A 50616-nucleotide genomic window follows, 5' to 3' on the forward strand; every position below is an offset into this window, starting at 1 on the left:
GAACAGTGATGTTCAGCAGTGTTCAGCGTAAATGTATCAGGAACTGTCCATGCAAGTGGAGTTTCGCGAGTGCGATCCGGGAAATCTGTGGATCTGGTTTGAGTTTGCCGAGCCGCCGGTCGAAGCTGAGCTGGAGTACCTCAACGAGGTGCTGGAGTCATGGTACGTGCTGGGCAAACTGGGCGGATTTAACGCCGAGCGCCTGGTGGCCCAAGAGGCCGAGGTGGATCTGAGCTATCTGGAATATCCCAACGAATCGGATCCCTTGCCTTCCCTGATGCACAACATGGGATCCCTGGAAGAGAAGGACAACTGGGCCCGCTGCTGGTTTGATCTGGGCACCGCCGATGCGATGGCGCTGGATGTGTTGATCAACGCCCTGCGCACCCTCAGCCTGGAATACATCGGCCTCAGCCGCGTGATTATCGGCGGGCAAAATGAGGATTGGCCAACGGCGGATCCGGAGGAGATGGATGACATGGATGACTACGATCTAAACGGCTATGTGCGGGATCACAGGGAGGAGGAAGGAGGGCTGGAATAGCGGGATCCCTGCCTACTCCAAGTAGCCCAGCTCTTGCATCTGCCGCACCAAGTCGGCATCGCTTTCCACATTCACCTTGCGAGGAGCCGTGCTGGGCTGTCGGGATTCTGCCCAGCTCACCCACGTTCTCAGCCCCTGCTGCAGGCGAGCCAGCCAAGCCTGGGGGGAAAGGGATCCCCAGCCGGCTTCCCCCGCCGACCGGTTGCGATAGCGCTGCGGGTCCACATCAGGCAGAGAGGAGACAGGATCCCCGTCGCCGACCCAGAGCAGATCCCGCAGCTCCGCCGGATCCTGCTCCAAGTTGTAGAGGCTGGGACGATCCCCCGTTTGGATGAGCTTGGTCATCCCCTCATAGAGGGCACGGCGGATGTCGTAACAGGCACGCGCCCGCAGCAGGCTGTCGTTACGGCTTTCCATAGCCCGAATGAGGAGGTGGGGCGGGAAGGCTTCGCTGAGCACTGTTCCCTGCTCGGGATCTTCCCCTGCCAAGGTGCGGGCCAAGCTGAGGCGGGCGACCTCGCGGCGGAGCTTGAGGCTGACACAGGGGGCACCGTTGGGGGAAAGGTTGGGGCTAAAGCCGGCAGCTTCCAGGAGGGTATGGAAGAGGCGGCGGGTGGAAACGGGGGTGGCAATGCGTTTTCCTGCCGGGAAGTGGCCGGGATAGCGCAGGATGAGGGGCACGCGGATCAGCTCTTCGTAGACCACAAAGGCGTGGCCGACGAAGTCGTGTTCTCCCAGGCCTTCGCCGTGATCGGCGACGATGGCCACCAGCGTGTTCTGCTCCAGGCCGGTGTGGCGCAGGGTGTCGAAGACGGATCCCAGTAGGTGATCTTGGTAGGCCACCTCAGCATCGTAGATATCCCGCAGCACCTGCGCTTGCAGTGGAGAAAGGGGCTGCGGCAGGGGCGCCATCCAGCGGTAGGGCTGGGCGTTGTATTGGCGCAAAAAGTCGCGGGCCTCGCGGTTGCTTTTGAAATAGGGGGCGTATTTCTGCACAAAGGGCTCCGGCGGCCAGTAGGGCAGATGGGGCTCCATCAGGTTGACAAAGCAAAAGAAGGGCCGTGCTCCGGGATCCGACCGGCGGCGGGCCATCTGCTGCAGGTAGCGGTTGAGGTCGGCAATCGAGGCGGCGGTGTTGCCTTTGAAGTTGAGCAGGCGGGTCCAGAGGGAGGCAAACCAGGGGTGCAGCGCCAGCTGGAAAAGGGCGTCGGAGCGGGCAAAGGCGTTTTGCACCGGATAGGAGAGCCGCCGCCAAAATTGGGTGTAGGCGGCCAGCCAGCGGTTCAAGGGGGCGGGCAAGGGGGTGCCTTCGGGGGGGCGGGTGGGCAGAGCGCCACCGTAGTTGTAAAAGGTTTCAAAGCCGCGCCGCAAGCCGTTTTTCAGGATCCCCACCAGAGGGTTGTTGCAAAAGCCCACAGTGGTATAGCCGCTCAGCTGCAACAGCTCTGCCAGGGTGGGCAAGGCGGGGCTCAGCTCCAGATCTGCTTGGACGGTCTGGTGGGTGCTGGGGTATTCCCCCGTAAAGAGGGAAGCGTGGGAGGGGATGGTCCATTGGGCGGGGGCGATGGCCCGCTCGAAGAGGGTGGATTCGGCGGCCAGCCGATCCAGGTTGGGGCTGGTGGGCACTTGGCGGGCACGCTCCGCTTCTGACCAATAGCAGGAGAGACGATCCGCCCGCTGGGTATCCAGCACGATCAGCAGGATGTTGGGGCGTTCTGCAGCAGCAGCGCCGGCCCTTGCGGGGGAATGTCCTGTTTGCGCCACTCGGACGGAGTCCTCAAAGCTCACCACAACCCACCTGATACGTTTCTTAAAGTATCCCTATCCTGCCATGCTCTCGGCCAGCTTTCTGCTTCCCCCCAGCCCCCCTTAGGGCAAAGTGAGCTGGGTTTGGCTGTTGCCTTGGATCCGAGCAGTGTTGGCCTGCCAATCCAGGATCCCTTGGTTGCCTCTGACAGTCAAAGCCTGGCCGGGCTGGCGGTAGCGCACGTTGCCTCGGGCTTGCAACTGGGTGGAGCCGATGCGCCAGCGAATCTCTTGGGCCTGCAGCTCTTGACCGGTTTGCTCGGCTTTGGCTTGCCCGTTGCCCAATATGCGCAACTCGGTTAGAGGCAGGGGAGCCCGCAACTGCTCGCCCCTGAGGCGCAAAGCTTGTAAGGGAGCGTAAACCTCTACAGACCCTACTGCCTGCACTTCCCCGACGCCAAATTGCCACAGAAAACGGCTGGCAGCCAGCTCCAGATCCGGATCCCGGTACTCTGCCCGCACCGGCTGAGTGGGATCCCAGTTCTCCAGCTGCATCTGGGCTTGGCCAAAGTCGACGAGCAGCCGATCCCCCCACAGGGATCCCTGCCCATCCAACAGCTCCACTTTCACCTGGCCCTCGGCTTGGAGGCGGCGCTGTTCCGGCAGCCATTCCACCCGCTGGGCCTGCAGACGCAGATTATCCCGCTCTGATTCCACCTCGACTTGACCCGTTAATTCCAGCCGTCGTTCGCCGGGGTACGCGGATCCTCGCTCGGCGCGGGTGCGGATGGCGCGGTTGTCTTCGTCGAAAAATTCTCCCTCAACGGCCTGCAAATGGGCGGATCCCAACTGCACAGGAGTGGCGCTGCCTTCGGAGGGGGGCTCGTATTCGGCCAGGCGAGCCTGTAAGCGCCAGAGAATGGCACCATCCGGTCTGGCCTGGGTGAGGGTGATGTCTTCGTAGATTAACTGGGGAGTGGGAATGGGATCCGCAGGTGTGGGATCCCTGTCTGGGGATGGCTCCAGCGCTCCGCAGGCAAGGCTCAACAGGGCCAAAGCTGCCAGGGAGCTGAGGATGGACAAAGACCTGGACTGCATGGATCTTCTTCCTTGTGGGCGCTCTCCCCTACCCTAGCTTTCTTAGGACTCCGTCCCGCTGGCGCGATCAGCCGTATCCTTCCGCTGCGCTGAGCCGGATCCCGCTCTCGGCAAACCCGTGGCATTATCAGGGCAAAGTGTTTTTGGGGGCAAGCGTGACCCAACTGTTGCAACTTTTCATTTACGGCCTCGTCTTGGGCAGCATCTATGCTCTGGGGGCAATTGGGGTATCCCTCACGTTTGGCATTTTGCGCTTTGCCAACTTTGCCCACGGGGATCTGATGACCCTGGGGGCCTACTTCGGCCTGACATTTGTTGGGTTGGGTTGGCCAATTGGGGTCAGCCTGATCCCGGCAGCCTTGGCCACGGTACTTTGTGCAGTTGGGATCGACCAACTCATTTATCGCCGCCTGCGCCGGGAGGCACCAGTGATCTTGCTCATTTCTTCTTTTGGCACCGCCCTGATTCTGCGCAGCCTGGTGCAGATCATCTGGGGGCCCAACAATCAGGTGTACCGCAGCGGGATCCAGTTGCCGTGGCGGCTTGGGGAGCTGCGCATTAAGCCCGATTGGGCGGTAATCCTGGCGGGAACAGCCCTGTTGGTGGTGGCCCTGCATCTCTTCTTACAACGCACGCGGGTGGGCAAAGCGATGCGGGCCATGGCCGACAATTTTGAGCTGGCCAAGGTTACCGGCATTGATACGGAGCGAATCGTTCTCTGGACTTGGGCCATTGGCGCAGCCTTGGCCTGTGCAGCAGGTGTGTTCCTGGGCATGGATACCCGTCTGCACCCCACCATGGGCTGGCGGCTATTGCTGCCCATTTTTGCAGCGGCCATTCTCGGCGGCATCGGTCGCCCTTACGGGGCTATTGCCGGAGGGCTGGTGATTGGCCTGGCGGAAGAATTCTCGACCTTGGTGATCAACCCGGCCTATAAAACCGGGGTGGCCTTCGCCATTTTGGTACTGCTGCTGATCTTCCGACCCACAGGATTACTGGGATCCCCGGGTGGGGGAGAGGTCTGATGTTGAGCTACGGCATTTTCTTTTTGATTTTGGTGGGGATCTACGGCGTGCTGGTGCTGGGCCTCAATATCCAGTGGGGCTACGCCGGCATGTTCAACATCGGGGTGGGGGCTTTTTTTGCCGTGGGAGCCTATGCCAGCGCCATTGTCACCACACCCCCAAGCGCCGAGCATTTGGGCGGCTTCAATCTGCCCTTTTGGGTGGGTTTTGCCATAGCTGTGGCTGTCGCCGGGGCGATTGCCTTTTTGATCGGGTTGATTACCCTGAAGCTGCGTTCCGACTACTTGGCCATCGCCACCATCGGCATTGCTGAGATCATCAGCCAAATCCTGAGAAATGAGGGCTGGCTCACCAACGGTGTGCGGGGAATTACCCGCATTCCACGACCCTTTCGCGGCTGGATCCCAGGTCAGGATACCCTTCTCTACTTGGGCTTGGTGCTGGTCATTTTGGCGGTGGTCTATTGGGCTGCGGAGCGGGCCTATCGCTCCCCCTGGGGGCGGGTGCTGCGGGCCATTCGCGAGGATGAACCGGCAACCATGGCCGCCGGCAAAGATGTGCTCCAGTTTCGCCTGCAGGCGTTTGTGCTGGGATCCATGCTCATGGGGTTGGCGGGGGCCCTCTACGCCCATTTTGTCAATTTCATCAGCCCAGAAGCCTTTCAACCGGAGTTTGCCACCTTTATCGTTTGGGTAATGCTGATCGCGGGGGGCAGTGGCAACAATCGCGGCGCCTTGCTGGGAGCGCTGGTAATTTGGGGGGTGTGGTCGGGCAGCGAGTGGCTCACCAACCGTTTGCCGCCCCAGTGGGCCACCCGGGCTGGCCCTTTGCGCATTTTGTTGATCGGGATCCTGCTCCAGGTCATTCTTCTGACGCGCTCTCAAGGATTGTTGCCTGAACGTCCGCCCAAGCCCGTCTTGGGCACTTCTCCTTCGCCTCAGCAGAACCCCGCAGGATAGGATTGGGTCGGCTCCAGCTGTTGTTGACGTGTTTGAGATAACCCAGCCCTCTGTCGTCATGACTCCGCGCCCCAAGGAAACTGACCCTTCCTGGCCACCCTGCAACCCCGACACGACGGGCTGCCCCCCTGATGCCGGACAACCAGGGATCCGGACTACACCCATCCAAGAGGGCTATGCTCTGCCGGAGCAGTATTTCAACCGGGAGCTGAGCTGGATCGAATTCAATGCCCGGGTTTTGCACGAGGCCCTGGATGAGCGCACACCTCTGCTGGAGCGGCTGAAGTTTCTGGCCATCTTTGAGAGCAACCTGGACGAATTTTTCATGGTGCGGGTGGCGGTGATCCGTCGTCAGTTGGAAACGGGCGTGTTGGTGCTAACCCCGGATGGCCTTACACCGCAGCAGCAGTTGCAGCAGATCTCGAGCCACCTGCGCCCCCTGATTCGAAAATTGCACACTTGCTTCCGGCAGGAACTGGTGCCCAAGCTGGCGGAACAGGGCATTCACATCCGCGATTTTTCCGAGCTGGCCGAGTCGGAACGGCAGGAGCTGCGGGACTACTTTGAGAGGCGTTTGTTTCCAGTGCTCACCCCCTTGGCGGTGGATCCAGGCCATCCCTTTCCCTACATCTCCAACCTCAGCCTCAGCTTGGCGGTGGTGGTGCGGGATCCAGAGACTGGCAAGGAGCATTTTGCTCGCGTGAAGGTGCCCAATACCTTGCCCCGCTTTGTGCCGCTGCGGGATGGGGTGAGCTTTGTGCCGCTGGATCAGGTGATTGCCCACCATCTGGAAGCGCTGTTTGTCGGCATGCAGGTGCTGGAGTACTACCCCTTCCGCATCACCCGGGATGCGGATCTGGAAATCCAAGAGGACGAGGCCGACGATCTGCTGGCTGCCATTCAAGAAGAGCTGCGCAAACGACGCTTTGGCTCGGTGGTGCGCATGGAGATTGCCAGCCAAACTCCGGCAGCCATCCGACAACGGCTCAGCGAAGAGATGCGCCTCAACAGTGACTCGGTGTACGAAGTGGATGGCCTCTTGAGTATGGGGGGGGTGATGGCGTTTCTCAGCCTGAATCGGCCCGATTTGAAGGATCCCCCTTGGGGGCCGGTCACCCCGCCCCGCCTGCGCACTGCCTCGGTCAGCGATGAGCCGGTGGATATCTTTGCCGTCATCCGGGAAGGGGATCTGTTGGTGCATCACCCCTACGATTCTTTTGCCGCCAGCGTGGAACGGTTTTTGGAGGAGGCCGCCAACGATCCGCAGGTGCTCACCATTAAGCAAACCCTCTACCGCACCTCCGGCGACTCGACGGTGGTGAAATCCCTCATTCAGGCCGCCGAAAACGGCAAGCAGGTGGCCGCTCTGGTGGAGCTCAAAGCCCGTTTCGACGAAGAAAACAACATCCTCTGGGCCAAAAAGCTGGAGAAAGCCGGGGTCCACGTGGCCTACGGCCTGCCGGGGCTGAAAATCCACTGCAAACTGGCTTTGGTGGTGCGGGAAGAGGAGGGATCCCTGCGCCGCTACGTCCACATCGGTACCGGCAACTACAACCCCAAAACCGCCCGTATCTATACCGACCTAGGGCTGTTCACTTGCGATGAGACCCTCTGCAACGATGTTACGGAATTGTTCAACCTACTGACGGGCTACTCACGGCAACGGCAATTCCGCAAGCTCTTGGTGGCCCCCAGAACCCTACGCCAAGGCATGGAAGCCCTGATCCGCCGCGAGATGCGCCATGCCCAAGCGGGGGGCCAGGGGCGTATCATCGTCAAGATCAACTCTCTCACCGACCCGGAAATGATCCGGCTGCTCTACGAGGCCAGCCAAGCCGGGGTGGAGATCGACCTCATTGTGCGCGGCATGTGCTGCCTCAAGCCGGGGATCCCCGGCCTAAGCGAACGCATCCGCGTGATCAGCATCATCGGGCGCTTCCTGGAGCACTCCCGCATCTTCTACTTCTACAATGGCGGCCAGGAAGAGTACTTCATCGGCAGTGCCGACTACATGACCCGCAACCTGGATCGGCGCGTTGAGGTGGTTACCCCTGTGGAGGATCCCGCGTTGCAGCGGGAGCTCAAGGCGATCTTGGACATCTGCCTGACGGACAACCGGCAAGCCTGGGAGTTGCGCCCTGATGGCACCTACGTGCAGCGGCAACCCAAGCCAGGAGAGCCTGTGCGCTCCACCCACCAACGCCTGATGGAGCGGGCCGCCAGCCGCGTTTAGCAGGATGACTCTCACTGCTAACCTCTCTCTCAGAGGGAGAGAGGAGCAGCCTCGCCGCTATCGGGAATGGCCACCAAAGCTCAGGATCCGGTGGTCTTGGCGGCCTCGGCCTCTTCCTCGCCCAGCGCAATTACCCGTTCCGTGGCCTGCAGCGAAGACTGCAAGCTCTCCAACTTCTCTCGGCTGGAGCGGTTCAGCCACGACTCGATTGCGTTCACCAAGAGCTGATCCACAGAGAACCAGCCCCCCCCATTCACCGCAAAGGCCAAGAAGATCGCTGCGTAAATGGCCGACAGCTCCAGATAGGGAACGCTAAAGCCGGCCACTTTGATGTGGTGGAACATGGCCACTGCCATCGTGGCGAACAAACCCAACGCTGCCCCGCGGGTCAACAAACCCAGCGCCACCATGGGGGCTGCAATCAGCTCGGTATAGGCGGCTACATAAGCAAAAAAGATCGGGAAGGGCAACCCGATCACTTCTACATAAGCCGTCGCAAATCCTTCGATATCTGCCAGTTTGTCAAGGCCGTTGTGAATCATGAATAGCCCTGCCACCACCCGCAAAACGGTCCACGCCACTTGAGACCAGCGCGGAGTTACGCTGTCGTGACGCAAAGCTGAGGCGAGTAGCACGGGAAACTGCTGAGAGGGTGCCATAGGATAAAACCTGCGATGCAAAGATGAGCAAAGATTCCAACCTATTGTAACGATTCTAAATTTCTGTAACAAGATGGGGTTCAGATCCCCAGTGGTCAAGGGATCCCATCCAGAAACAAGGTCTCCGGCCCGCTTTCGCGACCGGTCGGGTGGGTTTCCGGCGAGCTTTCACCGCAGGCGATTGCGCCACACTATCTCTGCTCTTGGCCTGGGACTTTTCCGGCCTTGCTGAGACCTGTCAACCTCTGTAAATGGATCCCTCATAATGGGTTCATTTGCTGCCTGTGTCGATATGGTTGCCGAATCTGTCCTCGCCTCTGATGTCAGCTCCGCCAAATCCCAAGCCGGGAGAGAGGAGGGATCCCCGCCTGCCATTCGTTTGCGGAGGGTCAGCCGCAACTTTTCCGGGATCCAAGCGGTGGACGGGGTGGATTTGGAGGTGCAGCAGGGGGAGTTTTTTACGTTGTTGGGGCCGTCGGGTTCGGGCAAAACCACCTGTTTGCGGATGATCGCGGGCTTTGAGCGTCCGGATGAGGGGCAGATCGAATTGAACGGCCAGAATGTTTTGGGTCTGCCGCCCTACCGACGGCCTGTGAACACGGTGTTTCAGGACTATGCTCTCTTCCCCCACATGACGGTGGCGGAGAACGTTGGCTACAGCTTGATGATCCGCGGCATACCGCCGAAGGAGCGCCAAAAGCGAGTGCAAGAGGCGCTGGAGCTGGTACAACTGCCCGATCTGGGATCCCGTAAACCCAGCCAACTTTCAGGGGGGCAACGGCAACGGGTGGCCTTGGCGCGGGCTTTGGTTGGCCGACCGCAGGTGCTCTTGCTGGATGAACCTTTGGGGGCGCTGGATTTGAAGTTGCGCCAACAGATGCAGTTTGAACTCAAGGCCCTACAACACCGCCTTGGTCTCACCTTTTTGTACGTCACCCACGACCAAGAAGAGGCCCTGACCATGAGCGATCGTATTGCCGTGTTCAATCGCGGGCGCATCGAACAGGTGGGATCCCCGCCAGAGCTCTACGAGCGACCTGCCACCCGGTTTGTAGCCGGTTTTATCGGCCAAACCAACTTGATCGAGGGATCCCTGGCGGAACGATGCGTGGGAGAAGCGGCCCTGTTTGCTTTGCGCCCGGAGCACATTCGGATTGACTTATCTGAAGAAGGGATCCCCGATGGCCACTGCCGCTTGCGGGGACGGATTTGCGACACTGCTTATCTAGGGGCTTTCATTCGCTATCAGGTATGGGTGTCGGGCTGTGAGGTGAAACTTTTGGCTGTGCAACCCAACCCCGGCCTGAATTTGCAGCAGTTGCCGGAAGGGACGGAGGTGACTTTAAGTTGGGATCCCAGCCGGATGCACCGCATCCCCGAATAGGGCTCTCAATCCCGATCTCCTCTGGAGCTTGTCTATCCGGCGTCGGCGCTATCTTGCAGGCAGTTGACACTCCCGCCGACTGAAGTCGAGGGATTCTTACGTAGCCCAGAAACGGGCTCGCAACGGCGTTGTCAAAGGGAGAAAAACGGGCCATGATGCGCATTTCCATCCAGCCGGGGAGCGGGATCCCTGGCTCCGTACAGCTTTTTAATTTGCTCTGCTTTGCCATCGCCTGCGGGCAATTTCCTCCCGGCTACCGCCTGCCCAGCACCCGTCAATTGGCTATGCAAACAGGCCTGCACCGCAATACCATCCACAAGGTTTACCACCAACTCGAGGCTATGGGCCTGGTGGAAACCCGCGCTGGATCTGGCATTTACGTGAGCCGCTCCGCCCGCCAGGTGGTTAACTACTCTCGCGGCCTGGGGGAAAACCTGGATCGATCCCGACAGGTCCTGGAGCAGGTGCGCCAGGGCATCGACCAGCTGCTGCAGCAGGGGTTTTCTTTGGAGCAGGTGCGGGATCTGCTGCTGGCGGAGATCGATTGGCGGTTGCGCTGCAGTGCCCAAGTGCTGGTGTGTGTGCCCAACCGGGATTTGGGTACAGGACAACTGATGGCCCAGCAAATCCAGCAGACTTTGGGCATCCGGGTCCAGTTGGTGCCCCTGGAGGAGCTGGCCACCGTTCTGGATCAGATCCATTCCGGCACTGTGGTGACGCTGCACTATTTTCTCAGCGCCGTCGAGGCCATTGCCCAGCCGCGAGGGGCCCGTGTTCTGACGGTGGAGGTGTCCGACTACGCCCGTGAAATTGCCCTGATCCGCCAGTTGCCTTCCCACGCCTGTCTGGGGCTGGTGAGCATCAGCACTGCCCTGCTGGAGGTTGCCGAGGTGATTGTCTACAGTCTGCGGGGAGACCTGCTGGTGCTGACGGCAGTGATCTCGGATACGGAACGGGTGGGATCCCTAATCCGCCGCGCCCATACGCTGATTTGCGATGAGGCCAGCTACCCCACCCTGCGGGTCTTGGTGCGCCAAGCCCGAGCCGATCTAATCCGCACACCCAACCTAGTCTGCGCCACCCCCCACATCGGAGAAGCAGCCATGGCCGAGCTGCGACGGGAACTGGGTGGGATCCCTGGAGCCGGAGGAGATGGGGACGCAAGCAGTAGCAGTTTGCAAGGCAAAGAAACCCATTAAGCCTTGTTGCAGGTGAGCCATTTTGCGGATGACAGGCTGCCCGATATCGTGCTTAAGTGAAAATACGGTAAAAGCTCTCTCATTTTGATTCATCGCTGATCAGTCTTTACACGCATGGTGATCCTCGACTACGCCTCCGCCAATCACGACTATGTGGCGGTTACACGGGAAGGTTTCTGGGAGGCCATCCGCTTCCAAGACCATTTTTACGTCTTCAACCGGGGCTTTTCTCAGCTGCAAGAGGCCATCGCCAGTTGCCGCTACGACATGGATCACGGATCCCTGATCAGCCTGGTGGTGGTGCGCCCTCAGGGCTATGAAGTGTGGTCGCAGGTGGGATCCGACATTCCCGTCTTGCCGAAGCAACTCTTGAGCCCCACAGCCAGGGACTCCGTCTCGCTGGCGCGCCAGTGCTCCGCACCCCTGTCACCAGCGCGGAAGCGTCGCATAGCAATGACGGCTCCATCGGGGCCCGAACGTCCTTTCTGGTCTTTCTGGGGCTGGGGATCCAAGGCTTATGTGGTGGATGGCGAGCCGGCTGCACCCCAGTCTTTGTTCCACCATAGCCCTCGGCCCTACAACGCGCTACAGGCTTGAGCCGGAATCGGTTGCGCCAGCGTCGTGCAGCAACAGTTTCAGGGAACAGGACGGCTCCACATGCAAATTGAGATCCGGCTCTTCCACCAGCAGGGGCACGCGCTCGGCCACTTCCAGGCCAAATCCCTTTAGGCCGCTGATGTGGCGAGAGGTGTTGCTGATCAGGCGCATTTTGCGCACCCCTACATCCCGTAGGATCTGGGCGCCGATGCCGTAATCGCGCAAGTCCATCGCCACCGGTGGCGCGGTTTCAGAAAGTCCCAGATCTTGCCGGGCGTAGGACTTGATTTGCTCGATGAGACTCAGCTCCTGCTCTTGCCGGCGCAGGTACACCAGCACCCCCTTGCCCTGGTGGCCGATCATCTTCAGGGCCGCTGTCAATTGGCGGCGACAATCGCAGCGCAGGGATCCCAGCGCATCCCCTAGGGGACACTCCACATGGACGCGCACCAGGACGGGCTCAGCGGCAAATTGGGTCGGATCCCCTTTCACCAGAGCCAGGTGCTCGACTTGGTTGAGGCTATCGCGGTAGCCGTAAACCCGAAACTGGCCAAACTCCGTTGGCAGGGTGGCGGCAGCCTCTCGGTGAACCAGTTGTTCGGTGCGCAAGCGGTACTCGATGAGGTGGGCGATGGTGATGATCTTCAAATCGTGCTGACGGGCATATTCGATCAACTGGGGCAGGCGGGCCATGGAGCCGTCTGGGTTTTGGATCTCGCAGATGACCCCCGCCGGATACAGCCCGGCCAACATCGCCAGATCCACCGCTGCTTCCGTATGGCCAGCCCGTTTGAGTACTCCGCCCTCCCGTGCCCGCAGCGGAAAGACATGACCAGGCCGGCGCAGATCTTCCGGTCGCGTGTGCGGGTGAATGGCCGCCTGAATGGTGCGAGAGCGATCGGCAGCGGAAATGCCGGTGGAAACTCCAGCCTCTGGCCCAGCATCAATGCTGACGGTGAAGGCAGTTTGGTTGCTGTCGGTGTTCTGCCCCACCATCAGCGGGATCTTCAGCTCATCGAGGCGGGATCCCTGCATGGCCAGGCAGATAAGGCCCCGCCCGTAGGTGGCCATGAAGTTGATAGCTTGGGGCGTGGCAAACTGGGCAGCACAGACCAGATCCCCTTCGTTTTCTCGGTTTTCGTCATCGACCACGATGACCATGCGACCACACTTGAGGTCTTCGAGGGCTTCGGGGATGGAGTGGAAGATCGTTTCTGTCTCGGCCTGCGGGATGGCACTCATGGAAAAGGGGACGCAAAAAGGGAAAACCTGGCACAGCCGGCTCTGGGCACCGGATCTGCCGGATCTATGCTAGAGCAAACCGGGCGACAGGTAGGGATCCCAAGGCAGAGTCAGTACTTGGGAATCGAGGGATCGTAAGCCTCTGCCCAGGCGAGGATCCCCCCGCGCAGGTTTTTTCCTTGGATCCCAGCAGCTTGTAGGATCTTCAGGGCTTTGGCCGAGCGTGCCCCACTCTTGCAGTGGACGATCAGCTCTGAGCCGTTAAGGAGGCGACGCACCTGCTCCACCCCGTCGCCGTTTTCAATTTGGGGCAGGGGGATCAGGTGAGCACCAGGGATCCGGCCTATCTCCCACTCGTTCGGGTTGCGCACATCGACCAGCACAAAGTCTTGCTGGGCATCGAGGCGGGCTTTTAGCTCAGCCACGGTGATCTCCGGGATCTCCGCTTGGCCAGCCTGTTCGGCAGCTTGGGCTTGTGGGATCCCGCAGAACTGCTCATAGTCGATAAGCTGGGTGATGGGAGGAGTGGCGGGGTTTTTGCGCAGCTTCAGCTCCCGGAAGCTCATGTTCAGGGCATCGTAAAGCAGCAGCCGCCCACTTAGGGTTGTGCCCACGCCCAGCAGGATCTTCACGGTTTCGGTAGCTTGAATAACACCGATGATGCCGGGGAGGATCCCCAACACTCCCCCTTCTGCGCAGGAGGGCACCAGTCCTGGTGGGGGCGGCTCGGGGTAGAGATCCCGGTAGTTGGGCCCATCTTCGTAGTTGAAGACCGTCGCTTGTCCCTCGAAGCGGAAGATCGAGCCGTAGACATTGGGCTTGCCCGTCAACACACAGGCATCGTTCACCAGGTAACGGGTGGGGAAGTTATCGGTGCCATCCACAATCACGTCATAGTTGGCAAACAGCTCCAGTGCGTTGTGGGCCTTCAGGGCGGTGTTGTAAACATCCACTTGACAGTGGGGGTTGATCTCCAGGATGCGGTTCTTGGCCGATTCCACCTTCGGCTTGCCCACCCAGGAGGTGCCGTGGATCACCTGCCGCTGCAGGTTGGACACATCCACCACATCAAAATCGACAATGCCGATCCGCCCCACGCCGGCTGCCGCCAAGTACAGCAACAGGGGCGAGCCAAGGCCGCCTGTGCCGATGCACAGCACTTTGCCCGCTTTCAGCCGCTTCTGTCCTTCTAGGCCCACCTCGGGCAGGATCAAATGCCGAGAAAACCGCTCCATCTCTTCGCGGGAGAGGCTAACTTGGCTGGTGTCCAGGTTCAACATGCTCACAACCCTCCAGCAATAGCGGGAACGATGCTGATGACGGCTTGTTCTCCCACGGGGGTGTTGTTGCCTTGGGGCAACGTGCGCACATCCTCGTCGTTGAGGTAGACATTGACAAAATTGCGCAGCTTCCCATCCTCGGTGTAGAGGTGGCGCTTCAGCTCGCCATAGCGGGCGATGAGGTTGCCCATCACTTCGCCGACATTGCTGCCCTCGATCTCGACAGCCTCCAGGTTGTCGGTGTAGGGGCGCAGGGGAGAGGGGATCAGAACTTTGGTTGCCATGGGAGTTCGGGGAGAGATCTTGGATATCTACTGGAGACTTTTGAGGATCCAGAGGATCTGGGCTGACCTATCCGTTTGTCGATCTTGTTGGGGCTGTCTACTGACTTTGAGGATTCAGCTATGTTACAGACAAGGTTCAGCACTAGACTACCGCTTTTTCCGGTGGCGCCCATCCCAGCTTTCAAGGATCCCAACTGAACTTAGCCGTGAACTTCAGCCTCAAACAGCGGCAAAGCCCAAACGACTCTAGCTTGCCAAAGCCGGGAGCGGGGGGATGCGAATGTCTTCCAGCATCTGCATCGGCTCCCGTTGGGGCTGCTCCTGCTCATCCAAAACCCAGCTCACCACCTCTTCTGCCTTGCCCTCGCGCACACTGACGATCACACAGGAAAAGCCCCAAGGAAAAGCATGCTGCCGATCAAACTCGGAGGGAATGGCCGCATGGTTGGGATGGGAATGATAGGTGCCCAGGATCCCCAGCCCTTTGCGCACCGCATGGTCGTTGGCCCGCTTGAAATCCGCCGGATCGATCAAGAAGCGGCGGCGGCTGGATTCTCCGTCTGCCAGAGGGTTTTCCGCTTGATCCCAGGTGTTGGCTACTGCCCAAAGCTCGTGGATGATCTTGTCGGATCCCCGGATTTCCCCAATTAAAATGCCGCAGCTCTCGTGGGGAAAGGCTTGTTCGCCGTGCTGGCGGATGCTGTGAAGGTGGTCTGCCGAGAGGTAGAGGGCCATGAATCTCGCCTTTGCCGATGGAGTTACCGTTCTTTTATTCTGGCACAAGTTGGCCGGGGATCCCTCAACTTAGCTACAGCGGATGCCATTGGGGCGCAACGGGCAGGCCGTTCCGCAGAGGCCGCCGCTGCTGAAAATGTTCGGCCACCAGTGTGGCGCGGTCAGACCCGTCCATCGAGTGAACCCAGAGGTGGCTCTGGCTTTGGAGGGGTGACGGGGGCATAGTGGGGGCAACCCTGGCACGGCCCTTGGGGATGGACGGCACAGCGCAACCAAGCCGAGTGGGCACTGAAAACACAAGAGGGATCCCCCAGGGGTGGGCCAAATTCGCCGGCCCGTTGACGGCGCAGCAGCACCACTTGCCGTCGCCAATCTTGCAAAAATCGGCTGTAGGCGCGTTCCCGCCAGCGACGCTTGGCCGCATTTTCGAGGACGTGGGCGGTGAGGTTATCCAACATGGAACGATACCCAAGGAAGAGGCCAACAGGCTGGGAGTTGCGTTGGATGGCTGAGAACCTCAGGATGGCACACACTGGCGAGAAGAACCCAAGAATTGCAAACTCTCCTTGAGTTCAGTTTAAGTTTGTGGAGTTTCTTCCGATGGCTCTGGCTGCTGGTGGCGGGCCTGGGCCCGTTGCAGGGCTTCTCGCACCACAGCAAAGCCCGTTCCCCCGGCGCTGAGCCGCGTGGCCACCACCTGGCGGGGCTCAATGGCCGTCAAAATGTCCGCCTCAAAGGCCGGGTGGAAGGTTTTCCAGCGCTCCAAGGGCAGATCCCGCAGCAGGATCCCCTCTGCCAAACAAATGCGCACAATCTGCCCCACCAAATCATGGGCTGTGCGAAAGGGGATCCCTTTGCGCACCAGGTAGTCGGCCACATCGGTGGCGTTGGAGAAATCTTCCTGCACAGCAGCCGCCATGCGCTCAGGTTGAAATTGGATCCCTTCCCGCAGCAGAAGGGTCATCGCCTCTAGGCAGGCTTTCAGGGTATCGACCGTGTCGAATAGCCCCTCTTTGTCTTCTTGGAGGTCTTTGTTGTAGGCCAGCGGCAGCCCCTTCAAGGTGACCAACAAAGCCTGGAGATGGCCAAACACCCGCCCCGCCTTGCCGCGCACCAGCTCCGGCACATCGGGATTTTTCTTCTGGGGCATGAGGCTGGAGCCGGTGGCACAGGCATCGGTGAGGGTGACAAAGCCGAACTCCTGGGAAGCCCAGAGGATCATCTCTTCCGAGAGGCGGCTGAGATGCACCAAAATCAAGCTGGCGGCAGCGTGGAACTCCACCAGGTAGTCCCGGTCGCTGACGGCATCCAAGCTGTTGGCGCTGATCCGCTCAAATCCCAGCAGATGGGCGGTGAGCTGCCGATCGATGGGCAGAGAAGTGCCGGCCAAAGCCCCGGATCCGAGGGGGCAGACATTCACCTCTTCCCGCACCCGCCCCAGCCGTTGCCAGTCTCGCCAGAACATTTCTTCATAGGCCAAGAGGTGGTGGGCCAAGCTAATCGGCTGAGCCCGTTGCAGATGGGTGTAGCCGGGCAGGATTGTCTCCAGATGCCGCTCAGCCAAGTCCAACAAAACTCCGCGCAGCTCCCAGAGGGCTTGACGAAGGTGATCGATTTGATCCCGCAGATAGAGACGCAGATCGGTGGCCACTTGGTCATTGCGGGAGCGCCCGGTATGCAGTTTTTTTCCCACTTCCCCCACCAAAGCCACCAAACGACGCTCGACGGCGTAGTGGACATCCTCTGCCTCTGGATCGGGCCGGAAGGTGCCGGCAGCCGCTTCCTGTTGGATCTGCTCCAATCCCCACCGGATCTGGTCGGCCTCTTGCTGGGTCAGGATGCCACAAGCGGCCAACATCTGCACATGAGCCAGGGATCCGGCCACATCGTAGGGCAGCAGGCGGATGTCGAAGCCGATACTGGCGTTGAAGCGGGCAATGGCAGGGTGCAGGGATCCCTCAAAGCGCTGGCTCCAGGGGCGAGGGGTGGAAGTTACCGTCGGCTCAGACATCGGCTGGGAACCGGAAGAATGGGGAGAAGGATTGACCACCGTAGGAAGACCCCACTGCAGTTGTGGAGAAAAAACACAGAAACCGACCGCCGACGGCCAAAACCTCGCCGGCCCAGGCCCAATGGATCCAGCTAGAGCGATGGTGACAAGGCCCTAGTGGGAGCTGGTGATGCTCTTGAGCATGTAGCCCACTACGATCCCTATCAAAAGCGCCCAAATTTGGCCCGATTCCACAAAGCCATTCCAACCCTTGCGGATATCACCCAGCACATCCTGTCGGAACACCTGCCCGACAATCATTTCCGTCTGGAAAGCCGCGGGGGCCGGCAAGTAAACCGAGGCGGTTTCAGACCCAGAAGGAGAGAAGTTCATGGTTGTACCTCAGGTGTAGATAACACAGTGCAGCCAACCTGGTAGCTCCACCAGCTAGAGCGTACCGCTCTGAAAGACCTACGAAACGCCAACAAACACTTCCACTCGCACCGGCGGCGCGGAGTGCTCAGCGTCTGCCGCGCTTCTGCTTTCTTCCTGCCTTAACGAACTATGGCTGGCAGCAGAGATCACCCCCACTGCCCCGCCAGAGGGATCTCCACAGGCGTGACTTCCCCGCAAGCTGCAGGTAGCCGCTCCTTGCTCTCTGAGAGAGCCACACAGACTAAAGCTGGAGCAGGCTTTAGCCCATGCAGAACGCATGCCAGAACTAACCAACTAGCCTAGTAGTCCGGCAAAACCACGTCAACCAACCCACCGTTGCTGCCCAGCCCAGTAGCGTTGAGTAGCTTGCTTGAGCTATTGTGAGCGTTGCGGCCTGCTGTCATTAACCCTGAGTTTGAACTTTTTTAGCTAGGCTGGCTCGGAGTCGGGCAACACCTTCAACACCACCAGCGTTGTGTCGTCCACGGGCTCAGGCCGCAGGGAAATCTCGTCCTGCAACAGGAGCTCTGGATCCTCGGGCAGCCATAGGGGAAGAGGGTGGGATCCCCGGCGGCCTCGGAAGGCATCCATCTGCTCAAACAAGCTCTCCAAGATGTCTTCGGGGGAGTCGTAGCGACGGGCAGCGTACTGGATGGCGTCCATCAGCCCAGAGGTTTCCAAGCGCTCGCCGCGGGTGTTGGCTGTCTCCGTGTAGCCATCGGTGTAGTACACCACCACATCCCCGGGTTGCAGTTGCACGCAGCTTTCCGAGTAGTGGCTGTTTTCTTCCAAGCCGATCAGCGCCCCCTCTGTGTCCAGGGGTTGAATTTCTCGGGTGCGGGCCTGCCACCACAGGGTGGGGTTGTGGGCCGCGTTGCTGAAGCAGAGGCGATGGGAGCGGGGATCGTACTCCGAATAAAACAGGCTGATGAAGCGATTGGAGTTTTCCAGGTCACTGTACATGGCCCGGTTCAGATGTTGCAGAACACGGGCCGGCGAATGGCGGTTGAGGGCCTCCGCCCGCACCATGGCGCGGGTCATGGTCATCAACAGGCCGGCGGGCACCCCTTTGCCCATCACATCCCCAATGACGATGGCCAAGCGAAAGCCTGCCGTTTCTTCAGATGAGTCGGATGTTTCCAGGCGTTCGCCGGGAATCTTGATGAAGTCATAGTAGTCGCCCCCCACTTTGCTGGCCACCCGGCAACGGGCTGCCAAGCGAATCCCCTTGACTTGAGGGCACTCCCGAGGTAGCAGTTGGGTCTGGATGTAAGAGCCAATCTCCATTTCTTTTTCCAGGGCCATCTTGCGGCGCAAGGCTGCCGTCAAGCGGTCATTTTCGATGGCCACCCCTGCCTGATCGGCGACCAAGCGCAACAGTTGTTGGCGACGTTCATCCCAGTGGTAGCCAGGCTGACGGCTGAAGACGTACAAGCGACCCTGGACAGAGTTGCGAATCAGCAGCGGCGTGCCGAAAAGGCGTACATCCGGCCCCAAGCTCTGGCGGAACCGTTCGTCCAAGAGGTGTTCAAGGGCAGGGATCTTAACAGACAGGGATCCCTCCGTTTTGAGAATGGGCTCTTGAGCCGAGAGGGTCTGGGTAATTTGCTCCATCTCAGCCCGAATCTGCTCGCGGTGATTGAGATCAGAGCAATGCAGTTGATCCAACTGGATGGTGCCGTTGGGATTGAACAAAACCAGGGCTCCGCCTTCGGCATCGGTCAGTTGGCTGGCCACAAAAGCCGTCAGCTCCAGGATCTGGTTCAAGTTGTTAAAAGAGCGCAGAGCAAAAGCCAGCCACGCCAGCAGATACTGCATCCGATGGTGTTCTCTCTCCAGTTCTGCCACCCGATCCGGCATTGCAGGGGCAGGCACAATGGCCGGCTTGACCTCCGGCAGCTCTCTATCATCGGACGCAACGGCACCTGAAGAGGTGGGATCCTCATCCTGGCCGGTCTGAGCTGAGCGCAAGTCCCCCGAATTGTCCGTGGGCGACAGCGACGGAGCATTGGGGGGGAGGGGATTTTTGCCCGAATCCTGGGCCAGCAAGGACTCTGACCACAAAGAATCTGACAGCCCGGCAGGGGGCTGCCCTAAAACGGCCTTTTGGGGGCTGTGATCATCCATCGGGAAGACTGGCGTTAATCCCTTGGAAACGTAACGAAACAGCTTAGCAAAAATATCACAAGCTTCATCACACTCATCCCTCACACCCAGCGATGCTGACGGGATCCCTGGCACAGTTCCCGGTAGAGCTGTTCCACCTGGTTGATGTTGTGGCTGAGGGTATAGCGCTCCAGCACCCGCTGGCGGGCCTTCATCCCCAGCAGTTGGGTAAACTCCCGTTGATCCCGCAGCAAAGGCAACAGCGTTTGCAGCTCCGCCGTCACCCGTGTCGGATCCAGCAGGATCCCGGCTCCATCGGCCAAAACCTCTCCATCGGCACCCACATCGGTGGCTACCGCTGCCACCCCACAGGCCATCGCCTCCAGCAGCGACAAAGAGAGCCCCTCGATCAAGGAGGGCAAAACAAACACATCAGCCCCTCGCAAGATCTCGATGCGCTGCTGCTCGTCGGCAATATAGCCCAGCCAGTGGATCCCATGTTGAAGGGTGTAGCAGGGCTTGAGGGTGTTGAGCAGTGGCCCATCCCCCACGATCAGCAGACCACACTTCTCCCCCATTTGGGCGTGTTTCCAAGCCTTGAGTAGGGCTTCCAGGTTTTTTTCCGGCGAGACCCGCCCTTGATAGACGAAGATCCGCTCCAGTCCCAACCGCTGTTTGAGGGTGGAGGGCCCAGGCGCGTACTTGTCCACATCCACACCATTGGGAATGACCACCACCTGCTGGGGGCTCACCCCCAGTTTGACCAAGATCTCCCGTTGCGTTTCCGAGAAGATAATGGTGCGGTGATAGTTGGCCAAACACGGGGCGTAGAGCTGGTAGGCCAAGTATTGGGTGCGAGAGGCGATGTTGCGCCGCCGCCGGTCGAAGGCCGGGTGGAAGGTGGCCACCAGCGGCTGGTTGAGCTCAGCACAGATCTCCGGCAGCACAAAGTCGATGGGAGAAATGGTCAAGGAGGCATGTACCAGATCCGGCTGCAATTCCTTGAGGGCCTGGGTGAGCAACCGCTTGGCGTTGGGGGCCGGGATCGTGTAAATCTGCGACTTGTACAGACAGGGGAGGGAAACGTCTCGACGATCCAGCTCCGCCCTCCAGCCTTCACCTCCAGGATCCAGGGCGGGCGGTTGGCCCTCGTTGGTGAAGTGAAAAAAGCTCACTTGATGCCCTCGATCCAAAAGGCCGTTGGTCATCTCGCGGCTATAGGTGACGTTGCCACAGAAAGGTGTCTTTTTGCCTATCCAGGCGATGTGCATGGGCGGATCCCCGCGGAGCTGAAACGCTGAGCTGCAAAGGGAGTCTCGATTCTTAAACCTCTACAAGAGTAGCAGAGTTGGCTCCTGCCTTGGCCCGTTCCCCCAGAAGAGGGTATCCAGCCTGGCGCTGCGGCAGGATTTAGGGGGCCTCTCTGCCCAATAAGCTCCAGGTGTACAGCCCCGCCAGCCCCGTCAGAACAGCCAGGGCCACAAACATCCAGGGAAGGCCAAAGCAAGCTTCCGCCAATCCCGTAAACACCAGCGGCAAACTGAGGGCAATGTTGGCGGCGTTGTTCTGGAGCCCAAAGATCTTGCCTCGCAGATGGTCAGGCGTTTCCTCTTGGATCAAGGTTTGCATCGGCACCGCCACCAAAGCCCCCCCACAGCCCAACAGGGCAATCCAGCCCAAGCTGGGCAGCAACCAGTGGGTCGTCCAGGAGAGGGCTGCCAGAGCCCCACAGAGCAGCAGGGATCCCAGGCCAATCCAGGCGCGGCGGCTCACCCGTCGGCCCGTATGGCCCACCCAAAAGGCGCCGATCCCCATGCCCAGGCCAGCAGCGGCCAACAACACCCCGAACTGATCCGGCTTCAGCTCTGCCATCACTTCGGCCATGCGCACCGCCAACACTGCCAGCGCCGCAAACAGCGAGTAGAGCACCACCACCTGCACCAAAGCAGCTCGGATCAGGGGCATCTGGCCGACATAGTGCAGGCCCAAGCGGAGATCTTCCCAGAGGTGAGGGACTTCCCAACGCCGGGGCTCTAGCTTCTCGTGGGGTTGCAGCAGCAATAGCAGGGATCCCGCCAAGAGGTAGGCTCCCCCCACCAACAGCTCCGGCCCCACTTCCCAGCCCGGCAACCAATGGCGTACCCAACGATCTGCCAGGGTTAACAGCGGCTCCCCCACGGCAAACCCGACGATCAGCGAAGCCATCATCGTGGTGGTGTACAGGGAGTTGGCCGCCAGCAGCTCTCGCTTCGGCAGGATCAGGGGCAAAGTCGCCTGCTCGGCAGGAGCAAAAAACTGGGTCAGAACCGAGACGGCAAAGCTCACCAGCAACAGCCCCGCAAACCCCAAGGGGATCCCCGGCCAAAGGTCGCGCCCGGCAGTGAGCCAGAGCAGCGGCGGCAACAGCAGCACTAGGATCCCACGCCCCAGGTTGGAGAGCACCAACACTCCTTTTTTTAGCCAGCGATCCACAAACACCCCCGCCAGGCTGCCCAATAGCATCGCCGGCAGCGTAAAAGCCAGCATGATGGCCGAAACCTGACCGCTGATGGAAGCCCCTTCGGGTTGAAATTCGCGGGCAACCAAGCCAATCAGCAGCACCAATAACACCTTGTCCGCCAACTGGGAACACGCCTGCCCCATCCACAGCAGCAGGAAATTGCGTCGGCGCAGCACGGCAAGAAAGTTTCTCAGGCCCGGCTCAGCCAGACCTTGATCTTCCTTCTCTGCTTTTTGCCCCTTTTCGGGATCCTCAGGAGGTGGCTCCGGCAGGGGATCCCCAGGAGAACACTCCGGCGAGCTGAGGGCGGGGCTTGCTGTCGGCTCAGGCAAGAGAGCTTCTGACTTCAGCCCCCAAGTTGGCGTTGACGCAGGTGGGGGATTCTGGAGAGGGGAACTGGGGTGGCAGATCCCTGCCCCTCCCTCCGGCCAGCCCCATCGTTGCTCCAAAGTCATCATGCTCCCCAGGTGACCTGCCCATTTCCCCGACGTCGGCCCCACAACAGAATGGGATCCCGTCAGCAAACAAAAGTGGAAATGGGGTGCCCCGATCTTATCTTGGCCCGCCTTCCAATCCACCAACCCAAATCTTGGGAATCGGCAGGCCTAGCTTCCTGCGGCAGACAAGGAGCGCAAGGGATCCGGGATCGACTCGCTTGGAGCCACAAAGCTGCCCTTCTCTACAAAGGTTAAGCGCAGGCTCAGCCAACGAATAAAATCCGCGTTGGTGGATACCACTGCCCCCAGGGGCTCCTTCAACTTGTCCCGCAGGGGCTTTAACTCTGGAGCTTCCATGAAGGCCGGCTGGGGCACCCAGAAGAAATCGACAGGGCAATGGCGCTCCTCGCAGTATCGACGACGCTCCTCCAACACCTCTTCCAGGGGCTCAGAACGCAAGAAGGACAGGCTGGCAACGACAAAATGATAGGTGGCCAGTTCGGCTGCAGACATAAGACTAAGATCGCTAGGTCGCTGTGAAACTATCAAGCTGTGAAACTATGCAAGAGTAAAGGCCAGAGTCGGGCGTCCACGGCTTCCGCTGCGAGCTCTGGCTCTATCCTTTAGAGATGGGCAGATTTGAGCAGGTGCGGGGCCGGATCGCGGGAGCTACACAGGGGCTGACAGTCTTCCAACTGCTGGAGAACGGGCAGCCGCGCCATCACTTCCTCAGGGGGCATGGAGTGTTCTGAAGCCTGCTTGAGGGTCGGCAGAGCCTGAGCTGCCCACTCCCAAGCCCAAGGAGCGGACTCAGGAGTTTCCTTCTGCTCCAACAGCTCTTGGCAGAGGGCGGTTGACCGCTCCAAGTCGCCGCTGCCCTGATAAGCCATAATCAGAGCCACACGAGCCAAAACGCATTCTTCCGGATTTGCCCTCGAGCCATTGCGCTCGCTCAGGCGGTGCTCCTGTCTCTCTTGGATGGAACAGCAGTAGCAGAACGACTCGAGAAGGTTGATCGCCTCCAGGTAGCGCTCCTGCTTGAGAGCAGTAATGCCGGCGCGGAGGGATCCATGAGGGTGAGACATGAGCCTAAGCACAAGAAAAAGATCTTAGACGGACTTGCACCCAAGGGTTACCCAGTTAGTGACCCGTCTTCTTATCCAAGGTTTCGTGTCTAAAACTACTATACACCCTCTGGACAAGTGGCCGCCGACTTACTCCTTCTCTTAAGCTTGTGGAAGGGGCGCTCAACCTTTACGGGCTAGGGTGTAGGTGCTGACATAGTGAGTCTCCCGGCGCAGCACCGCACAGCCTGCCTGCTGCAGGCGCACCCCCAGATCGTCGTGGATGTAGTCGCGGTAGTAGGGTTCGTGGAAGGTTTGCATAAAGGCTTCCATCGTCTCCTTCAGCTCTGGCGAATCCAGCAGTTGCACCGAGTCGCAGATGACCACCACGCCCCCTGGCTTCACCACCCGACTCATCTCGTTGATGACATTTTGTCTGGCCGGGCCAGGCAGCTCATGAAAGAGAAAAACGCTGATGACGGCGTCAAAGGTGGCATCGGCATAGGGCATGGCCTCGGCGTTGGCGCGGATAAGCTGGGGCAGTTCCCCCGGCAGCTCCTGCAAGAGTCGGTTGGCCTTGCGCAGATAGGCAGGAGAAAGATCCAGGCCATACAAAGCCGCTTTGGGCAGGGATCCCCGCAGTAGGCGCAGCATCCGCCCCGTGCCACAAGCTACATCGAGGATGTGGGGGCTGACCAAGGTGGGATCCAAGGCATCTTTGAGCAGGCGAATCACCCGACGGCGCATCGCGTCCGCTGTGCCCCCAAACAGCAGCTCCACCTGCAGGTCATAAAGCTCAGCCGAGCTGTCGCTCAGATAGCCGTTGGTTTGGTAATGGAAATTTTGCAGGTAGTATTTCGGATAGCCCTCGGTGGAGATGTCTTGAGAAAACTCTTGGTAACGCTTGCTGTGAACCCGCCGAGTAATTTGCGGCAAATCCAACCACACCTGTGGGTAATAGCGGGCAAAGTCCAGCCAGGGGTTGTCGAACAGGAGCGCGTGAGGGTAGTACCCTGCCTCAGCATCTTGCCAGTCCGCTTGCAGGAGTTGTTCATAACGGGCCCGCAACACCTGTAGCGTGTCAGCGCTCACCCGCACCTTGGCCCGCGGCGGCGGGGTTCTTCCGGAGGAGAAGCTTTGCAGATCCCTGAGCACCGAGAGCATCAGATCCGAAGCTTGGGTGGAGAGCGCTTTGTGGGCAAAGCCGAAGATGTTTTTGCCCCACTGAAAAGCGCGGTAGGCAGCTTCTCCGACTGGAGATGGGATCGGCAGCGACAGCTCAGGACTTAGTTGTAGGCTCATAACCCTGCAAGGTGCGAATGAAGAATGAAGGCTTAACGTTTGTTTACACTTAATTATAGCAAGGCGGCCACGCCGGGCCGGCAGCCGCTGGGCGCGGGGAAAACCTGGCGGAATTGGATCCCTGAGCACACTCCATCTGGCCAAGCAGGGGAGTACTCTAGTGGTGTCCTCAAAAGGATGTCCCCGATTGCCCTATGAGCTGGAGGAAGGGGCTGATCAGGTCGATTTGATAATGGGAAGAGGGAGCGCCTCAGCATGACAACCAAGACGGTGTTGGTCATTGACGATAGCATCATGATTCGCAAGATGGTGGCCAGCATCTTGGCCGATCAGTTCCAAGTGCTAGAGGCCAAGGACGGCTTGACAGGTTTGGAGGCGGCCAAAAAACATCACCCCGACCTGATCTTGCTGGATTTTGTCATGCCCAAGATGGATGGCTATGACACGTTGCAGGCTATTCGCCGCGAAGACAGTTTGAAAAATACCCCCATCATCATGATGTCGGGGATGAAGGAGCAGGTGACGGCCCGCATCCCTGAGCCTTTTGTCGACTTCGATTTTATCGAAAAGCCGTTTGAAGCGGAGACTCTTCTGGCTCAAATCCAAAAGGCCCTGCAGGTGACTCCTGCGGCGGCAGCGGAGCCGGGATCCGAAACCAACACCCAACTGATTCTGAACCGGCTCACCGCCATCGAGACGCTGCTGATTCAAGGTACGGAAAACTTGATCCAGCGGGAGGTGGTGGCGCGGCTTTCTGGGATCAACCAATGCCTGGCGCGTCAGGAATCCCGCAGCAGCAATCTGGAGGCCCAGATCAGCAAGCTCGCCGGCGAAGTGGAGCGACATGCCCAGGGTTTGGCCTTGATCGTCAAGGAGCTGCGACAGATCCGTAAACTTCTAGGAGGATCCTGATGTCTGAGAGGGTTTTTGAGCGAGCTTATCGACACCTAGATGCGGTGACGGCCCTCTTTGTGGCCGTGCTGCTGATTTCCAACATTGCCTCGACCAAGATCGTTCTTCTGGGGCCCTTTACCTTTGACGGGGGCACCATTCTCTTCCCCCTCAGCTATATCTTTGGCGACATCCTCACGGAGGTCTATGGCTATGCCCGCTCGCGACGGGTGATCTGGCTGGGATTTATCTCGGCGGCCCTCATGTCGGTAACGTTCATGATCGTGGGATCCCTGCCTGCGGCCCCCGACTGGCCCTATCAAGAAGCCTACGACCAGATTCTGGGCCTGACGCCCCGCATTGTCCTGGCCAGCTTAATCGCCTATTGGGGAGGCAGCTTTGCCAACGCCTACGTACTGGCCCGCATGAAGGTGTGGACGCGGGGACGGTGGCTGTGGACGCGCACCATCGGCTCTACCCTGGTGGGCCAAGCGGTGGATACTGGACTGTTTGTCACCTTGGCCTTCTGGGGGGTGTTCCCCGGCCTGGGCAGCTTAATACTCTCCAACTATGTGTTCAAGTGTGCCGTTGAGGCGGCGTTCACGCCCCTGACCTATGCCATTACCGGCTGGCTAAAGCAGCAAGAACAAGAAGACTACTTCGATGTGGCAACCGACTTTAACCCCTTCCGCCTCCAGCCTGTATCCAGGTGAGTCCATCAACTGCCCCAACGGATTTGGCTTTGAGAGGGATCCTATTTTGGTATAGTCAGAGCGTCATCCTATTTATCCTGCTGCCATCCGGTGTTACCGGGAGCTTTTATCCAAGACAAGACTTTTGTGAGGGATCCGAAAGATGATGCTCGTTTTCCAAATTGCTTTGTTGGTGTTGGTGCTTTACAGCTTGCTCTTGGTGGTGGCGGTGCCAGTGCTCTACAGCTCAGCCAGCGACTGGAGCCGGGCCAAGAATGTGATTTTGGTGGGATCCCTGCTCTGGGTGCTGATGGTGATCGGGGTGGGGGTGCTGAGTTTCCTCAAGTGAAGAAGCAGTAGAAGGGCAGGGGCATCTTGCCGTTACAATCGGCGCTGTGGGGGGCTGCACTGTGGGTATGGTGGCCCAAAGTTCTTGTTGAGATCTCTGCCAGAACTGCGTACTTGCGCACCCCGGTGAGCCCTAGGCTCTCTCGGTAGAGAGGATCCCATCCTCTACAATGGACGGCGAGGCGTCGGCCTTGCTTGCCATCGGTCAGGCTGTCTACAGGCCGCGCTAGTGAGCTTTGAAGGTGCTGAGGTGTTTCAACCAGCGGAGGTTTGGGTGTTGAGAGCAGTGATGAGAGCAGGGAAATGTTCGCAGGAACTTGGCCTTGCTCGGCGAGGAATGAGGCTGGCCTTGGCGGGCCTGTTGATGGGGAGCCTGGGATCCCTGATGGTGCCCCATTCTGCAGAGGCGCAGTCGGGTTTGGTGATCACCGGCAGTGAAGGGGTACCTGTCCTCAGCTATCGGCTCGATTTTGGCGGGGTTCGCAGTCGTTTGGATCGCTATCGCCTGACCATTCCCCCCCAGAATGTGGCGGTGGCAGAAGTGCAGATCAACGGGGACAGGAATTTCGATGGCCGCATCGATCCGGAAAGTGTCCGCCTGGAGGTAGAAGGCCGGCCTGTAGAGCTGGATCAAGTGTACTGGAACGAGGAGTTTCGCTCTCTAGAGGTGGTGGCCCGTCAACCCATTGCTGCCGGTCAGGAGATCCGTCTGGTGCTCTCCAACGTGCGCAACCCTTCATCTGCCGGTATCTATCGTGTGGAGGCGCGGGTACGGGGTACGGAACCCAACCCCCTCTTCCGGAATGTGGGCAACTGGCTGATTACCATTGAAGACCCAGAGCGGATTGGCTTCTGATCTATTGACCCGATGATCTGACCTACTGTTGATCTTTGCGGCGATCCTATAGGCACAGCCCTTTTGCGGGTCTGGGACAGCGACACCCAAGTTCCCGGCCAGTTGGGGTGGGATCCCTCTGCAAGTGTTTGTTCGCCGTGGTATGGGCTGCTGGAAAAAGCCGGAGTTCTGAGTTTTTCTAAGAATGGGGATTGTGCAAATCCGGCAAGTTTGGGTGGGGGAGTGTTTACCTTGTTGCTTGCTGACACTTGGTATCCCGATTGGTGGCAGGCTCTAATTTTGGGCATGGTGCAAGGGATCACCGAATTTCTGCCCATTAGCAGCACGGCCCATCTGCGGGTGTTTCCGGCTTTGGTGGGGTGGCCGGATGCGGGAGCTTCGTTTACGGCGGTGATCCAGTTGGGCAGTTTGGGGGCGGTGCTGATCTACTTTGCCTCTGACCTGCGCCAGTTGCTCCTGGGCTCCTGGAAAGCCTGGCGAGAACGAAATTTCCAGCAGGAGCCTTGGCGGCTGTCGGTCGGGATCCTGGTGGGAACAGTGCCAATTGTGGTTGCCGGCTGGGCCATCAAGGCCATTTGGGGATCCCCACCCCGCCAGTTGTGGGTGATCGCCACTGCAGCCATCGGCTTGGCTTTGTTGTTGGGCTGGGCAGAGCAAACGGGCAAACGCCAGCGAGACCTTCACAGCTTAGGCATTTGGGATGGGATCTGGGTGGGGCTGGCCCAAGCTTTGTCCCTGATCCCTGGGGTGTCGCGCTCCGGCTCGACGCTGACGGCAGGGCTGTTTCTCCATTTGCAGCGCTCGGCTGCCGCCCGTTACTCCTTCTTGCTGGGGATCCCGGCATTATTTTTGGCGGGGGTTGTGGAGTTTATCTCCGAGTTCGAGGCAGAGGCCCTGCTGCCGCAGGGGTTGGGGACGCTTTCGGCCTTCGTCTTTTCCTACTTGTCTATCGATTGGCTGATTCAGTTTTTGCAGCGCAGCAGCACCTGGCTGTTCATTGTTTATCGGATTGGCTTTGGCTTGTTTATTATCTTGGGTTTAGCGCTGGGGTTCCTAAGACCCTAATCAAGCTCAGTCAACTACAATCCACGGGGATCCCTGAGGTGGTCACTCCTTTCTGGCTGCTTTTCCCACTGAGAAGATTGGCAAAATGGGATCCCTGCCTGAGGAGGTGGAGGCTCAGATTCGGTCTTTATCGGTGGAGCGCTTGGAAGAGCTGGGTCTAGCCTTGCTGGAGTTCCAGTCGTTGATTGACCTCACCACCTGGCTTGATGGATTCAGCCATTAAAGGTTCTCCCCTTCAAAAAAGGGCTCCGTATCATACGCTGACGAATCTAAAGATTGAGCCCGTGTGTTGCAGCGCACTTGCACTTTGTTGAAGCAGATGTTAGTTTCTGCTTGAGCATCAGGCTGCAAATCCAGTCTTGCTCTTGTCGGGTGATGAACGGTAGATCCTCCTGAGAGAGTTCCTTCTAGGGATCCCTGCCCTAATTTTGTGTTACTTGTAGCTCCAATAGAAGGATTGCCGGATCCCTGTGGGGGTCACTTGTGCCACTTGAACTGCTAGAACCAAGGCGATTATGAACGGCCTCAGGATACTGCTTATGTTGATGCTCTCTTCTGTGTTGGTGTTGCTGTGTGGGTGCAGTGGCGGGAGAGGTTCTACCCCCAGTGCAGAAGAAGAGCCCAGTCCTGATCCCACTACTGGATTTGTGCCAGAAAATCCGGGTGAGGATCCCTCTCCAGATATGATCCCGGTCGATGAACTGGATCGGTTATTCCCCAATTTGCCACCGGATCCTGGAGAAGAAGGGAAGCAAACTTTGGAGGGGATTGATGCCGATGGAGATGGCGTGCGTGATGATGTGCAGCGCTGGATTTACCGCCGGTATCCCAATGATGAGCTGAAGCGGAAGGCCATGCTGCGATACGCCAAAGCTTTACAGGCAAGCATCGTGAATGTTGACAGGGATAGTCGAGACCAGGTGCGTGCAAGAGTGCTTGATGGTTTCCGAGCAATTCGATGTGCGCGGTTAGCATTTGGCGGGGCAAATGAATTCGACCTGATTGATGAAGTTGCTGAAGCAAGAAGGGAAGTGCAATTTCAAATGCTTAACACCCAGGAAAGAGTTATTGCAGATTTAACTGTTGATGCCAAGTTCTCTGGACAAGTCGTTGGCGCAGAAGAATCGACATGTACTGACCCAATTCGCTAGATTAGTGAGGATAAATGGATGTTCGGTCGAAATACTGTTCGTCTTGTTGTTTTATTGTGCTGTTGCCTGTCTGTACTGATTCTCAAGTCTTGCTCATTACCAAACAGACCAAATATTCACTCAGTTATTTCTCCCAATTTCAGCTTCAATACCGCTGCACTTGTCCTCAAGTCTAAAATTTACTATATTAACGGGTTAGCAACTGCAAGAGATGACGCAGAAAGAAATCGTGATAGGATCATTGCTGCCATTGGAGGAAACGAAGAGAATGTATTGAGCCGACTCAAAGACAACATTGGGTTCGAGCAAGACATCGCAAACTATCGGCTTGCTTACAACATGGCTTTGGGAGGAATAACTGCGTCTGGAAATGTAACTCAAGCAGCAGACAACCCAACCTTTCAAATCGTTGCATCCATTGCACTCAAGATTCGGGAAGCACTGCCAGAACTGTCAGACCCTCAAGCGTGGCAATATGCTCGTGTTCTTCTAAAAGCCCCAAATGCAAATGATATTCTAAGGCCACTATTGCAAAGGTTTAATGTCCAAGAAACTCTAATTAATCTTCTTGGTCAAACAATGCAGAAAAAAATGAATGGCCAGGCTATTCAGAGTGGTTCCGCAGAATCGGTGCATTTGAAGATGGGGTGATGCTGCTGAAAGGCACTCGGAGCTTTGATGCAGGGGTTGGAACCCGGAATGTGGGGGTTTTGAACAAAGTGAATGCCCAGGGCCAAGTCTCGACGTTTGTGGATGATCTCCCATTTGGGGCCTTCGGAAGAGGAACTGCAGAATACCTATCCAACCTCGTTCAGGTGGGCAATAGCGTCGTTTTCACCCGGTATAGCTTCCCGGTGATTATGGCTCGGCAAAGTCGGGATTGGCTGCGTTCCTGTTGTGGTCAGGAGTTGCTGCAGGTGGATGCCACAGGGCAAACCACTCAGGTGATGGATTTGAGTGCTTTTTTCCCGCCTGGGTTTTCGCTTATCTCGGATAACTCCGCAACCAAGCTCGTCGGGCAGGAGTATTATTTTCTGGCCAATAACCAAGGGAATCCGAGTATTCTCAAGGCCAATCCCAGTCAGGGGCTAGCGGTAGTGGTGGATGGGCGGGTGATACGAGAACAAAATGGTGGAGATTCTGTACCCATCCGGGATATTGACCTACAAGGAGCCAACTTAGTGGCTTTGTTGGGGCAGAGTCGTCTTTTGGAAGATGCAGAAGGGTCTTGGCGCAGTGGGTTGGCACGGGTGTCCCCTCAGGGATCCCTGAGTCCGATTTTCCGGATCCCGCAGGATTTTAGCTTGCAGCCGGAGAAGATAGTGGTGGAGGATGCGGGCTTTGGTTTGGTGGCCTGTCCAAGGCTTTCGAGTAACCAGCCAGAATTCTATTCCTGTGCCCTTTACCGGGTGACCCCTAGTGGAGGGTAGGAGCAAGCAGGAAGGCTTGGGCTATGACTTAGAGTATTTATTCACCCGCCTGCGACACGGTATGAACAACTTCCTCCTGTTGAAGAGCTTGCAGCGCCTGGGGCAAATGCTCCGCCAGGTGGGCCGGATCCACCCCTGTTAGACCGCGTTCTTGCGCCAGATGGACAGCCGCCTGAGCATGCCACCACACCCCCGCACAGGCGCAACTGAGCAGGGCGGGAGCGTCCAAAGGTTGACCGGCTTGAGCTCTTCTTCGCGCCACTAGGCCCCCGATCAAACCGGTCAAGACATCGCCGCTGCCACCGCGGGCCAAAGCCGGTGTGCTCTCCGGGTTCACCCAGCATTCCCCAGTGGGAGAGGCGATCACCGTCCGCGCCCCTTTCAAAACCACCACTGCTCCACTCTGGGCTGCCGCCCTTTGGGCTGCCTCGATGCGATCCCCAAGCGGGATCCCCGGAAAAAGCCGCCGAAATTCCCCCAGGTGGGGGGTGAGGATGGCCTGGATCCCGTTTTCTGGCAGGCGCTCTACCCCCATCTCCGCCAGAGCATTGAGGCCATCGGCATCGATAACCCAGGGGATCCCGGCCCAATCCCGCAGCAGGAGTTCCAGCAGCGGTAAGCGGGTTTCTCCCAAGCCCGGCCCCACGGCCACCGCCTGAAAGGGTTTCTCGGCAACCGGCGGCAGAGAAGGGATCCCTTCCCAGGCATGAACCAAAACCTCTGGCAAGGCGCTGTGGATCAGTCCTTTCAACTCCGCCGGCACCGCCATCGTCACCATACCCACCCCACTGGCGCGGGATCCCAGCCCCGCCAACACCGCTGCTCCAGCATAGGCCGCCGAGCCTGCCACCCCTAGCAGGGATCCCTGGCGGTATTTGTGGGTATCCAAAGGGGGATCCGCAGGAAAGTGCTGCCAAGGCCGCAGCAACAACCGGGGAACCTCATCCTCTGGGCAGGCCCAAGCGGGGATCCCGAACTCGATGCGGCGCAGCCGTCCCACCCAAGGCAGAGCTGCTTCCTGCCACAACCCCCGTTTCCAAAGGCCAAGGGTATAGGTATGGCTGGCGCGAATGCAGCAGCCCCAGACTTCCCCGGTTTGGTCGTTGAGGCCAGAGGGCAGGTCCAGGCTGAGGATGGGAATGCCGCTGCCGTTGGCCCACCCCACCGCCCCCGCCCAAGGCTCCCCCAAGGGTCGGTTCAAACCGATCCCAAACAGGGCATCGATGAGCAAATCGCAATCGGCCAGCTCCTCAAGCTGCCCCACAAACTCCGCCCCCAGCGCCTTGAGATAGCGGGCGTGGTCTGCCGTTAGGGGCTTGAGTTCTGGCTTGCCCAACCACACCTTCACCGACTTTTGGGCCAGCCATAGCTCCCGCCCGACCACCAACCCATCGCCACCGTTGTGCCCTGTCCCACAGAGGATGCCAATGCGCTGGGCTTGCGGAAAATCCCTCTGCAGCTGGGCAAAAACGGCCAGCCCCACCTTCTCCATCAGAGCGGCAACGGGCATGCCGGCAGAGAAGATCTGCCCCTCAAGGCGCTGCATCTGCGCGGAACTGACCAGGCTGATGGCCGGATCGAACTGGCAACGAGAACCCATATCGCTACGCAACGCTGTTGCAACCGGCGGCATTGCTGAGGGGAGATGGCTCATGGCTAAGTTGCGCTAATCGAGCTTAGCTCTATCACATTCCCATCCGGATCCCGGACGAACACTGCCGCTCGCCCGGAAGCGCTCGGTTGCACCTCATACCCTTCCTGCCGCAGGCGAGCCTTCACCGCTTCCAAGTCATCTACCCCCAGCGCCACATGGGGATTACGCCCCCACTTTGAGGATCCCGTTCCGCTTCGCTGCCGTGGATCCATCGGCTCCTCGGCCACGATTAAATGAATTTGGGAGGAACCCACTTGATACCAAGCGCCGGGAAAGTCAAACGGCAACCGTTCCACCTTGGGGATCCCAAGCACCGTTCCGTAAAAATGTTCGGCTCTGGCCAGATCGCTCACCCAAAGGGCGGTGTGCAGGTGATGATAGGTTGGCTTTTGGGGGGCAGTCATTGTCTTGTTGGGAAATCTTGACCGTGGGGCTTTGCAAGGCCGACGCGAACATCAATATTTTCTCCGAACGGCAAGCCAAACCCGTAAGCTAAGGTGGAGCTAGCGCACCCGCGACAACCGTATCTTTGTTTTCGCACAGGGGTTGGCCCATGGGATCCCGCACCAAGTTTTTCGGCACGGTCTTGGCCATGCTGGCCGTGAACAGCATCTACATGCAGTTGCAGCAGCTTTCCCTGAGGCTGGAGGAAAGGGATCCCGCTCCCTCTGAGCAGTCTTCTCCAGAGCCTCAAAGCAGCAAGGGCTCCGTCCCGCCAACGCGAACGGAACGGCTGGATCCCTGGCGCCGTGTTGCCCAAGTCTTGCAGGGTCTGTGGCCCGGCGATGCGAGCTTGAAAGGACTCCGTTCCGCCAACGCGAACGGGATCCTGTCGCCAGAGTCCACGTCCCCCCTGGAGCCTTGAGTGCCAAGCTGAGAGGGGATATAACGCTTTGCAAAGGGGATCAAACCCCGTACCATAGAGGAGCAGCTTTCTCCGTTTCTCTGTTTTCAATCCCCAGGACTCACCATGGTGCAGCCGTCAGCGACCTCTGGGCAAAAGCCGATTGTCATCGCCCCTTCCATCCTTTCAGCCGATTTCAGCCGGTTGGGGGAGGAAGTACGGGCAGTGGATGAGGCGGGGGCCGACTGGATCCATGTGGATGTGATGGATGGCCGCTTTGTGCCCAACATCACCATCGGCCCGTTGGTGGTGGAAGCCCTGCGCCCGGTGACGGCCAAGCCCCTGGACGTCCACCTGATGATTGTAGAGCCGGAGAACTATGTGGCGGATTTTGCCAAAGCAGGGGCCGACATTATTTCCGTGCACGCAGAGTCCAGCTCCACCATTCACCTGCACCGCACCCTCAGCCAAATCAAGGATCTGGGCAAGCAAGCGGGCGTGGTGCTCAATCCGGCCAGCCCCCTGGAGCTGATCCAATACGTGCTGGAGCTGGTGGATCTGGTGCTGATCATGAGCGTCAACCCCGGCTTTGGCGGCCAGAGCTTTATTCCAGCAGTGGTGCCCAAAATTCGCCAGTTACGGGCCATGTGTGATGAGCGCGGCCTGGATCCCTGGATCGAGGTGGATGGCGGCATCAAAGCCAGCAACGCTTGGCAGGTGATTGAAGCAGGAGCCAACGCCATTGTGGCCGGCTCGGCAGTGTTCAAAGCCAAAGACTATGCAGAAGCCATTCGCAGCATTCGCAACAGCCGCCGTCCCGAGCTGGTGACAGTTTAAGGTGACAGTTCATTTTGAAGGAAACTGCTCCCTTACTGAAATCCGGCTTGACCCCAGCGCTGCGCTGAGCCAACTCCTCACGTGCCTTTAGCGCAAAGCAGCAGCCCCTTTCTGGGCAGCGTAAGGCCCCGTCCCGCTGTTGACGGCAGTTGTGCCCAGGCAATGGGGAGGCACATCGACGGAGGGGGGGATGATCGGCTGGGGCAAAGTGGGGCTGAAAAAAGTCTGACAAAAAGGCACGTGGTTGCGCCGAATATCGGCAAGGTAGGGGGGAGGAATGGTGCCCAGATAGGCGCCCAGCACCTGCTGCTCGGGATCCTCTGGCAACACTTGGTAATACAACATCAGGCGATTATCGGGAAACCAGGCGCGGATCACCCTTTGCAGGGCCTTCAAGTTGAAGCCCGGCTCTTCAGGGTTGCGAATCAGGTGCATTCCCGCCAGGCGCCCGCCGACAAAATAGGCTTGCACATAAAACCCACGGGCATAGATGGGGGGCTCCAAGGAGTTCTGAGATGAAGGGGAATCGGGCAGGTAAAGGGCTTCACCCCCAGGACGCAGTTGCCAGCGGCTCCAGCGGGGATCCTCCCGGTCGCTGGAAATGGTCTCCCAATTGTTGGCGCGGGCGTAGCTCAAGAAGCGCTCCTCGACCATGCCCAGATAGAGCATTTCCATTTGCAAGGGCAGCCGGGCCCGGGTTTGCAACAGGGGCAGAGTGCGCACTTCTCCCTGCTTGAGCACCAAGGTCTCCCCCCGCGCCGAGCAAGGGACACCTATGAGCATAGCCATCAGCAACCCTGTTCCAATTGCCCGTCCAATCTGGCTGAGGCCGCGCCTTGCGAACAGCTCTAGCCGGAGAGGTAAAAACTGCGCCACTGGCTGCGGCTGTGGCCCATTGCCCCTCAAAACCGTCGAAGCAGGAATGTAGGATGAGATCAGCACAGCAAAAAAGCAGGGTAGTAAGTAACCGATCCTAACCCAAAGAGACAAGGTTCTTCGAGAATCTTAATCTGGTCTCTGAGGAAAGTTGCTTGCCAGTCTGCCCTGCCGATGGTTTGGGTAGCGAATGCGCATTACCCTCGAGAATGGCATTCCCGCTGCAGCAGCTTCCGACCGGACAGAATGGCCGGGATTGATCGTCATTGCCGGCCCCACGGCCACCGGGAAATCTCGACAGGCACTGCTTTTGGCCCAACGGCTGGGATCCCCGTTGTTGAATGCAGACTCTCGCCAGGTCTACCGCGAGTTCGACATCGGCACAGCCAAGCCTACCCCCGCCGAGCAGGCCCTTTGGCCCCACGAGTTGATCGACATTGTTGATCCCTGCCACACCTACACGGTGGCCGAGTTTCAGCAGGCGGCCCAAGCCCGCATCGCCGAGGCCCATCGGCAGGGACAGACTCCCATCTTGGTGGGGGGCACCGGTCTCTACATCCAATCGGTAACCTCCGGCCTGGGGATCCCTGCTGTACCCCCGCAGCCCCAACTGAGAAGACAACTGGAAACTTGGCCCCCTGAGATCCGCTACGCCTGGCTGCAGCAGTTGGATCCCGTTGCCGCCCAGCACATTCATCCCCATGACGCAGTGCGCACGCTGCGTGCTTTGGAGATCGTTTACACCACCGGGAAGCCGGCTTCCAGCCTACGGCAGGCCCATCCCCCCCACTACCCCATCTTGATCTTGGGTCTGAGCTGCCCAATGCCCCGTTTGGAACAACGCATTGCCCGGCGCACGGCAGAGATGATGGAGCGGGGGTGGATCGAGGAGGTGAAAACCCTGCGGGAGCGCTACGGGCCAGACTTACCCCTCTTGCAGACCTTGGGCTATGCGGAGATCGGCGCTTATCTGGAGGGGCGGATCCCGGAAGCCGAGCTGCAGCCCCTGATTGTGCGGCGCACCCGCCAATTTGCCAAGCGGCAGATGACCTGGTTCCGGGCCCTGCCAGGGATCCAGTGGCTGGACTGCGAAGCTGAGGATTTGCCGGAGCAGATCTGGAAGCAGGTCAAGGCTTGGATGGCAGCTCCGACCACTGTTGAAACCAGTCCCGCCGCCGCTGAGCATCGGCTTTTCGATCCGTAAGGATCTCCAACACCCGCACCCCTTGGGCAGGCAAGGGATCCAGAGCTTCGGCCAGCTCCTGCCAGCTTTCCACTCGGCGATGGGGAATGTGGTGGGCCTGACAGAGCAGGGCAAAATCCACCGCCTGGGGCGTGGCGAAATAGGGCTCGAAGGGTGGGCCCACCTCAGCGATGGGCAGCAGCTCAAAAATCCCACCCCCCTGGTTGTTGATGAGGAGAATGGTCAGGGATCCCTGCAGGTGAGGGCCAAGCCGCAGGCCGCCGCAGTCGTGCAAAAAGGCCAGATCCCCGGTCAGCAGCACCGTTGGGCGTTTGTGAGAGCCGTGGGCCACCCCAAGGGCGGTAGAGAGAATGCCATCGATGCCGTTGGTGCCGCGATTGAAGTAGGGACGGATGCGGCGGTCGTTGGGGGGCCAAAACCACTCCACATCCCGCACCGGCGTGCTGTTGGCAATAAACAGCGGAGTCTCTGGGGGCAAGTGGTGGGCCAGCCACCAGGCAACCTTGCCTTCAAACCACTCCGATAGGTCAGTCATGGCCTGGTCTAGGGCAGCACGGATTTGCGCTTCCGCTGTCAGCCAGCCCTGCAGAAAAGTTGTTCGCTTGGCCGGCGCTTCCGGGATCCCGGAGACCCACTCTTCCACGGCAAAAGGCAAATGGGTGGTGGGGTTGTGCAGGGGATCCCCATTGTCGGGACGGGGATCCAACCGCCAAACGCGGGGAGCAACCTTGGCCAGGGTTTGCCGCAGCGCTTTGCTGGTGGGCAGGGATCCCAGTTGGATGACTTGCTCCGGCCAAAGCTGGGGCCGATCCCGCTGCAGGATGAGATCGTAGGTGGTGATGAGATAGGGGTTGAGGGAAGCGTAGTTGCGCAGGGGAGAGAGCCCCTCGGCCAGAACCGGCCACCCCAAAGCCGTCGCCAAATGGGCCACTGCCTCCACATAACGCTGGGGATCCGCCGGTTGAGCCGGCCCCGCCAAGATCACCCCCCGCTCACAGCCGCGCCACTCCTGCCAAAAAGAAGCTGTCTCCGTCTGCAGAGGGCTCCGCACCGCCTGCAAGGAAGAGCCGGTGCATGGAGGAGCAACCCCACGAAAAAAGGTCTTCTCGAACTCCGGATCTTCCTGTAGATGGAGCAGCGGCGCAGTGCTGCCATCGGCAATGGGAGCCAAGGGATCCCGGAAGGGCACATTCAAATGCACAGGGCCGGGGAAGGGGTAAAGGGTGCGCTCCCAGGCGTGCACTAGGGTTTGGCGCAGGTAGGCCAGGGCTTCTGGATCCGCGCTGGGCAGGGCCAACTCCGCCTGCCAGTTGGGGTAATGGCCGTAGAGCTTCACTTGGTCAATTGCTTGGCCGGCGCGGCAGTGGCGCATCTCCGGGGGCCGATCCGCCGTCAAAACCAAAAGCGGCCAGCCACTTTCTGCCGCCTCGATGAGAGCTGGGAAAAAGTGAGCGCCAGCGCTGCCGGAAGTACACACCAGGGGAATGGGCCGCCGGGTTTGCTGGGCCAATCCCAGCGCAAAAAAGGCTGCCGACCGCTCATCCAGCACCGGGATCGCCTCGATGTCGGGGTGCTGGGCCAGGGCGTAGGTCAGGGGGGCTGAGCGGGATCCCGGACACACCACCGCCAAACGGCAACCCAGCCGACTCAAGGTTTCGGCCAACAGGGATCCCCAGAGGGTGTTGAGGTTGCGCCAGTCCAGCCGCCTCGGCAGGACAAAGTTTTCACCGGTCACAGCGGAGACAAGGTGTTGAGATCGAATCGGGATCCCGGCGGCAAAAAGTGAATGCGGGCATTGTGCAGCCGAAAATACTCATCCGCCGCCGCCTCCTGAACGGTCGAGTACAGTTGCGTCCCGTCCACAATCGTCACCGTCCCCAAGCCGATCACCTCCATCACATCGTTGGCCTGGATCACCACCGCCGTATTCTCGTCAATGCCGATGCCCAGACATTGGGGGTAGTGGGCCACCGCCGTAACCAGCCGCACCAGGCGATTGCGCTGATGGAAATGTTGATCGATGATGACGCGAGGCAAAAGGCCCAGGCCTGTCTTCACCGTTACAATTGCCGGTGTGGGCGGTTCTCCGCTGTAGCCGCGGGAGATCATCTGCTGCCCCAACGCAGAAGCTCCGGCGCTGGTTCCGGCAATTACCGTCTGCCCCCGCTGCCACTGCTGTCGAATGGCCTCCATCAGCTCGCTGTGGGCCAGCACCTCCGCCAGCCGCTCCTGATCCCCACCCGTAAAGTAGATGCCGGTGGAGAAGCGAATTTTCTCAACATTATCGGGATCCCTTGCCTCCATCGGGCTGCGGATATCCAGAACTTGGAGGCTGGCTGCCCCCATCTGCTGAAAAATGTTGGCGTAGATCTCCCCCAGCACCGCCGGGATCCCAGAAGCCGCGGGCACGATGGTGATGTGGGCAGACTTTCCCCCCGCTCGGCGGAAGAATTCCCAAAGGATGTGGCGCTCATTTTCCTTGTCCTCTGCTCCCCCGACGGCGATGATGTCGGAACGGGCGGTGATGGGATCCTTCACAGTAGGGCGGCTTAGGGGTTGGGCGTCGTTTGTCGGCGTGGAAGGAACTCCATTCCACTCCAGCTCACGGTGGGCGGCAGAAACATCAGGCAAATGGGGCATGGAGCGCGAGGAAGATTAAAATGGGCACATTTCACTTTCACTATGCTACGGCTTGGGATTCGGTTTGGCGCAGCTCAATTCCAGATTTCACGGAAGAGTCAGGGGTTGGTTAGGGGTCTCGAAAGGGGGAATAATGTTCATAAGAACACCCCTCGTCTCGTCCTTCGGTTCACCCAGCAGGAGCATCCATGGCCAGAAAACCTGACGGATATCTTGTCCACATCATGCTGGAAGGTGGACAAACCATGCAGGTACGGGTCAAAGAAGCCAGAGAATACACCGAGCTGATCAACAACCTCATGGTGGGCGGCGAAGAGTTCATCACCTTGCCCAAGCAAATGGACAATGAGTACATGATCGTGCGTCCTCAACGGGTGTCCGGCGTGTCGGTGGAGGCGATCTACGCTTCCAGCGTTGGCATCGACCTATAGAGCCTATAGAGCAGACCAAGGTCAGGGATCCCTTGAGTATCGCCGGGCTGACAACGCAAAGCCCCCACCACTAGGGGCAGGGGCTGCCAGAGGACTAGACCCCGCAGGATTTAGAACCTCAGTACCGACAGGTTAGCTTTGCGGGGGCAGGATCACCTTGTCGATGACGTGGATCACGCCGTTGGAAGCTTCAATGTCGGCTGTTACCACATTGGCATCGTTGACCTTGACACCATCAGCCAAAGAGATTTCCACAGGGGATCCCTCGACCGTAACCACTTCCCCAGCTTCCAAAGAGGTAGAGAGAACTTTGCCGGGCACTGCATGGTAAGTGAGAAATCGAAAAAAGTCCCCGAAAAAGATGTTTCTACTGCCCCAAGATGCTTTCTTACAAAGGCTGCGGGGGTATCTTCCACTAAGGTTAGATTTGCAACAATCATCGCAGGGTGGTGGTGAGCAATCCAAAACAGGCTGAAAAAGGATCCCTTGAGGCTGAGGGATCAGTTACGTTTGTCTGCATCTATAGTCATTCTGATTCAAACTAAAACGCTGCACCCACACCTGAAGCGTTGAATGCGCGGGGCTGGAAGACTTTTCTTGGTAGCTCAGGCGTCTCACTCTAACCTGAAACGACTGTACTGTTTTGTTTGCTCGAGCTGTCTATCCAGCGGCAGCACAAAAAATAACACCCTCACGGTGCCGAGCAAAGGGATAAATAAGTTAACGAGCTCGTAATAATCCTGGCAGTTGTGCTTACTCTTCTTCCGGCTCGAAGTCTTCGTCGTAGTCGTCCCCGATCAAATCGTCGATATCGTCGATGTCTTCTTCCAAAATCATCTCAGGGACCTCAATGGGCTGCTCGATCAACCGGCCCTCTTTGCGCAACCAGTCAAGAATGGAGAGGCTGCTAGGAGAGGGCACCACCGTTGGCGGCTGATCGCGGGGCTCTTCGCGCAGAGAGGGATTGTGGTAGTACATGCCGTACGGAAAAAGGGCAGTTATCGACGAGGAATGAACTCGGCTTGGATTGATCTCCTCTCAACCGAGGGACGCGGGCTTTCCATCGATATATCCCTCAGTTTAGCCTATGCCTGCCACTCCTGCAAAAAGCGGTGCAGCACCCGCTCCAGTTCAACAGCCCGCGCTGCCTTGAACAGCAGCCGATCCCCGGCTTGCACGTGATGGAGCAAGATTTCCAGCAGTTCGGATACCTCCTCGCAGCGTTCTGTCTGGGCTGCCGGTTTTTGGTCGAGCAGCGGTTGCATTTCTCCTTCGGGATCCAAGAGCAAGATCCGATCCAGCCCCAGAGGGGCAGCCGCCCGACCCACCTCCGCATAGAGCTGAGGCGCATGCTCTCCCAATTCCCGCATCGGGCCGAGAATGGCCCAGCGCCGTTTTCCCGGGGTTTGGGCCAGCAGGTGTAGAGCCGCGATCATCGCTTCCGGCGAGGCGTTGTAGGTTTCGTCCCAGATTTCCACATCTCCTGCCAGCTTGAGATGGCGGTTGCGCCCCTCCAGAGGGGTAGGCAAAGCAATGGGTTCTCGGAGCCGCTCCCAATCCAGCCCCAAGCTGCACAGAGCAGCCAGCACTCCCATCCAGTTGAGGGCATGGTGTCTTCCCGGCAAGGGCACCGGCAGCGTTAGGCCCTCCACAGTTACCGTTTGGGCTTGGGGATCCCATTCTCCCCGTAAGTCCCCCCGATCCAGACCATAGGTAAGGGTTTGTCCCGACCACAGGCTGGCGGCGGTAGACAACAGCAAGGGATCTTCTCCATTCAGCAGAGCCACCCCCTGCCCTAGCTCCTGCAGCAGCTCGCACTTGGCAGCAGCAATGGCCGCGCGGGATCCCAGTCTGCCGATGTGGGCGGTGCCAATATGGGTGATCAAGGCGTGGGTGGGCTGAGCCATCTGAGCCAGGCGGCGAATTTCTCCGGGGCCTCGCATGGCCATTTCCAGAACCACAAACTGATGCTCCGGTCGCATCTGGAGCAGGGTTTGAGCAACCCCGATGTCGTTGTTGTGGTTGGCCTCACTTTTGAGAACTGTGCCGTAGCGGGATAGGGCAGCCGCCAGCATTTCCTTGGTGGTGGTTTTGCCTGCTGAGCCCGTGATGGCTACTACGGAGGGGGGAAACTGCTCCCGCCAGCCTCTGGCAATGCGCTGGTAGGCAGCTAGGGTATCTGAGACTTGAAAATGGGGCCCAGCCACCGGACGCTGGCTGATGACGGCAACGGCCCCCCTTGCCAAAGCTTGTGGAATAAAGTTGTGTCCATCAAACCGTTCCCCCCGCAGCGCCACAAAGACTGACCCCGGCTGCAATTGGCGGCTGTCGGTGCAAATGGCTTGGACGGGAAGACCCAACAAATGGGGATCCCCCTGCAGGGGAGTTTGCAGCAGGTCAGCCACAGTTCGTAAGGTCAGCATCGGGCAGAAACTCCAATTCGCCTACAGCCTCTTCGTCTATGGTCATTTCAGACCCGATTGAGACATTTCCCAAGCGCTCCCCCTCACCCCCAGCCCCTCTCCCAGGGGGAGTCAGCCCTCACCCCCAGCCCCTCTCCCAGGGGGAGAGGGGAGTTGGGGATAGCTGTACAGCTTTTTTCAGCGTTGTTTACCACAGCCAGTGTCAATCAATCTCTTGCGTGGGAAGGCTCCCGCTTGGCTACGGAACTCCCATGAAGTCGGAAAAAGCTGTAAACCCAGTTCCTGGGCAACGCCAATACACGACTGGGTATAGGAAGTTGTCAGCTGGGTTGCAGCGTTTCGATCCCAGTCGGGAGGGCGATGATTGCCTCTTTGGCCATGCCGATGAACAGGCCATGTTCCACAACCCCCACCGTCCCTTTGAGTTGATCGGCGATCTTGGCAGGATCCGCCATGGGGCCGAATTGGCAGTCGAGGATGTAGTGCTGCTCGTCCGTCAAGTAGGGATCCCCGTTGGCATTCCGCCGTAAGGTGGCTGTGCACCCCAGAGCCTCTACCCGCGCCAAGGTGGTTTTCCAGCCAAAGCGCACCACCTCTACCGGCACCGGGAAGCGAATGCCCAACTGCGCGACTTTTTTAGAGGCATCGGCAACGATGATCAGCTCGGCGGCGCTGGCCTCCACCAACTTTTCCCGCAACAGGGCCCCTCCTGCCCCTTTGATCAGGTTGAGGGATCCCACTTCAATCTCGTCGGCCCCATCGATGGCCAGATCCAGGCGCGGCTGCTCTTCTAGGGTAGCCAGCGGGATCCCCAGGGAGCGGGCCTGTTCAGCCGTGCGCTCGGAGGTGGGCACACCGAGGATCTGCAGACCCTCGCTTTGCATCCGCTCTGCTAGGGCGCTGACAGCAAAGGCGGCTGTGGATCCCGTGCCCAGCCCCACCACCATTCCCGACTGCACCTTTTGAACTGCAGCCCGGGCTGCCGCCTGTTTCAGCTCATCTAAAGACTCGGTCCCGCTGCCGCCAAGGGTAGTCATTCCCAGCTCCTCTCCCGTGGATGAAGATCCTACCAAAGTGCTTTGCACCGCTACCGCCCGCTCCAGCTAAAACCCTCCGGCGCTGCCACCACTTGGCCAAAGAGATCATAGGGCTCAGCGCGGGTGATCTGCACCGGCACCAGGGATCCCAGAGAGCCCTCCCCACGCACGTACACCACCCCGTCCACTTCGGGGGCAAAGCGAGGGGAGCGGCCAATCCACTCGCCGGTTCTGGGGTTTTCCTGCTCCAAAAGTACAGGTACCACTCGGCCCACCTGCTCGCGGTTGCGGCGGAAGGCAATGCCTTGCTGCAGTTGCATTAGACGGGCGCGGCGCTCTTGTTTGACAGCCTCTGGAACCTGATGGGGGAGGTGGTAGGCAGGGGTGCCCTCTTCGGGAGAAAAGGTAAACACCCCCACATGGTCAAACTGATGGCGCTGGACAAAGTCTAGTAGATGCTGGAAGTGCTCCTCCGTCTCCCCAGGAAAGCCGACGATAAAGCTGGTGCGCAGCACGGCATTGGGCAACGCCTGGCGCAGCCGCTCGATCACCCGGTCGTTGACCTGCCCTTGCCAGGGGCGATTCATGGCCTTGAGGATCTGCGGATGGCTGTGCTGTAGGGGCAAATCCAGGTAAGGCAAGAAATTGGGAGTTTCTTGGATGGCCTCCACCACGGCGGGGGTGATGCCCGTGGGGTAGGCGTAGAGCATGCGGATCCAGGGAATGGGGATCTGGCCCAGGGCGCGGATAAGCTCAGCCAAGCGCGGCTCCCCGTAGAGGTCGATCCCGTAGTGGGTGGTGATCTGGGAAATCAAAATCAGCTCCCGCACTCCTTCCTCGGCCAGCTGTTCTGCTTCCCGGAGGATGGACTCGATGGAGCGAGAGCGTTGGTCGCCCCGCAAGTGGGGGATGATGCAGAAAGAGCAGCGGTAGTTACAGCCCTCAGCTACCCGCAGGTAGGCCACAGGCGCATGGGTGGTGCGATAGCGAGGTACGGTCTCGTCGGCAATGTAATCCAAGCTGGAAGTAACGGCATTGACCCGCTCTCCCCGCTCCGCCCGCTCGATGATTTGGACGATCTGGTGGTAGTCGCCGGTACCCACGATAGCCACCGCCTCCGGGATCTCCTGCAGTAGCTCCTCCTGGAAGTGCTGCGCCAGGCAGCCGGCAATAACGATTTTCTTGCCCTGTACTGCCAACTCCATCAGGGTGCTGACCGACTCCCGCCGCGCTGCTTCAATGAAGCTACAGGTATTGACGATCACATAGTCAGCACTCTCTTCGTCCCCATCCACCCGGTAGCCCGCTTGGGCCAGCAGGCCCAGCATGTGCTCGGTGTCCACCCGGTTTTTCTCGCAGCCCAGGTGTAAAACGGCAACCGACGCCTTTGTACGCTGCACCGCTGTTCGCGTAAGCGGGACGGAGTCCTTAACGGATGGGAAACTGGAGACGGTCGCTTCTAACCCATTCATGGACTGAGCATCAAAAAGGGGGCAGCTTGCCAGAGGCTTATCTATTCTAGTTGAGGGCCGCATCAGCGTTGCGGAGCAATAGAGCCGTAGCCACGGCCAACGCGGTGGCCGCCCAGCTGTAGGGATCCCCGCGAGCCGCCGTCGGAAACAGAGGCGCTTGTCCATAGCCCCGCAGGCGCAAAGCCTGATAAACCCTCTGCGAGCGCTCGTAGCTGCGAACCAACAGGGTACCCACCGAAGCGGCCAGAAAGGGCAGATCTTGTCTTAGAGACGGCCCAGGACGCCACAGGGATCCCCGCGGTCGCCAACCCCTCAGCCAGGCTGCCCGTTGCATCTGCTGCCACTGAGCGGCCACCTCCTGCAAATAGCGCTGGGTGAGCCAGGCCAGTTCCAGCAGGAGGTCTGGGATCCCCAGGGCCCGCAAAGCTGCCAACAGTTCCGATGTGGGGGTGGTCTCCAGCAGCAGCATTGTGAGGGCAAATAGGGCCAGCCCTCTCCCCCCAATGCGAAGCGCCATCTGCAGCCCCTCCCAACGCAGAGCCAGGGATCCCCAGCGCCACAGGATGGTTTCCCCCGCCCAGAAGGGTAGGATCCCCATCAACCCTGCCACCAACAGCCCTGGGGCTGCCAGCCGCCTCAGCCCGAGGCTCCAAGGCAATCCCGACAGGCTCCACAGTCCAGCCACCAGCGCCCAGATGAGCGGCAAGAGGGCCAGGCACCTCACCGAGGCGAAAGCCGCCATCAGCGCCATCAGGCCCAGCACCTTGGGCAGAGGTTGCCACCGGTGCACCCAGGAAAGGGGTTTGGAGGGGTGAGGATGGGATTGTTGACCGCGCCAGCAGCAAGGGATCCCTGAGCCGGCTTCATCTCTTGCCATACTCTCCCAGCAGCGCCGGTTGTACCCGCTGCAAAAACAGCACCACCCAACTGGCGAACAACCCCTCCACCACCATCAGGGGGATGTGGGCCACCACCAAGCTCCCAAGAGCCAGACGACCGGCTTCTGTGGAGAGGATCCCGCTGCCAGCGTCAACCACAGCAGCCATGACCACCCCGTAAAACAACAGCACTGCTAGACCCACCCCAACCGCTCCCGCCAAGAAGGCAGACACTCCGGCCCCCATCACCCGACGGCCTGCCCGAAAAATCCCACCGGCCAGGAGCGCCGGGATCCCCATAATGGCGGCGTTGATGCCCAATGTGGTCAGGCCCCCATGGCCAAAGGCCACCGCCTGAAAAAACAAGCCCACTACAATCGCCGGATAGGCCAAAGCCCCCAACATCAGACCCATCAACCCGTTCAGCACCAGATGCAGGCTGGCCGGGGGAAAGGGCAGGTGAATCGAAGAGGCCACAAAAAAGACAGCCGTGAGCAAAGCCGCTTTGGGCAACTGGTCGCGACAGCGTTGCGTAGCAATATGGCGGGGATCCCGTTCCCACCAAGGACATTGCTCGGCAACGCCGGCGCGACGGAGAAGCCGCAAGCTGTAGCTGGTGATCAGGGCGGTGATGCCATAACCCCCTAGCCAAAGCGGTGCCGGCAAAATGCCATCGCTGATGTGCATGGTCAGTCCTACTCCAGAGCAGAGGAGCCAGCCTGGGAGCCTGAGATTCCTGACCCTGGAGATCCCGAAACCGGTGGGCTCTCCACCGCTGCGTAACCAGATTGACGGGGCCTGGAGAAGAACAGAGCTGTGCCCAGACAGCCCCAAATGACACAGGCGGCCATAACCCCCCGCTGCAAAGGCCCAAAGGGTGGGGAAGCGCTGGGGATCCCTTCTGTCTGAGGGAACTCCTCGCCCACCGGCACGTTGACCAACACCCCATGCCCCGCCTGGCGAATCCGCACCTGCCAGAGGCCCGTCAGGTTGGGATCCGGCTGCAGCAGAAATCGTCCCCGCGCATCCGTCTGTCCCTCTTGCCAAGGGGTAGTGGGATCCGTTGGCGCAAACACCGTTACCTGCGCAGAACGCATCGGTTCGCCAGAATCGTAGCGGGCCTGGATCTCAAAAGCGGGAACTGCCCGCCAAGAGGCCTCCACCCCGTGGCCCCAAGCGGGAGCAGACAGGAGCAGGCCGAAAGCCAGCAAGCTCAACCGTGCTCCGCATCGCTGACGCGACGCCGCAATCAGGCTCAGTCGGCAGGAAGGGATCCAAAGTTTTGGCCAGACTCGGTTCATTGGTTAGCTGAGGACAGACGACAATCTCTACGCTCTGCAGGCGACCGGTCTTAGAAAAGCCAAGACTTCAGGGCGAAGACTCTGTCTGGGCAGGGCCAGAGGCAGCGCGGCAGTGGCCTTCCCCCACATGGCCCAAGTGGTGCAGGATCTCCAATACGGCCTTAGCCGCAGGGGATCCCTCCTGCAGATCCCCCCAGTCCACTTCCAGAAGGTCGGATCCCCCCCCAGTGCTCCGCGCCGCTGACGCGGCCAGCCGCTGCTCCAGGGAGACAGGATCCAACTTCACCAAAGGGGCAAACCCCAGAGCTGCTTGATTGAGGCTGTCGTTGGGGGGCAAGCTTCCATCTCCAAACAGGTGGTCGAAATGGAAGGTGACCTCCAGATCTGCCACCTGGCCGACGCGCACAAAGCCTTTGCGCTCCTCCCCCACATACTCTCCGCAGGTGAAGGCCACCTCAGGGCTGAACTTGAGCACAAACGGCATCTCCCCAGCCCCTTCCTTTGTCGGTCGGGCTTGGCCTTCGATCCAGAGGGAATAGCCCTTTGCCGGCCCCTCCAGTGCTGGCACCAGCCGCCACCCCAGGGCGTTGTAGTGGCCAGGGGGTGCCTCTAGGGATCCCAGTAAGGCCCGCTCCGCCGGGGGAGCCGTGATCAAATCAACCGTGATGGGGCCGGAGAGGCTGACCAATGCCCGTGCCAGCAAATCTGCATTTCCTTCCGGATCAAAGGGCGGATCGGTTTGGTAGGCGGTTATGTCCGCCAGCGTCACGTACACGTGCTCAAAGCTCAGTTCCCAGCCGTCTTTGGAGACAAACCCCTCCCGAATGAAGTCCTCGCCGTTGGCCCAAAACTCCAGAGTACCCATCTCTGCCTTTGCTTGGGCTAGGGGTGCTTCCTGCCTGACCTTTTCCGCTCCAGCGTTAGAAGCCGGTCGGCAGGCGCCTAGAGAGAAGGCCAACCCAAGGGCCAGAAAGGGTAAAGCTAACCCCTTGCCCCAGGGATCCCTTGTTGAAGCACCAAGCCGAAATGGAGTGTGTTTCACCAGTTCCCCTGCCAAGGACTCGGTCCCGATGACGCAAACGGCACTGCTCTACCGAAACACAGGCTTCCCTGGTGTTACAATCCCCCACCAGGGCATCTGTAGGGCTATGCCTATGGCAAGGGCTACTCCTGCGCCAGATTCCCCGCCCGCACCCAACCTTCCTGCCCATTCTGACGGCGGATGCGCTGCCAACGGCCATCTTCGCTGAGGCCCAGCACCGTCACCACCTCGTTCATGGGCACACCGCCAATGTAGGTTCCCTCCCGCTCTGGAGTGGCCCGCAGCGCCAGGCCAATCGGCTCAATCACCCGTCCCTGCCCACCTACTGCCACCATGGGGGGTCGAGTCGGCAAAGGAGTTGATTCAGGGTTGGGTTCAACTGTGGGAGCTGGAGAAGTTGAAGCTGAAGCACCATCCACAGGGCCCAAATTGCCGGCGCGCACCCAGCCCTCCTGTCCATTCAGCTCCCGCCGCACCCGCTGCCAACGGCCATCGGCGCTGTACTCCAACACCGTCACCGTTTCCCCCACTACAATTCCCCCTTGGTAGGCTCCATCAACAGAGGGCTGGCTGCGGATGGCCAGGCCAATGGGCTCGATCACCCGCCCACGGCTGCCGGGGGGAAATCCCTCAGGGTCAACAGTGCCTGCAGCAGGGCCAGAGGGGGGAGAGGGAAAACTGGCTGGGCGGGGCAAGGGATCCAAGCGCACCGCCTGCGGAAATTGAGGCGGGGCAGGGGGGGCCAACATGGGGGCGACGAGCTGCCACAACTGCCAAGCCAAGGCGGCCAGAGCCCCAACCGAGACACTCACCACCACCAAGGTGCCCAAGGGAAAACCGCCAGAAGCAGGAGAAGAACGGCCTCGCATCGGGTAGTTAGCCATCCGAAATACCTTCCCGCAATGCTGCAGGCAAGAATCCGCAGAGAAGATGGGATCCCCGTCAAAACCGGTGATTTACGAAAGCCAGAGCACGACTGCTGCGCAACGCTGACGTGATTGCATCCCAATGTATCGTGTTCCGCAGCGCTCTTGCTAGGCCTGTGCAGAGGAACCGCAACGCTGACGGGGCGACGCGACCCCAGAGGGCAAGGGCGTCGGAGATTAGCTTCTACTTATTGGTGTTGGTGAACTTATTCTGCCAGTCGGTCGTCAAAATCTCTCGGCCAAATACCCATCCTGCCAGAAGGAGGGGCAATGCCAAGCCCAGAAAGCCAAAAAGACTGACCACCTGAGCCACTTGCCGCTGGGCTTGTTTTCTCCTGGGATCCGGGATGTTGTTGGCAGCCAGCACCACCTTAGAACAGAAAGCCACCACCACCGCCCCCACCGGCCCCAAAACCAAAGAGGGCCACAGCCAAGCCTCCACTTGCGAGAATGCGTAGGCTCCGGTGAATGGGATAATCACGAAACAAGCCAGCTCCAGGATCCCCCACGTGAAGAGGGCCAACCAGACATCTTTGCGGAAGACTTCATCGGGATTGGTGTACATAAGCCTCCGGGATAAACCGCCCACACTAAGGCCAGACCTCGAGACAGGAACGGAAGCGCCACGGCTTCCAGATTAACTCCAGGTGCAAGGATCTGCTTGACGGATTTCCTCTGCCATTCAGGCAACTCAGTAAGATAATGCCCAAGATTCTTGGATAAGCCTCCGTTGATTTACGCACAGGAGGGCGGCCTCGGCAAGGATAAACTCCCCGCGCGACCCCACACGTAAAGACTTGAAATAAGATTTAGGTGTTCAATAACTCATGAATCACCTGCGTTTGTTGCCCTTTCCAGCCGAGGTTGGGGTCAAGCTTGCCTTGTTGAGAGGGCTCTTTATTCACCCGCGAGCCGAGGGCCCATCGCCTCTGCACGATTGTTGCCCATGAGCTGCCGAAGGGATCCCCACACCCCAACGCCCTGCAACCTTGTCTCCTGCTGACTTCGAGAGTGCCAAGCTGCCATGTCACGCATCCTCATCATCGATGATGATCCCAGCATTTGTGCTCTACTGCAGCGGTACTTGCAGCGGCAGGGGTATTCGGTTGAGGTGGCGATGACGGGGGCCGAGGGCTTACAGCAGTTGCGCGCTTTTCAGCCGGCCTTGGTAATTTTGGATCTGAACTTGCCGGATGTGAGCGGCTACGATCTCTGCCAGCAAATGCAAAAAGAGACCGGCGTGTACGTGTTGATGTTGACCAGCCGCGTCAGCCCTGCTGATAAGTTGCACGGATTCCAGTTGGGGGCAGATGACTACCTGACCAAGCCCTTCAGCCTGCCGGAGTTACAGGCGCGAGTGCAAGCCATTCTGCGGCGGCAACGTATGAAGACCGAAATGGCCAGCGCACCGGTCTTGACCTTTGCCTCTTTGGTAATCGACCCGGAAACCCGAGCAGTCATCCGCGAGCAGCGCCTGATCAACTTAACAGCACTGGAGTTCGATTTGCTCTATGCTATGGCTCGACATCCGGGGCGGGTTTGGCGACGGGCTGAGCTGATTCAAGAGGTGTGGGATTTTAACCACGAGGGAGATGAACGGGTGGTCGATGTCCACATCGGCCAAATTCGCAAGAAACTAGAGACTGATACCAGCCAACCGGAGTTGATCCGCACCGTGCGTGGAGTTGGCTACAAGTTTGAGCCCCCCGCTCCGAAGGAGGGATGGGGAGAGGAAAAACCTTAACCCCCAAATAACTCTGATACATTTACGCTGAACACTGCTGAACATCACTGTTCAA

The 50616-nt window shown here is 59.3% G+C and carries 52 protein-coding genes and 1 pseudogene; 21 read left to right on the plus strand and 32 right to left on the minus strand.

Annotated elements, in window-relative coordinates; translation table 11 throughout:
• Window positions 1-49: 49 nt before the first annotated feature.
• The gene (locus tag NW843_RS05655; RefSeq protein WP_414343673.1) at window positions 50-544 is read left to right on the plus strand and encodes a DUF3531 family protein; all 495 of its coding nucleotides are present in this window, start codon (window positions 50-52) and stop codon (window positions 542-544) included.
• A 12-nt stretch (window positions 545-556) separates the two neighbouring features.
• Here NW843_RS05655 and NW843_RS05660 read toward each other — a convergent pair whose 3' ends face one another.
• Together NW843_RS05660 and lptC are read right to left on the minus strand one after the other, a co-directional pair.
• Window positions 557-2332 (minus strand): sulfatase, encoded by a 1776-nt coding sequence (locus NW843_RS05660; protein WP_414522368.1) that lies wholly within the window; start codon window positions 2330-2332, stop codon window positions 557-559.
• Between the two features lie 81 nt (window positions 2333-2413).
• The gene (lptC, locus tag NW843_RS05665) at window positions 2414-3388 is read right to left on the minus strand and encodes an LPS export ABC transporter periplasmic protein LptC (protein WP_414522369.1); all 975 of its coding nucleotides are present in this window, start codon (window positions 3386-3388) and stop codon (window positions 2414-2416) included.
• 155 nt (window positions 3389-3543) lie between these two features.
• Between lptC and NW843_RS05670 the strand changes: the two genes are divergently transcribed.
• Genes NW843_RS05670 through ppk1 form a run of 3 tightly spaced genes read left to right on the plus strand, consistent with a single transcriptional unit; the run spans window position 3544 to window position 7605 of the window.
• Window positions 3544-4413, plus strand: coding sequence for a branched-chain amino acid ABC transporter permease (locus NW843_RS05670; protein ID WP_414522370.1), 870 nt, complete (start codon window positions 3544-3546; stop codon window positions 4411-4413).
• Window positions 4413-5372, plus strand: a complete 960-nt coding sequence (locus tag NW843_RS05675) for a branched-chain amino acid ABC transporter permease (protein WP_414522371.1) — start codon at window positions 4413-4415, stop codon at window positions 5370-5372. The genes NW843_RS05670 and NW843_RS05675 overlap by 1 nt, the downstream gene beginning before the upstream one ends.
• A 58-nt stretch (window positions 5373-5430) precedes the next feature.
• On the plus strand, window positions 5431-7605 hold the full coding sequence (ppk1, locus tag NW843_RS05680) for a polyphosphate kinase 1 (RefSeq protein ID WP_414522396.1): 2175 nt from the start codon (window positions 5431-5433) through the stop codon (window positions 7603-7605).
• Window positions 7606-7685: 80 nt separating this feature from the next.
• On the opposite strand, the gene NW843_RS05685 is transcribed toward ppk1, so the two are convergent.
• Window positions 7686-8240, minus strand: a complete 555-nt coding sequence (locus NW843_RS05685) for a DoxX family protein (RefSeq protein WP_414418374.1) — start codon at window positions 8238-8240, stop codon at window positions 7686-7688.
• 289 nt (window positions 8241-8529) lie between these two features.
• On the opposite strand from NW843_RS05685, the gene NW843_RS05690 reads away from it, so the two are divergent.
• The 3 genes from NW843_RS05690 (at window position 8530) to NW843_RS05700 (ending at window position 11444) form a co-directional block, all read left to right on the plus strand.
• Window positions 8530-9648 carry an ABC transporter ATP-binding protein gene (locus NW843_RS05690; RefSeq protein WP_414522372.1) on the plus strand — a complete coding sequence of 373 codons (1119 nt, stop codon included), beginning with the start codon at window positions 8530-8532 and terminating at the stop codon, window positions 9646-9648.
• 152 nt (window positions 9649-9800) lie between these two features.
• Complete coding sequence (locus NW843_RS05695) at window positions 9801-10847, plus strand: GntR family transcriptional regulator (RefSeq protein WP_414522373.1); 1047 nt, start codon at window positions 9801-9803, stop codon at window positions 10845-10847.
• 114 nt (window positions 10848-10961) lie between these two features.
• Entirely contained in the window at window positions 10962-11444 is a 483-nt protein-coding gene (locus NW843_RS05700) for a hypothetical protein (RefSeq protein ID WP_414522374.1), read from the plus strand.
• A 60-nt stretch (window positions 11445-11504) separates the two neighbouring features.
• Here NW843_RS05700 and ribB read toward each other — a convergent pair.
• The 13 genes and pseudogenes from ribB to NW843_RS05765 all read right to left on the minus strand — a co-directional run.
• Window positions 11505-12653 (minus strand): annotated as a pseudogene (ribB, locus tag NW843_RS05705) (3,4-dihydroxy-2-butanone-4-phosphate synthase); the annotation flags it as partial.
• A gap of 143 nt (window positions 12654-12796) precedes the next feature.
• Window positions 12797-13966: a molybdopterin-synthase adenylyltransferase MoeB gene (moeB, locus tag NW843_RS05710; protein ID WP_414349810.1), complete on the minus strand. Its 1170-nt coding sequence runs from the start codon at window positions 13964-13966 to the stop codon at window positions 12797-12799.
• A gap of 2 nt (window positions 13967-13968) precedes the next feature.
• Window positions 13969-14250 carry a MoaD/ThiS family protein gene (locus tag NW843_RS05715; RefSeq protein ID WP_011433658.1) on the minus strand — a complete coding sequence of 94 codons (282 nt, stop codon included), beginning with the start codon at window positions 14248-14250 and terminating at the stop codon, window positions 13969-13971.
• A gap of 246 nt (window positions 14251-14496) precedes the next feature.
• Window positions 14497-14985 carry a M67 family metallopeptidase gene (locus tag NW843_RS05720; RefSeq protein WP_414522375.1) on the minus strand — a complete coding sequence of 163 codons (489 nt, stop codon included), beginning with the start codon at window positions 14983-14985 and terminating at the stop codon, window positions 14497-14499.
• A gap of 161 nt (window positions 14986-15146) precedes the next feature.
• Window positions 15147-15443 carry a DUF6464 family protein gene (locus NW843_RS05725; RefSeq protein ID WP_414329336.1) on the minus strand — a complete coding sequence of 99 codons (297 nt, stop codon included), beginning with the start codon at window positions 15441-15443 and terminating at the stop codon, window positions 15147-15149.
• A gap of 119 nt (window positions 15444-15562) precedes the next feature.
• Window positions 15563-16996 carry an argininosuccinate lyase gene (argH, locus tag NW843_RS05730; protein WP_414349809.1) on the minus strand — a complete coding sequence of 478 codons (1434 nt, stop codon included), beginning with the start codon at window positions 16994-16996 and terminating at the stop codon, window positions 15563-15565.
• A gap of 153 nt (window positions 16997-17149) precedes the next feature.
• Window positions 17150-17368 (minus strand): hypothetical protein, encoded by a 219-nt coding sequence (locus tag NW843_RS05735; RefSeq protein ID WP_414418088.1) that lies wholly within the window; start codon window positions 17366-17368, stop codon window positions 17150-17152.
• A gap of 471 nt (window positions 17369-17839) precedes the next feature.
• On the minus strand, window positions 17840-19537 hold the full coding sequence (locus NW843_RS05740; protein ID WP_238376753.1) for a PP2C family protein-serine/threonine phosphatase: 1698 nt from the start codon (window positions 19535-19537) through the stop codon (window positions 17840-17842).
• An 80-nt stretch (window positions 19538-19617) separates the two neighbouring features.
• Window positions 19618-20787: a glycosyltransferase family 4 protein gene (locus NW843_RS05745; protein ID WP_414522376.1), complete on the minus strand. Its 1170-nt coding sequence runs from the start codon at window positions 20785-20787 to the stop codon at window positions 19618-19620.
• A 139-nt stretch (window positions 20788-20926) separates the two neighbouring features.
• Complete coding sequence (locus NW843_RS05750; RefSeq protein WP_414522377.1) at window positions 20927-22594, minus strand: MFS transporter; 1668 nt, start codon at window positions 22592-22594, stop codon at window positions 20927-20929.
• 27 nt (window positions 22595-22621) lie between these two features.
• Window positions 22622-22966: an MgPME-cyclase complex family protein gene (locus NW843_RS05755; RefSeq protein WP_414522378.1), complete on the minus strand. Its 345-nt coding sequence runs from the start codon at window positions 22964-22966 to the stop codon at window positions 22622-22624.
• A gap of 110 nt (window positions 22967-23076) precedes the next feature.
• Window positions 23077-23538, minus strand: coding sequence for a hypothetical protein (locus NW843_RS05760; protein ID WP_414522379.1), 462 nt, complete (start codon window positions 23536-23538; stop codon window positions 23077-23079).
• Window positions 23539-23700: 162 nt separating this feature from the next.
• Window positions 23701-24819, minus strand: a complete 1119-nt coding sequence (locus tag NW843_RS05765; RefSeq protein ID WP_414349803.1) for a class I SAM-dependent methyltransferase — start codon at window positions 24817-24819, stop codon at window positions 23701-23703.
• A 255-nt stretch (window positions 24820-25074) separates the two neighbouring features.
• Between NW843_RS05765 and NW843_RS05770 the strand changes: the two genes are divergently transcribed.
• The 9 genes from NW843_RS05770 (at window position 25075) to NW843_RS05810 (ending at window position 31252) form a co-directional block, all read left to right on the plus strand.
• On the plus strand, window positions 25075-25731 hold the full coding sequence (locus NW843_RS05770; RefSeq protein ID WP_414522380.1) for a response regulator: 657 nt from the start codon (window positions 25075-25077) through the stop codon (window positions 25729-25731).
• Window positions 25731-26423 (plus strand): queuosine precursor transporter, encoded by a 693-nt coding sequence (locus NW843_RS05775; protein WP_414522381.1) that lies wholly within the window; start codon window positions 25731-25733, stop codon window positions 26421-26423. Before NW843_RS05770 ends, NW843_RS05775 begins: the two co-directional genes overlap by 1 nt.
• A 142-nt stretch (window positions 26424-26565) precedes the next feature.
• On the plus strand, window positions 26566-26751 hold the full coding sequence (gene psbZ / locus NW843_RS05780) for a photosystem II reaction center protein PsbZ (RefSeq protein ID WP_011433643.1): 186 nt from the start codon (window positions 26566-26568) through the stop codon (window positions 26749-26751).
• Window positions 26752-27087: 336 nt separating this feature from the next.
• Entirely contained in the window at window positions 27088-27606 is a 519-nt protein-coding gene (locus NW843_RS05785; RefSeq protein WP_414331896.1) for a DUF2808 domain-containing protein, read from the plus strand.
• 231 nt (window positions 27607-27837) lie between these two features.
• On the plus strand, window positions 27838-28671 hold the full coding sequence (locus tag NW843_RS05790) for an undecaprenyl-diphosphate phosphatase (RefSeq protein WP_414522382.1): 834 nt from the start codon (window positions 27838-27840) through the stop codon (window positions 28669-28671).
• An 85-nt stretch (window positions 28672-28756) separates the two neighbouring features.
• Complete coding sequence (locus tag NW843_RS05795; protein WP_414374584.1) at window positions 28757-28894, plus strand: DUF4351 domain-containing protein; 138 nt, start codon at window positions 28757-28759, stop codon at window positions 28892-28894.
• Between the two features lie 316 nt (window positions 28895-29210).
• Complete coding sequence (locus NW843_RS05800) at window positions 29211-29822, plus strand: hypothetical protein (RefSeq protein ID WP_414522383.1); 612 nt, start codon at window positions 29211-29213, stop codon at window positions 29820-29822.
• 18 nt (window positions 29823-29840) lie between these two features.
• Complete coding sequence (locus NW843_RS05805; RefSeq protein ID WP_414522384.1) at window positions 29841-30473, plus strand: hypothetical protein; 633 nt, start codon at window positions 29841-29843, stop codon at window positions 30471-30473.
• Window positions 30473-31252, plus strand: a complete 780-nt coding sequence (locus NW843_RS05810; RefSeq protein ID WP_011433638.1) for a hypothetical protein — start codon at window positions 30473-30475, stop codon at window positions 31250-31252. The genes NW843_RS05805 and NW843_RS05810 overlap by 1 nt, the downstream gene beginning before the upstream one ends.
• A 37-nt stretch (window positions 31253-31289) precedes the next feature.
• On the opposite strand, the gene NW843_RS05815 is transcribed toward NW843_RS05810, so the two are convergent.
• Together NW843_RS05815 and NW843_RS05820 are read right to left on the minus strand one after the other, a co-directional pair.
• Window positions 31290-32906: an NAD(P)H-hydrate dehydratase gene (locus NW843_RS05815; RefSeq protein WP_414522385.1), complete on the minus strand. Its 1617-nt coding sequence runs from the start codon at window positions 32904-32906 to the stop codon at window positions 31290-31292.
• 2 nt (window positions 32907-32908) lie between these two features.
• Window positions 32909-33310: a VOC family protein gene (locus NW843_RS05820; protein ID WP_414342431.1), complete on the minus strand. Its 402-nt coding sequence runs from the start codon at window positions 33308-33310 to the stop codon at window positions 32909-32911.
• 149 nt (window positions 33311-33459) lie between these two features.
• Here NW843_RS05820 and NW843_RS05825 point away from each other — a divergent pair, with 149 nt between their 5' ends.
• Window positions 33460-33771 carry a hypothetical protein gene (locus NW843_RS05825; protein WP_414522386.1) on the plus strand — a complete coding sequence of 104 codons (312 nt, stop codon included), beginning with the start codon at window positions 33460-33462 and terminating at the stop codon, window positions 33769-33771.
• A 105-nt stretch (window positions 33772-33876) separates the two neighbouring features.
• Window positions 33877-34587: a ribulose-phosphate 3-epimerase gene (gene rpe / locus NW843_RS05830; RefSeq protein ID WP_414522387.1), complete on the plus strand. Its 711-nt coding sequence runs from the start codon at window positions 33877-33879 to the stop codon at window positions 34585-34587.
• A gap of 87 nt (window positions 34588-34674) precedes the next feature.
• Here the strand turns inward: rpe and NW843_RS05835 are convergent, their stop codons facing one another.
• Complete coding sequence (locus NW843_RS05835; RefSeq protein ID WP_414522388.1) at window positions 34675-35376, minus strand: hypothetical protein; 702 nt, start codon at window positions 35374-35376, stop codon at window positions 34675-34677.
• Window positions 35377-35653: 277 nt separating this feature from the next.
• Between NW843_RS05835 and miaA the strand changes: the two genes are divergently transcribed.
• A complete protein-coding gene (gene miaA, locus NW843_RS05840; RefSeq protein WP_414522389.1) occupies window positions 35654-36667 on the plus strand; it encodes a tRNA (adenosine(37)-N6)-dimethylallyltransferase MiaA in 1014 nt (337 codons plus the stop codon).
• Here miaA and menD read toward each other — a convergent pair.
• Together menD and NW843_RS05850 are read right to left on the minus strand one after the other, a co-directional pair.
• Window positions 36591-38402, minus strand: coding sequence for a 2-succinyl-5-enolpyruvyl-6-hydroxy-3-cyclohexene-1-carboxylic-acid synthase (menD, locus tag NW843_RS05845; protein WP_414522390.1), 1812 nt, complete (start codon window positions 38400-38402; stop codon window positions 36591-36593). The two genes, miaA and menD, sit on opposite strands and share 77 nt — an antisense overlap.
• Complete coding sequence (locus tag NW843_RS05850; protein ID WP_414357386.1) at window positions 38399-39307, minus strand: cyanophycinase; 909 nt, start codon at window positions 39305-39307, stop codon at window positions 38399-38401. Before NW843_RS05850 ends, menD begins: the two co-directional genes overlap by 4 nt.
• Before the next feature lie 188 nt (window positions 39308-39495).
• Here NW843_RS05850 and NW843_RS05855 point away from each other — a divergent pair, with 188 nt between their 5' ends.
• The gene (locus NW843_RS05855; protein WP_011433628.1) at window positions 39496-39738 is read left to right on the plus strand and encodes a hypothetical protein; all 243 of its coding nucleotides are present in this window, start codon (window positions 39496-39498) and stop codon (window positions 39736-39738) included.
• A gap of 132 nt (window positions 39739-39870) precedes the next feature.
• Here NW843_RS05855 and NW843_RS05860 read toward each other — a convergent pair whose 3' ends face one another.
• The 11 genes from NW843_RS05860 to NW843_RS05910 all read right to left on the minus strand — a co-directional run bounded on the left by NW843_RS05860 (window position 39871) and on the right by NW843_RS05910 (window position 49382).
• Window positions 39871-40203: a fasciclin domain-containing protein gene (locus NW843_RS05860; protein ID WP_011433627.1), complete on the minus strand. Its 333-nt coding sequence runs from the start codon at window positions 40201-40203 to the stop codon at window positions 39871-39873.
• Between the two features lie 288 nt (window positions 40204-40491).
• Window positions 40492-40716: a DUF3134 family protein gene (locus tag NW843_RS05865; protein WP_011433626.1), complete on the minus strand. Its 225-nt coding sequence runs from the start codon at window positions 40714-40716 to the stop codon at window positions 40492-40494.
• A 107-nt stretch (window positions 40717-40823) separates the two neighbouring features.
• A complete protein-coding gene (locus NW843_RS05870; protein ID WP_414522391.1) occupies window positions 40824-42161 on the minus strand; it encodes a UDP-N-acetylmuramoyl-tripeptide--D-alanyl-D-alanine ligase in 1338 nt (445 codons plus the stop codon).
• Window positions 42162-42481: 320 nt separating this feature from the next.
• A complete protein-coding gene (gene rpiA, locus NW843_RS05875; protein ID WP_414522392.1) occupies window positions 42482-43198 on the minus strand; it encodes a ribose 5-phosphate isomerase A in 717 nt (238 codons plus the stop codon).
• A 50-nt stretch (window positions 43199-43248) separates the two neighbouring features.
• Window positions 43249-44670 (minus strand): 30S ribosomal protein S12 methylthiotransferase RimO, encoded by a 1422-nt coding sequence (gene rimO, locus NW843_RS05880; RefSeq protein ID WP_414522393.1) that lies wholly within the window; start codon window positions 44668-44670, stop codon window positions 43249-43251.
• A 46-nt stretch (window positions 44671-44716) separates the two neighbouring features.
• Window positions 44717-45547 carry a cobalt ECF transporter T component CbiQ gene (cbiQ, locus tag NW843_RS05885; protein ID WP_414522394.1) on the minus strand — a complete coding sequence of 277 codons (831 nt, stop codon included), beginning with the start codon at window positions 45545-45547 and terminating at the stop codon, window positions 44717-44719.
• Window positions 45534-46235: a cobalt transporter CbiM gene (gene cbiM, locus NW843_RS05890; RefSeq protein WP_414330636.1), complete on the minus strand. Its 702-nt coding sequence runs from the start codon at window positions 46233-46235 to the stop codon at window positions 45534-45536. Before cbiM ends, cbiQ begins: the two co-directional genes overlap by 14 nt.
• A gap of 8 nt (window positions 46236-46243) precedes the next feature.
• A complete protein-coding gene (locus NW843_RS05895) occupies window positions 46244-46765 on the minus strand; it encodes a hypothetical protein (protein ID WP_414342416.1) in 522 nt (173 codons plus the stop codon).
• 151 nt (window positions 46766-46916) lie between these two features.
• Window positions 46917-47714 (minus strand): hypothetical protein, encoded by a 798-nt coding sequence (locus NW843_RS05900; protein WP_414342415.1) that lies wholly within the window; start codon window positions 47712-47714, stop codon window positions 46917-46919.
• Between the two features lie 299 nt (window positions 47715-48013).
• Entirely contained in the window at window positions 48014-48775 is a 762-nt protein-coding gene (locus tag NW843_RS05905) for an SH3 domain-containing protein (protein WP_414522395.1), read from the minus strand.
• A 226-nt stretch (window positions 48776-49001) separates the two neighbouring features.
• Complete coding sequence (locus tag NW843_RS05910) at window positions 49002-49382, minus strand: hypothetical protein (RefSeq protein WP_414342412.1); 381 nt, start codon at window positions 49380-49382, stop codon at window positions 49002-49004.
• A gap of 459 nt (window positions 49383-49841) precedes the next feature.
• Between NW843_RS05910 and NW843_RS05915 the strand changes: the two genes are divergently transcribed.
• The gene (locus tag NW843_RS05915; RefSeq protein WP_414330288.1) at window positions 49842-50561 is read left to right on the plus strand and encodes a response regulator transcription factor; all 720 of its coding nucleotides are present in this window, start codon (window positions 49842-49844) and stop codon (window positions 50559-50561) included.
• Window positions 50562-50616 lie beyond the last annotated feature (55 nt).

The organism is Synechococcus sp. R5-12 (assembly GCF_047502655.1).
Classification (GTDB): domain Bacteria; phylum Cyanobacteriota; class Cyanobacteriia; order Thermostichales; family Thermostichaceae; genus Thermostichus.

Bases quoted from the DNA above. Each gene is read 5' to 3' on its own strand.
- NW843_RS05655 (WP_414343673.1), top strand. From the start codon at position 50: ATGCAAGTGGAGTTTCGCGAGTGCGATCCGGGAAATCTGTGGATCTGG.
- lptC (WP_414522369.1), bottom strand. From the start codon at position 3,388: ATGCAGTCCAGGTCTTTGTCCATCCTCAGCTCCCTGGCAGCTTTGGCC.
- NW843_RS05675 (WP_414522371.1), top strand. From the start codon at position 4,413: ATGTTGAGCTACGGCATTTTCTTTTTGATTTTGGTGGGGATCTACGGC.
- ppk1 (WP_414522396.1), top strand. From the start codon at position 5,431: ATGACTCCGCGCCCCAAGGAAACTGACCCTTCCTGGCCACCCTGCAAC.
- NW843_RS05690 (WP_414522372.1), top strand. From the start codon at position 8,530: ATGGGTTCATTTGCTGCCTGTGTCGATATGGTTGCCGAATCTGTCCTC.
- NW843_RS05695 (WP_414522373.1), top strand. From the start codon at position 9,801: ATGATGCGCATTTCCATCCAGCCGGGGAGCGGGATCCCTGGCTCCGTA.
- NW843_RS05700 (WP_414522374.1), top strand. From the start codon at position 10,962: ATGGTGATCCTCGACTACGCCTCCGCCAATCACGACTATGTGGCGGTT.
- moeB (WP_414349810.1), bottom strand. From the start codon at position 13,966: ATGTTGAACCTGGACACCAGCCAAGTTAGCCTCTCCCGCGAAGAGATG.
- NW843_RS05715 (WP_011433658.1), bottom strand. From the start codon at position 14,250: ATGGCAACCAAAGTTCTGATCCCCTCTCCCCTGCGCCCCTACACCGAC.
- NW843_RS05720 (WP_414522375.1), bottom strand. From the start codon at position 14,985: ATGGCCCTCTACCTCTCGGCAGACCACCTTCACAGCATCCGCCAGCAC.
- NW843_RS05725 (WP_414329336.1), bottom strand. From the start codon at position 15,443: ATGTTGGATAACCTCACCGCCCACGTCCTCGAAAATGCGGCCAAGCGT.
- argH (WP_414349809.1), bottom strand. From the start codon at position 16,996: ATGTCTGAGCCGACGGTAACTTCCACCCCTCGCCCCTGGAGCCAGCGC.
- NW843_RS05735 (WP_414418088.1), bottom strand. From the start codon at position 17,368: ATGAACTTCTCTCCTTCTGGGTCTGAAACCGCCTCGGTTTACTTGCCG.
- NW843_RS05740 (WP_238376753.1), bottom strand. From the start codon at position 19,537: ATGGATGATCACAGCCCCCAAAAGGCCGTTTTAGGGCAGCCCCCTGCC.
- NW843_RS05745 (WP_414522376.1), bottom strand. From the start codon at position 20,787: ATGCACATCGCCTGGATAGGCAAAAAGACACCTTTCTGTGGCAACGTC.
- NW843_RS05755 (WP_414522378.1), bottom strand. From the start codon at position 22,966: ATGTCTGCAGCCGAACTGGCCACCTATCATTTTGTCGTTGCCAGCCTG.
- NW843_RS05760 (WP_414522379.1), bottom strand. From the start codon at position 23,538: ATGTCTCACCCTCATGGATCCCTCCGCGCCGGCATTACTGCTCTCAAG.
- NW843_RS05765 (WP_414349803.1), bottom strand. From the start codon at position 24,819: ATGAGCCTACAACTAAGTCCTGAGCTGTCGCTGCCGATCCCATCTCCA.
- NW843_RS05770 (WP_414522380.1), top strand. From the start codon at position 25,075: ATGACAACCAAGACGGTGTTGGTCATTGACGATAGCATCATGATTCGC.
- NW843_RS05775 (WP_414522381.1), top strand. From the start codon at position 25,731: ATGTCTGAGAGGGTTTTTGAGCGAGCTTATCGACACCTAGATGCGGTG.
- psbZ (WP_011433643.1), top strand. From the start codon at position 26,566: ATGATGCTCGTTTTCCAAATTGCTTTGTTGGTGTTGGTGCTTTACAGC.
- NW843_RS05785 (WP_414331896.1), top strand. From the start codon at position 27,088: ATGAGGCTGGCCTTGGCGGGCCTGTTGATGGGGAGCCTGGGATCCCTG.
- NW843_RS05795 (WP_414374584.1), top strand. From the start codon at position 28,757: ATGGGATCCCTGCCTGAGGAGGTGGAGGCTCAGATTCGGTCTTTATCG.
- NW843_RS05800 (WP_414522383.1), top strand. From the start codon at position 29,211: ATGTTGATGCTCTCTTCTGTGTTGGTGTTGCTGTGTGGGTGCAGTGGC.
- NW843_RS05805 (WP_414522384.1), top strand. From the start codon at position 29,841: ATGTTCGGTCGAAATACTGTTCGTCTTGTTGTTTTATTGTGCTGTTGC.
- NW843_RS05810 (WP_011433638.1), top strand. From the start codon at position 30,473: ATGCTGCTGAAAGGCACTCGGAGCTTTGATGCAGGGGTTGGAACCCGG.
- NW843_RS05815 (WP_414522385.1), bottom strand. From the start codon at position 32,906: ATGAGCCATCTCCCCTCAGCAATGCCGCCGGTTGCAACAGCGTTGCGT.
- NW843_RS05820 (WP_414342431.1), bottom strand. From the start codon at position 33,310: ATGACTGCCCCCCAAAAGCCAACCTATCATCACCTGCACACCGCCCTT.
- NW843_RS05825 (WP_414522386.1), top strand. From the start codon at position 33,460: ATGGGATCCCGCACCAAGTTTTTCGGCACGGTCTTGGCCATGCTGGCC.
- rpe (WP_414522387.1), top strand. From the start codon at position 33,877: ATGGTGCAGCCGTCAGCGACCTCTGGGCAAAAGCCGATTGTCATCGCC.
- NW843_RS05835 (WP_414522388.1), bottom strand. From the start codon at position 35,376: ATGGCTATGCTCATAGGTGTCCCTTGCTCGGCGCGGGGGGAGACCTTG.
- miaA (WP_414522389.1), top strand. From the start codon at position 35,654: ATGCGCATTACCCTCGAGAATGGCATTCCCGCTGCAGCAGCTTCCGAC.
- NW843_RS05850 (WP_414357386.1), bottom strand. From the start codon at position 39,307: ATGCCCCATTTGCCTGATGTTTCTGCCGCCCACCGTGAGCTGGAGTGG.
- NW843_RS05855 (WP_011433628.1), top strand. From the start codon at position 39,496: ATGGCCAGAAAACCTGACGGATATCTTGTCCACATCATGCTGGAAGGT.
- NW843_RS05865 (WP_011433626.1), bottom strand. From the start codon at position 40,716: ATGTACTACCACAATCCCTCTCTGCGCGAAGAGCCCCGCGATCAGCCG.
- NW843_RS05870 (WP_414522391.1), bottom strand. From the start codon at position 42,161: ATGCTGACCTTACGAACTGTGGCTGACCTGCTGCAAACTCCCCTGCAG.
- rpiA (WP_414522392.1), bottom strand. From the start codon at position 43,198: ATGACTACCCTTGGCGGCAGCGGGACCGAGTCTTTAGATGAGCTGAAA.
- rimO (WP_414522393.1), bottom strand. From the start codon at position 44,670: ATGAATGGGTTAGAAGCGACCGTCTCCAGTTTCCCATCCGTTAAGGAC.
- cbiQ (WP_414522394.1), bottom strand. From the start codon at position 45,547: ATGGCAAGAGATGAAGCCGGCTCAGGGATCCCTTGCTGCTGGCGCGGT.
- cbiM (WP_414330636.1), bottom strand. From the start codon at position 46,235: ATGCACATCAGCGATGGCATTTTGCCGGCACCGCTTTGGCTAGGGGGT.
- NW843_RS05900 (WP_414342415.1), bottom strand. From the start codon at position 47,714: ATGGGTACTCTGGAGTTTTGGGCCAACGGCGAGGACTTCATTCGGGAG.
- NW843_RS05905 (WP_414522395.1), bottom strand. From the start codon at position 48,775: ATGGCTAACTACCCGATGCGAGGCCGTTCTTCTCCTGCTTCTGGCGGT.
- NW843_RS05910 (WP_414342412.1), bottom strand. From the start codon at position 49,382: ATGTACACCAATCCCGATGAAGTCTTCCGCAAAGATGTCTGGTTGGCC.
- NW843_RS05915 (WP_414330288.1), top strand. From the start codon at position 49,842: ATGTCACGCATCCTCATCATCGATGATGATCCCAGCATTTGTGCTCTA.